The organism is Candidatus Methanoperedens sp. BLZ2 (assembly GCF_002487355.1).
In the GTDB taxonomy this organism is placed as follows: Archaea; Halobacteriota; Methanosarcinia; order Methanosarcinales; family Methanoperedenaceae; genus Methanoperedens.
In genome coordinates this window covers 1-57,671 of record NZ_NTMG01000027.1, presented here as the reverse complement: position 1 = coordinate 57,671, position 57,671 = coordinate 1, and the positions used below count along the sequence as shown (strand labels likewise).

64 protein-coding genes, 3 tRNA genes and 1 pseudogene (1 of these 68 running past the window's edge) are annotated in these 57,671 nt (G+C 39.8%); 49 read left to right on the top strand and 19 right to left on the bottom strand.

The window, feature by feature from the left end; translation table 11 throughout:
• From CL181_RS04285 to CL181_RS21040, 3 genes and pseudogenes are all read right to left on the bottom strand, one after another.
• Positions 1–156, bottom strand: partial view of a hypothetical protein gene (locus CL181_RS04285; protein WP_097298004.1) — the 5' portion only. It extends 36 nt beyond the left edge of the window; only the first 156 of its 192 coding nucleotides appear in the window; its start codon is at positions 154–156; its stop codon lies off the left edge, out of view.
• Between the two features lie 394 nt (positions 157–550).
• Entirely contained in the window at positions 551–676 is a 126-nt protein-coding gene (locus CL181_RS21045) for a hypothetical protein (RefSeq protein WP_255251413.1), read from the bottom strand.
• 11 nt (positions 677–687) lie between these two features.
• A pseudogene (locus CL181_RS21040) lies at positions 688–930 on the bottom strand (PDDEXK nuclease domain-containing protein).
• Positions 931–1,128: 198 nt separating this feature from the next.
• Here CL181_RS21040 and CL181_RS04275 point away from each other — a divergent pair.
• From CL181_RS04275 to CL181_RS04255, 5 genes are read left to right on the top strand one after another with little or no spacing between them, the layout of a single operon-like run.
• Positions 1,129–3,360: a CDC48 family AAA ATPase gene (locus CL181_RS04275; RefSeq protein ID WP_097298003.1), complete on the top strand. Its 2,232-nt coding sequence runs from the start codon at positions 1,129–1,131 to the stop codon at positions 3,358–3,360.
• 43 nt (positions 3,361–3,403) lie between these two features.
• Positions 3,404–3,667, top strand: coding sequence for a PRC-barrel domain-containing protein (locus CL181_RS04270; RefSeq protein ID WP_097298002.1), 264 nt, complete (start codon positions 3,404–3,406; stop codon positions 3,665–3,667).
• 35 nt (positions 3,668–3,702) lie between these two features.
• Complete coding sequence (locus CL181_RS04265; protein ID WP_097298001.1) at positions 3,703–5,103, top strand: D-aminoacyl-tRNA deacylase; 1,401 nt, start codon at positions 3,703–3,705, stop codon at positions 5,101–5,103.
• A complete protein-coding gene (gene ftsZ / locus CL181_RS04260) occupies positions 5,091–6,182 on the top strand; it encodes a cell division protein FtsZ (RefSeq protein WP_097298000.1) in 1,092 nt (363 codons plus the stop codon). The genes CL181_RS04265 and ftsZ overlap by 13 nt, the downstream gene beginning before the upstream one ends.
• Before the next feature lie 29 nt (positions 6,183–6,211).
• Positions 6,212–6,940, top strand: coding sequence for a 7-carboxy-7-deazaguanine synthase QueE (locus CL181_RS04255; protein ID WP_097297999.1), 729 nt, complete (start codon positions 6,212–6,214; stop codon positions 6,938–6,940).
• Here the strand turns inward: CL181_RS04255 and CL181_RS04250 are convergent.
• The gene (locus CL181_RS04250) at positions 6,937–7,446 is read right to left on the bottom strand and encodes a hypothetical protein (protein WP_141398786.1); all 510 of its coding nucleotides are present in this window, start codon (positions 7,444–7,446) and stop codon (positions 6,937–6,939) included. The genes CL181_RS04255 and CL181_RS04250 overlap by 4 nt on opposite strands.
• Positions 7,447–7,553: 107 nt before the next feature.
• On the opposite strand from CL181_RS04250, the gene CL181_RS04245 reads away from it, so the two are divergent.
• The 4 genes from CL181_RS04245 (at position 7,554) to CL181_RS04235 (ending at position 9,257) form a co-directional block, all read left to right on the top strand.
• A complete protein-coding gene (locus CL181_RS04245; RefSeq protein ID WP_097297997.1) occupies positions 7,554–7,988 on the top strand; it encodes a PPC domain-containing DNA-binding protein in 435 nt (144 codons plus the stop codon).
• 85 nt (positions 7,989–8,073) lie between these two features.
• Positions 8,074–8,523 carry a flavodoxin domain-containing protein gene (locus CL181_RS04240; protein ID WP_097297996.1) on the top strand — a complete coding sequence of 150 codons (450 nt, stop codon included), beginning with the start codon at positions 8,074–8,076 and terminating at the stop codon, positions 8,521–8,523.
• The gene (locus CL181_RS20100; protein ID WP_176505052.1) at positions 8,511–8,666 is read left to right on the top strand and encodes a hypothetical protein; all 156 of its coding nucleotides are present in this window, start codon (positions 8,511–8,513) and stop codon (positions 8,664–8,666) included. Before CL181_RS04240 ends, CL181_RS20100 begins: the two co-directional genes overlap by 13 nt.
• A gap of 213 nt (positions 8,667–8,879) precedes the next feature.
• Positions 8,880–9,257, top strand: coding sequence for a roadblock/LC7 domain-containing protein (locus tag CL181_RS04235; RefSeq protein WP_097297995.1), 378 nt, complete (start codon positions 8,880–8,882; stop codon positions 9,255–9,257).
• Positions 9,258–9,259: 2 nt separating this feature from the next.
• Here CL181_RS04235 and rbcL read toward each other — a convergent pair whose 3' ends face one another.
• Entirely contained in the window at positions 9,260–10,552 is a 1,293-nt protein-coding gene (rbcL, locus tag CL181_RS04230) for a type III ribulose-bisphosphate carboxylase (protein WP_097297994.1), read from the bottom strand.
• Between the two features lie 345 nt (positions 10,553–10,897).
• Between rbcL and CL181_RS04225 the strand changes: the two genes are divergently transcribed.
• From CL181_RS04225 to CL181_RS04195, 7 genes are all read left to right on the top strand, one after another.
• Positions 10,898–12,319, top strand: a complete 1,422-nt coding sequence (locus CL181_RS04225) for a PGF-pre-PGF domain-containing protein (protein WP_141398785.1) — start codon at positions 10,898–10,900, stop codon at positions 12,317–12,319.
• A 129-nt stretch (positions 12,320–12,448) separates the two neighbouring features.
• Positions 12,449–13,372, top strand: coding sequence for a glycosyltransferase (locus CL181_RS04220; RefSeq protein WP_176505051.1), 924 nt, complete (start codon positions 12,449–12,451; stop codon positions 13,370–13,372).
• Positions 13,373–13,442: 70 nt separating this feature from the next.
• Positions 13,443–14,270: a glycosyltransferase gene (locus tag CL181_RS04215; protein WP_097297991.1), complete on the top strand. Its 828-nt coding sequence runs from the start codon at positions 13,443–13,445 to the stop codon at positions 14,268–14,270.
• A 1-nt stretch (position 14,271) separates the two neighbouring features.
• Positions 14,272–15,435, top strand: a complete 1,164-nt coding sequence (locus tag CL181_RS04210; protein ID WP_097297990.1) for a glycosyltransferase — start codon at positions 14,272–14,274, stop codon at positions 15,433–15,435.
• A 46-nt stretch (positions 15,436–15,481) separates the two neighbouring features.
• Complete coding sequence (locus CL181_RS04205; RefSeq protein WP_097297989.1) at positions 15,482–17,311, top strand: glycosyltransferase; 1,830 nt, start codon at positions 15,482–15,484, stop codon at positions 17,309–17,311.
• Positions 17,308–19,449 carry a hypothetical protein gene (locus CL181_RS04200; RefSeq protein WP_097297988.1) on the top strand — a complete coding sequence of 714 codons (2,142 nt, stop codon included), beginning with the start codon at positions 17,308–17,310 and terminating at the stop codon, positions 19,447–19,449. Before CL181_RS04205 ends, CL181_RS04200 begins: the two co-directional genes overlap by 4 nt.
• 138 nt (positions 19,450–19,587) lie before the next feature.
• Positions 19,588–20,244, top strand: a complete 657-nt coding sequence (locus CL181_RS04195; RefSeq protein ID WP_097297987.1) for a hypothetical protein — start codon at positions 19,588–19,590, stop codon at positions 20,242–20,244.
• A gap of 3 nt (positions 20,245–20,247) precedes the next feature.
• Here CL181_RS04195 and hisI read toward each other — a convergent pair whose 3' ends face one another.
• The 4 genes from hisI to CL181_RS04175 all read right to left on the bottom strand — a co-directional run bounded on the left by hisI (position 20,248) and on the right by CL181_RS04175 (position 22,815).
• Positions 20,248–20,613, bottom strand: a complete 366-nt coding sequence (hisI, locus tag CL181_RS04190) for a phosphoribosyl-AMP cyclohydrolase (RefSeq protein WP_097297986.1) — start codon at positions 20,611–20,613, stop codon at positions 20,248–20,250.
• A 23-nt stretch (positions 20,614–20,636) separates the two neighbouring features.
• Positions 20,637–20,912, bottom strand: a complete 276-nt coding sequence (locus CL181_RS04185; protein ID WP_097297985.1) for a ubiquitin-like small modifier protein 1 — start codon at positions 20,910–20,912, stop codon at positions 20,637–20,639.
• 31 nt (positions 20,913–20,943) lie between these two features.
• On the bottom strand, positions 20,944–22,209 hold the full coding sequence (thrC, locus tag CL181_RS04180) for a threonine synthase (protein ID WP_097297984.1): 1,266 nt from the start codon (positions 22,207–22,209) through the stop codon (positions 20,944–20,946).
• 93 nt (positions 22,210–22,302) lie between these two features.
• Positions 22,303–22,815 (bottom strand): PUA domain-containing protein, encoded by a 513-nt coding sequence (locus CL181_RS04175; protein WP_255251411.1) that lies wholly within the window; start codon positions 22,813–22,815, stop codon positions 22,303–22,305.
• An 89-nt stretch (positions 22,816–22,904) separates the two neighbouring features.
• On the opposite strand from CL181_RS04175, the gene CL181_RS04170 reads away from it, so the two are divergent.
• Both CL181_RS04170 and moaC read left to right on the top strand, forming a co-directional pair.
• Positions 22,905–24,362, top strand: coding sequence for an NAD(P)H-hydrate dehydratase (locus tag CL181_RS04170; RefSeq protein WP_097297983.1), 1,458 nt, complete (start codon positions 22,905–22,907; stop codon positions 24,360–24,362).
• Positions 24,359–24,829, top strand: a complete 471-nt coding sequence (moaC, locus tag CL181_RS04165) for a cyclic pyranopterin monophosphate synthase MoaC (protein WP_097297982.1) — start codon at positions 24,359–24,361, stop codon at positions 24,827–24,829. The genes CL181_RS04170 and moaC overlap by 4 nt, the downstream gene beginning before the upstream one ends.
• Before the next feature lie 594 nt (positions 24,830–25,423).
• Here the strand turns inward: moaC and gatD are convergent.
• Positions 25,424–26,674 carry a Glu-tRNA(Gln) amidotransferase subunit GatD gene (gatD, locus tag CL181_RS04160; RefSeq protein ID WP_097297981.1) on the bottom strand — a complete coding sequence of 417 codons (1,251 nt, stop codon included), beginning with the start codon at positions 26,672–26,674 and terminating at the stop codon, positions 25,424–25,426.
• Positions 26,675–26,780: 106 nt separating this feature from the next.
• Between gatD and CL181_RS04155 the strand changes: the two genes are divergently transcribed.
• The 4 genes from CL181_RS04155 (at position 26,781) to CL181_RS04140 (ending at position 28,270) form a co-directional block, all read left to right on the top strand.
• A complete protein-coding gene (locus CL181_RS04155; RefSeq protein WP_097297980.1) occupies positions 26,781–26,963 on the top strand; it encodes a hypothetical protein in 183 nt (60 codons plus the stop codon).
• 32 nt (positions 26,964–26,995) lie between these two features.
• Entirely contained in the window at positions 26,996–28,039 is a 1,044-nt protein-coding gene (locus CL181_RS04150) for a DUF1464 family protein (RefSeq protein WP_097297979.1), read from the top strand.
• Positions 28,040–28,085: 46 nt separating this feature from the next.
• Positions 28,086–28,160, top strand: a tRNA-Arg gene (locus CL181_RS04145).
• A 38-nt stretch (positions 28,161–28,198) separates the two neighbouring features.
• Positions 28,199–28,270, top strand: a tRNA-Thr gene (locus tag CL181_RS04140).
• Positions 28,271–28,356: 86 nt separating this feature from the next.
• Here CL181_RS04140 and CL181_RS04135 read toward each other — a convergent pair.
• Positions 28,357–29,295: a DHHA1 domain-containing protein gene (locus CL181_RS04135; protein WP_097297978.1), complete on the bottom strand. Its 939-nt coding sequence runs from the start codon at positions 29,293–29,295 to the stop codon at positions 28,357–28,359.
• Between the two features lie 193 nt (positions 29,296–29,488).
• Here CL181_RS04135 and CL181_RS04130 point away from each other — a divergent pair, with 193 nt between their 5' ends.
• Positions 29,489–29,746 carry a hypothetical protein gene (locus CL181_RS04130; RefSeq protein WP_097297977.1) on the top strand — a complete coding sequence of 86 codons (258 nt, stop codon included), beginning with the start codon at positions 29,489–29,491 and terminating at the stop codon, positions 29,744–29,746.
• Positions 29,747–29,757: 11 nt separating this feature from the next.
• On the top strand, positions 29,758–30,198 hold the full coding sequence (locus tag CL181_RS04125; protein ID WP_097297976.1) for a YciI family protein: 441 nt from the start codon (positions 29,758–29,760) through the stop codon (positions 30,196–30,198).
• Positions 30,199–30,262: 64 nt separating this feature from the next.
• Here the strand turns inward: CL181_RS04125 and CL181_RS04120 are convergent, their stop codons facing one another.
• On the bottom strand, positions 30,263–30,796 hold the full coding sequence (locus tag CL181_RS04120) for a dihydrofolate reductase family protein (protein WP_097297975.1): 534 nt from the start codon (positions 30,794–30,796) through the stop codon (positions 30,263–30,265).
• A gap of 8 nt (positions 30,797–30,804) precedes the next feature.
• On the opposite strand from CL181_RS04120, the gene CL181_RS04115 reads away from it, so the two are divergent.
• Positions 30,805–31,218: a DUF3795 domain-containing protein gene (locus CL181_RS04115; protein WP_217993084.1), complete on the top strand. Its 414-nt coding sequence runs from the start codon at positions 30,805–30,807 to the stop codon at positions 31,216–31,218.
• A 161-nt stretch (positions 31,219–31,379) separates the two neighbouring features.
• Positions 31,380–31,898 carry a flavodoxin domain-containing protein gene (locus CL181_RS04110; protein ID WP_097297973.1) on the top strand — a complete coding sequence of 173 codons (519 nt, stop codon included), beginning with the start codon at positions 31,380–31,382 and terminating at the stop codon, positions 31,896–31,898.
• Between the two features lie 379 nt (positions 31,899–32,277).
• On the opposite strand, the gene CL181_RS04105 is transcribed toward CL181_RS04110, so the two are convergent.
• The 5 genes from CL181_RS04105 to CL181_RS04085 form a co-directional block, all read right to left on the bottom strand.
• Positions 32,278–32,685, bottom strand: a complete 408-nt coding sequence (locus CL181_RS04105; RefSeq protein WP_097297972.1) for a PIN domain-containing protein — start codon at positions 32,683–32,685, stop codon at positions 32,278–32,280.
• A gap of 5 nt (positions 32,686–32,690) precedes the next feature.
• Positions 32,691–32,918: an AbrB/MazE/SpoVT family DNA-binding domain-containing protein gene (locus CL181_RS04100; protein ID WP_097297971.1), complete on the bottom strand. Its 228-nt coding sequence runs from the start codon at positions 32,916–32,918 to the stop codon at positions 32,691–32,693.
• Between the two features lie 95 nt (positions 32,919–33,013).
• On the bottom strand, positions 33,014–33,565 hold the full coding sequence (locus CL181_RS04095) for a pyruvate kinase alpha/beta domain-containing protein (RefSeq protein WP_097297970.1): 552 nt from the start codon (positions 33,563–33,565) through the stop codon (positions 33,014–33,016).
• A 49-nt stretch (positions 33,566–33,614) separates the two neighbouring features.
• A complete protein-coding gene (locus tag CL181_RS04090; RefSeq protein ID WP_097297969.1) occupies positions 33,615–33,959 on the bottom strand; it encodes a TipAS antibiotic-recognition domain-containing protein in 345 nt (114 codons plus the stop codon).
• Between the two features lie 118 nt (positions 33,960–34,077).
• Positions 34,078–34,163, bottom strand: a tRNA-Ser gene (locus CL181_RS04085).
• Between the two features lie 157 nt (positions 34,164–34,320).
• Between CL181_RS04085 and CL181_RS04080 the strand changes: the two genes are divergently transcribed.
• On the top strand, positions 34,321–35,349 hold the full coding sequence (locus CL181_RS04080; protein ID WP_097297968.1) for a DUF1786 domain-containing protein: 1,029 nt from the start codon (positions 34,321–34,323) through the stop codon (positions 35,347–35,349).
• 32 nt (positions 35,350–35,381) lie between these two features.
• On the top strand, positions 35,382–36,677 hold the full coding sequence (locus tag CL181_RS04075) for an MgtC/SapB family protein (RefSeq protein WP_255251409.1): 1,296 nt from the start codon (positions 35,382–35,384) through the stop codon (positions 36,675–36,677).
• Here CL181_RS04075 and CL181_RS04070 read toward each other — a convergent pair.
• Positions 36,674–37,777 (bottom strand): hypothetical protein, encoded by a 1,104-nt coding sequence (locus CL181_RS04070; protein WP_097297967.1) that lies wholly within the window; start codon positions 37,775–37,777, stop codon positions 36,674–36,676. The two genes, CL181_RS04075 and CL181_RS04070, sit on opposite strands and share 4 nt — an antisense overlap.
• A gap of 39 nt (positions 37,778–37,816) precedes the next feature.
• Positions 37,817–38,053 (bottom strand): hypothetical protein, encoded by a 237-nt coding sequence (locus CL181_RS04065; protein ID WP_097297966.1) that lies wholly within the window; start codon positions 38,051–38,053, stop codon positions 37,817–37,819.
• Positions 38,054–38,195: 142 nt separating this feature from the next.
• Between CL181_RS04065 and CL181_RS04060 the strand changes: the two genes are divergently transcribed.
• The 21 genes from CL181_RS04060 (at position 38,196) to CL181_RS03960 (ending at position 57,305) form a co-directional block, all read left to right on the top strand.
• Positions 38,196–38,432 (top strand): AbrB/MazE/SpoVT family DNA-binding domain-containing protein, encoded by a 237-nt coding sequence (locus CL181_RS04060; RefSeq protein WP_176505050.1) that lies wholly within the window; start codon positions 38,196–38,198, stop codon positions 38,430–38,432.
• A complete protein-coding gene (locus tag CL181_RS04055) occupies positions 38,429–38,836 on the top strand; it encodes a type II toxin-antitoxin system VapC family toxin (RefSeq protein WP_097297964.1) in 408 nt (135 codons plus the stop codon). The genes CL181_RS04060 and CL181_RS04055 overlap by 4 nt, the downstream gene beginning before the upstream one ends.
• Before the next feature lie 62 nt (positions 38,837–38,898).
• On the top strand, positions 38,899–39,432 hold the full coding sequence (locus CL181_RS04050) for a hypothetical protein (protein WP_097297963.1): 534 nt from the start codon (positions 38,899–38,901) through the stop codon (positions 39,430–39,432).
• Positions 39,416–40,072: a hypothetical protein gene (locus CL181_RS04045; protein WP_097297962.1), complete on the top strand. Its 657-nt coding sequence runs from the start codon at positions 39,416–39,418 to the stop codon at positions 40,070–40,072. Before CL181_RS04050 ends, CL181_RS04045 begins: the two co-directional genes overlap by 17 nt.
• On the top strand, positions 40,053–40,520 hold the full coding sequence (locus tag CL181_RS04040) for a hypothetical protein (RefSeq protein WP_097297961.1): 468 nt from the start codon (positions 40,053–40,055) through the stop codon (positions 40,518–40,520). Before CL181_RS04045 ends, CL181_RS04040 begins: the two co-directional genes overlap by 20 nt.
• On the top strand, positions 40,517–41,728 hold the full coding sequence (locus CL181_RS04035) for a hypothetical protein (protein WP_141398784.1): 1,212 nt from the start codon (positions 40,517–40,519) through the stop codon (positions 41,726–41,728). Before CL181_RS04040 ends, CL181_RS04035 begins: the two co-directional genes overlap by 4 nt.
• Complete coding sequence (locus tag CL181_RS04030; protein ID WP_141398783.1) at positions 41,725–44,397, top strand: hypothetical protein; 2,673 nt, start codon at positions 41,725–41,727, stop codon at positions 44,395–44,397. Before CL181_RS04035 ends, CL181_RS04030 begins: the two co-directional genes overlap by 4 nt.
• Positions 44,394–44,975: a sarcinarray family MAST domain-containing protein gene (locus tag CL181_RS04025; protein WP_097297958.1), complete on the top strand. Its 582-nt coding sequence runs from the start codon at positions 44,394–44,396 to the stop codon at positions 44,973–44,975. The genes CL181_RS04030 and CL181_RS04025 overlap by 4 nt, the downstream gene beginning before the upstream one ends.
• A gap of 409 nt (positions 44,976–45,384) precedes the next feature.
• Positions 45,385–46,935: a class I SAM-dependent DNA methyltransferase gene (locus CL181_RS04020; protein WP_097297957.1), complete on the top strand. Its 1,551-nt coding sequence runs from the start codon at positions 45,385–45,387 to the stop codon at positions 46,933–46,935.
• Positions 46,936–46,972: 37 nt separating this feature from the next.
• Positions 46,973–47,269 carry a hypothetical protein gene (locus CL181_RS04015; RefSeq protein WP_097297956.1) on the top strand — a complete coding sequence of 99 codons (297 nt, stop codon included), beginning with the start codon at positions 46,973–46,975 and terminating at the stop codon, positions 47,267–47,269.
• The gene (locus CL181_RS04010) at positions 47,266–47,655 is read left to right on the top strand and encodes a DUF1016 N-terminal domain-containing protein (RefSeq protein WP_217993083.1); all 390 of its coding nucleotides are present in this window, start codon (positions 47,266–47,268) and stop codon (positions 47,653–47,655) included. The genes CL181_RS04015 and CL181_RS04010 overlap by 4 nt, the downstream gene beginning before the upstream one ends.
• The gene (locus CL181_RS04005; protein WP_097297955.1) at positions 47,652–49,103 is read left to right on the top strand and encodes an RNA-binding domain-containing protein; all 1,452 of its coding nucleotides are present in this window, start codon (positions 47,652–47,654) and stop codon (positions 49,101–49,103) included. The genes CL181_RS04010 and CL181_RS04005 overlap by 4 nt, the downstream gene beginning before the upstream one ends.
• Positions 49,104–49,226: 123 nt before the next feature.
• Entirely contained in the window at positions 49,227–50,111 is an 885-nt protein-coding gene (locus tag CL181_RS04000; RefSeq protein ID WP_097297954.1) for a hypothetical protein, read from the top strand.
• A 202-nt stretch (positions 50,112–50,313) separates the two neighbouring features.
• Positions 50,314–50,814, top strand: coding sequence for a hypothetical protein (locus CL181_RS03995; RefSeq protein ID WP_097297953.1), 501 nt, complete (start codon positions 50,314–50,316; stop codon positions 50,812–50,814).
• Entirely contained in the window at positions 50,814–52,097 is a 1,284-nt protein-coding gene (locus tag CL181_RS03990; protein WP_097297952.1) for a restriction endonuclease subunit S, read from the top strand. Before CL181_RS03995 ends, CL181_RS03990 begins: the two co-directional genes overlap by 1 nt.
• A 32-nt stretch (positions 52,098–52,129) precedes the next feature.
• A complete protein-coding gene (locus CL181_RS03985) occupies positions 52,130–52,354 on the top strand; it encodes an AbrB/MazE/SpoVT family DNA-binding domain-containing protein (protein ID WP_097297951.1) in 225 nt (74 codons plus the stop codon).
• Positions 52,351–52,770, top strand: coding sequence for a PIN domain-containing protein (locus CL181_RS03980; RefSeq protein WP_097297950.1), 420 nt, complete (start codon positions 52,351–52,353; stop codon positions 52,768–52,770). The genes CL181_RS03985 and CL181_RS03980 overlap by 4 nt, the downstream gene beginning before the upstream one ends.
• Before the next feature lie 141 nt (positions 52,771–52,911).
• Complete coding sequence (locus tag CL181_RS03975; RefSeq protein WP_097297949.1) at positions 52,912–53,103, top strand: hypothetical protein; 192 nt, start codon at positions 52,912–52,914, stop codon at positions 53,101–53,103.
• Positions 53,104–53,234: 131 nt separating this feature from the next.
• Complete coding sequence (locus CL181_RS03970) at positions 53,235–53,615, top strand: hypothetical protein (protein ID WP_097297948.1); 381 nt, start codon at positions 53,235–53,237, stop codon at positions 53,613–53,615.
• A gap of 67 nt (positions 53,616–53,682) precedes the next feature.
• Positions 53,683–54,246 (top strand): nucleotidyltransferase domain-containing protein, encoded by a 564-nt coding sequence (locus tag CL181_RS03965; protein WP_097297947.1) that lies wholly within the window; start codon positions 53,683–53,685, stop codon positions 54,244–54,246.
• Between the two features lie 2 nt (positions 54,247–54,248).
• The gene (locus CL181_RS03960) at positions 54,249–57,305 is read left to right on the top strand and encodes a type I restriction endonuclease subunit R (RefSeq protein ID WP_097298024.1); all 3,057 of its coding nucleotides are present in this window, start codon (positions 54,249–54,251) and stop codon (positions 57,303–57,305) included.
• Positions 57,306–57,671: the final 366 nt, after the last annotated feature.

Genomic DNA, 57,671 nt, shown 5'->3' with positions numbered 1-57,671 from the left:
CGGCAGCAGCGCATCCAGTTCGGCGCCGGTTTCTGCCTGGAGGCGCCTGAGTGCGTCCACCTTTGCCTGAAGCTCCTCGAGGTAGGCGACGATAAGGAGCTGTTCGGGAAGGGGCGGGATTGGAATAACTTTTTGATGTAAAAAGCTCTGTGGCACACGCTGTTGCCCTGCGTCCCTTTGAAATGGGTCTCAGCATCTTTTCTGAAATCTTTATGGCGCATCAAAATATAGAGCCACCGTCCTATAATTTTAGGTCCTGGTCGCAAAACATGGAATTCGGTTGAACCGAAGCCAATACTGTTTGCAAGCCCGTCTGCTATGGCGATCTTACCGTTTTGCATACAAAGAGTGATTCGAGCAAATATGATATCACCATTATTAAACCAAGTATAACCTTTCGATACAAATCAGTTTTCCCTCTTCTTGAAGGATTAACTTCTGCGAATTGTGGAATATTTCCGAATTCCCACTCTGAGTTATTGGCATTGGTTTCAAGTATTTGACTTGCTCACGAATTTAGATTTGACAGACACTGTCTGGCGAATTTGATTCACTCTACATCCCCCAGCAGCTTCGCAATTTGCTCAGGTGCAGGAAGCTGACCCCTCAATTCCTTTGGCAGAGTTGTAACCATGCGATACGCACCCACGCCGATGGGCTTATTCGACTCCCTCAATGCGTATTCCACTATGGTCTTGTTCTTGATTTACACAGGATAATGCCAATAGAGGGCTTTTCATCTTCCATCCTGACTTTATCATCCAGTACAGCAAGATAAAACTGCATCTTTCCGACATATTCCGGGATGAATTTACCTATCTTGAGTTAGATTGCCACATGGCATTTCAACGCCCTGTGATAAAGCAAAAGGTCAATGAAGTATTCCTCACCGCTGACCTCAAGCCTGTGACTGCCAAGAAAGGCAAACACAACCAAATAAATTAGATTCTAATCTCATATCAAAAATGGTACGAGCATATTAAGCCAGGTAGATGCTCACCGCACTATTCCTTTAGAGCACCCTTAAAACCTCTGGCATATATTTTTATCCATGTGATACAATTAGATAACCTGATAAAATCTATTAAGAAAATATCTGAGAAGGAATATATCTGAGGGGATATAAAAATGGACGAAAATGATGGAAAACAACTTACTGTTGCAAAAGCATATCCGAATGATTCGGGAAGAGGAATAGCACGGCTTGACCCGCATACCCTGATGGTCTTGCAGCTGATACCCGGTGACATAATTGAGATCGAAGGGAAAAAATCAACCGCTGCAAAGGTCTGGCGAGCTGACCGGAATGACTGGGAAGAAAATATCATTCGTATAGACGGTTTTATACGGCAGAATGCAGGGGTTGGTATCGGTGATACAATCAAACTGAGAAAAGCAAATGTCCAGCCTGCACAAAAGGTAATTCTTGCGCCGCCTGAAGGTACTTCCATACAATTCGGCGGGGATGCTGAAGAAATGGTAAAACGCCAGATCATGAAACGCCCTATCAGCAAAGGAGATATAATCCCTGTAATGAGTACGATGGCGCATCCATTTCTGGGCAGGGTCGTTACAGGGCAGGCAATACCCCTGATCGCTATTGAAGCCGAACCCGAAGGTATCATTTTAGTTACTGATAAGACAGAAATAACACTCAGGGAGAAACCTGTTGTTCTTGATGTAACAGGGACAGGGATCACTTATGAAGACATCGGGGGCCTGGGTGATGAGATCCAGCGCCTGCGCGAGATGATAGAACTTCCCATGAAACACCCTGAAGTATTTGAACGATTGGGTATCGAACCGCCCAAGGGTGTTTTGATGCATGGCCCTCCCGGCACTGGAAAAACACTCATTGCAAGAGCAGTAGCAAATGAATCCGGGGCCAATTTCTTTTCTATTGCGGGTCCTGAGATCATGAGCAAATATTACGGGGAGAGCGAGCAGCGGCTTCGGGAGATATTCGATCAGGCAAACAAAGCTGCGCCTTCCATTATATTCATTGATGAACTGGATTCCATTGCCCCGAAAAGGGAAGAAGTAACTGGTGAAGTTGAGCGGCGCGTGGTCGCACAGCTCCTTACAATGATGGACGGGCTGGAAGAAAGAGGCCAGGTGGTTGTGATCGGCGCAACAAACCGCATTGATGCTATTGACCCGGCGCTTCGCAGACCCGGAAGATTTGATCGCGAGATAGAGATCGGTGTCCCGGACAGGCTTGACAGGATCGAGATCTTTCAGATACATACAAGAGGTATGCCGCTTTCCGATGAAGTGAATATTGAATACATCTCCAACAGGACGCATGGGTTTGTAGGTGCGGATATTTCGGCTCTTGCCAAGGAAGCAGCTATGAAAGCGCTAAGAAGATATCTTCCTCAGATAAAACTTGAAGAGATCGTTCCCCGCGAAATGCTGGAAAGCATGCAGGTAACAGCCAACGATTTTGAAGAAGCATTAAAAGAAGTTGAACCCTCGGCAATGAGGGAAGTAATGATCGAGGTGCCGGATGTTGTCTGGGATGATGTTGGAGGTCTTGATGACGCCAAGCAGGAAATAAAAGAAGCAGTGGAATGGCCATTAAAATTCCCTGAGAGATTCCAAAAAATGAGCATCCGTCCGCCAAGAGGAATACTCCTTTATGGCCCTCCCGGAACTGGAAAAACGCTTATGGCAAAAGCAGTGGCCAATGAAAGTTCTGCTAATTTCATAAGTGTACGCGGCCCTCAGCTTCTATCCAAATGGGTCGGAGAATCCGAGAAAGCCATACGCGAAGTATTCAAAAAAGCACGCCAGGTTTCACCGGCAATAATTTTTCTTGACGAACTTGATGCTATCGCCCCAATCCGTGGCACTGAGTATGGCTCAAAGACATCAGAAAGGGTGATCAACCAGCTTCTCACAGAACTTGATGGAATAGAAGTCTTAAAGAATGTGGTAGTTATTGCAGCGACCAACAGGCCTGAGATAATAGACCCTGCCCTGATACGCTCAGGCAGGTTTGACAGGCTTGTCTTTATAGGGCCCCCGGAAAGGGCTGGAAGGATCGATATATTCAATATCCATCTTAAAAACCTGAAAAACGGTCATCTTTCCGATAACGTGGATATTGAAGAACTTGCAGATCTTACGGAAAATTATGTGGGATCTGATATTGAATCCCTGTGCAGGGAAGCGGCAATGCTTGCTCTCAGGGAGAATTTCGATACAGATATCGTGGAAATGAAACATTTCCGTGACGCTCTTAAGAAAGTGAGGCCTGCTCTTGCCGAAGATATGGTGGAATATTACCAGAAGCTTCAGGAACAATTTAAAGGCGGAACAAAACAGGAACAGAAGTCTTATATAGGTTACAGGTGAAAAAAGCATACTAGATGAACCCAAGGTTCATGAAGGGATTACTATGGCAAAAATACTTGCAAAAAATTTAGCTAATAAGAGAGTGATGCTTACTGACGGGTCAGAGCTGGGATATGCTACCGATGTTGTAATGGATATGCAGGGTGGAGCTTTGATATATCTTGTAGTGAAACCAACGAATAGTATAGACCTATCAAAATACAAGAAACAAAATAATTATGTATTGATACCATTCGAAGCAGTAAGGGCCGCCAAGGACTATGCAATTGTTGATAAGAAGATGATCACTGGCAGCGACTTTGATTAATTTTTTATTATATAAGAGTTGCAGAAGGCAGTGTTTTGAAAGGTGAACCAAAAATCACGATTGTCTGTTCAACCCAGGACAGGGCAAGCCAGAATATTAAGAATTGCCTTTTCTCCCTTCGAAAATGGAACAACATATCATCTGAAGAAAGTATTCCAGTTTTTGAGTATAAAGATTTCAGGATAGTGGAAATAGAAGAATCCCTGATTTTTCAAGATGGTCTTGATAAAAAGTTAGCCGGATTGGGTTATCCTGCATCGCTTATGATATTTGCTTCCAAACATAGAAGCAAAGATTTACGCGCTATTCTTACTGTACATTCTACGGGTAATGTTAATGAAGCAAAATTCGGAGGAACTCCCCGGAAACTTTCAACCGCTGCCCCTCAAGCTGTCAGGTCGCTTCTTCGCTCACTGAAAATTCTTGTTGGAAATGAAGATTATGAAGTTACTCTGGAATGTACGCACCATGGCCCAAGCGACCTTGATGTTCCATCCGTTTTTATTGAAGTGGGAAGCAGCATAGGCCAATGGCTTGATGACGTTGCAGGCCGAATAGTTGCGGAAGCCATACTTCTTTTTAAAGATAGTGATTCACCTGTAGCTGTGGGTTTCGGGGGTACGCATTATGCGCCAAGACAAACTTCGCTGATCCTTTCTACGGATGTCACTTTCGGTCACATTTTTCCCTCCTATGCCCTCGATGAACTGGATGAGACAATGATACGCCAGGCCTTTGTGAGAAGTGGAGCTGATTTTGCATATGTTGACCGCAAATCCATGAAGGGTGAGCAGCGTGAGAAGCTGAACAAGATGATTGAAGCCAGCGGTTTTGAAGTGTTAAAGGAAAGCGATATCAGGGAAATGGATGGGGTACCCTGGGAATTTTGCATGCAGTTGCGAAAAAGAGTAAAGGAGATATGCCCTGCCGGGAAACCTGTGATTACTGACGGGATAAAATGTGCCCTATCCACCTGCCAGACATGCATCTGCCCGAGGGTCAAGATCGCAAAGATCAATCCTGCACTTTTATCCGAAGCGGAAAAACTTGATAAGATCGGACTTAAAACTTTCCTATCGGACCATAATATAGCTTATATCGAATATGAAGATGGAAGATTTGCTCATATCCTTATCGGGATTGATGATTCATGCGCCAGGCTGGCTGCGGAAGAATTAAGGGATAAATGCGTGGAAATTATTAAAAAAAATTATGATGTCTCTCTGGATAAAGGAATACTGCAAATATCTGATAAAAAATTTAGTCCGGAACTGGCTAAATCACTCGGGATTGCGGATATGCAATTGTATGGGCGGCTGGCGCGGGGTGAATCCGTGATAATAGACGGAAAAACTATAAATCCAGAGATGGTGTATGAAACAAATAAAAGAGCCATTAAATTAATAAACGATGGAGAAGAAGCATGGAATCAATAATCAAAGAGGCAATATCAAGAGCAGGCGAATCTCCAATGCCAGTAATTGGGGATACGGACAAGGAACTTCTGGAAATATTAAAGGAATTAAAGACAAATATTGTTGTTATAGGATGTGGAGGATCTGGCTCGAACACGATCCAGAGAATTTCCGATGAAGGAATAATCGGGGCGGAGCTGTACGCTATCAATACAGATGCCCAGCATTTATTAAATATCCAGGTCAAAAAGAAGATCCTTATCGGGAGAAACAGGACCAGAGGGCTTGGCGCTGGAAGCCTGCCCCAGATAGGGCAGGATGCAGCCCAGGAATCAAAACCTGCGATTGAAAAAGCTGTGGGGAATGCAGATCTTGTTTTCATAACATGCGGACTTGGCGGAGGAACGGGAACGGGCTCTGCGCCTATTGTTGCAGAAATTGCGCGTGATGCAGGGGCATTGACAATAGCTGTTGTAACACTTCCATTCTCAGTCGAAGGGCAAATCCGCATGGATAATGCTGAAGCAGGACTTGAGCGCCTCCGTGATGCCGTAGATACCGTAATAGTCGTCCCGAATGACAAATTGCTTGAAGTTGTCCCTCATCTTCCTTTGCAGACAGCTTTTAAAGTATGTGATGAGGTCCTTATGCGCTCAGTAAAAGGAATAACCGAATTGATCACAAAACCCGGTCTTGTGAATCTTGATTTTGCTGATGTCAGGGTTATTATGCAAAAGAGTGGCGTTGCGATGATAGGTCTTGGTGAAGCCGAAGGCGAGAACAAAGCACTGGAATCCGTCCAGAGAGCGCTAAGGAGCCCACTCCTTGATGTTGATGTATCAGGCGCATCAGGCGCACTTGTAAATGTAGTCGGAGGGCCGGATATGACCATAGCTGAAGCTGAAAGTGTGGTCAATGAGCTTTACACACGCATTGATCCCAAAGCGAGGCTGATATGGGGCGCAATGGTTGATCCTGACCTTGAAAATGTTGTACGCACAATGGTCGTTGTTACAGGTGTTACATCACCGCAGATCCTTGGTAAGAATACCAAAGGAAATATTTCTACGGCTAAATACGGGATTGATTTTGTAAAATAGTTGAAATCAATACTATAATATTGGTATTAATGCCTGCACACATAAACGAGATATTCAATTCCATACAGGGCGAAGGTCCTTATGCAGGCATGCGCCAGGTTTTTGTCAGGTTTGAAAAATGCCAGCTGCACTGTTCTTATTGCGACACACCACAAACACGTGAAATTTCATGCTCATGCAGGATTGAGACACATGCAGGAAGTGGAGAATTCATCTTTGCGCAAACACCGCTTTATAGGCAAGAGGTTGCAGATTTTATCCGGAAATTGTGGACATCCTCAACAAAACATGTCAGCCTGACAGGCGGGGAACCATTGCTGCATGCAGATTTTATCAAGACGCTTGACCTGGAATATCCCTTATACCTTGAAACTAATTCCGGCTGTCCTGAAAAAGCGCGGGAATTAAAGGATATTATCGCAATAGCATCATGCGACATTAAATTGCCAGAACATGATTGTACCGATCATTATTCGCAACTTTTGAAAAATGAGCTTGAAACGATTTCTATTCTGAATGAGACTGCAAAGACCTTTGTAAAAGTAATAATCATGCCAGAGACTACAAAACAATCATTATCATTTGCTATCGAAGGTGTCAAATCAATCGATGATAATATACCTTTTATACTTCAGCCTGTAACTTCAGATAAAAAAGTCCCTTCATCATTATTGTTTGAACTGATGGATTTTGCCGGCGAAAAATTAAAAGATGTGCGTGCCATTGGGCAGACGCACAAGATGATGAACCTTCTTTAACTATTGGTTGCTGTGGCCAGGTTGATCACTTTCTGGGGATCGGTTGATGACCCGACTTTAATCATTGAATCTTTGGTTGTCCAGATGAGATTATATTTATCGACGGGCTTCCCATTACTTATGAACTGACTCGTAACTTTTGTTGCTTTGTGACCATTAAAGTAAATCTCAGTGAAAGGATCATAACCTGCATCCTTATACGTAGCCTTATATTCTTCCATGACAGCCTCTGGCGAATCTGTTTTGAAGACCTGGATATATATATCATCTCCAGTATCTGTCCTGTAAACTCCTTCAATAGCATTTCTTGAGAAGTTCCCAATTTCAATATTTGTTTCGTGTTTTGCCATGAATGTAAATCCTGAAGGCAAATTGACAGTAGGGATTTGATCGGATGTGACCGGGTCGGTTTTATTTACCGGATCATCAGTAGTATTATCAATACAGCCGGAAATAAAAACCACTATGGCTAAGAACAAAAATAACACAGCTATTTTTTTTAACATATTTTCTCCTGCCTTCATATATGACATGGAATAAAAAAATGTTACGGTCAAATCACCGGATAAACAGAAATCACAAGTTTTAAAATCATGATAGACATACCCCATGCATGGATTATCGCAAAGGTTCGATCGGACGTATATTTGCTGTAAGGATTGATCATGGAGAAGATGTGCTTGCAGAGCTTTCAGGGCTTGCGGTCAAAGAGGAAATTAGATCCGCTTTTTTTATCATGCTTGGCGCAATGGGAAGCGCAGACCTCGTTACAGGGCCAAAAGACAAGGTTGTTCCCCCCACAACAGTGTGGTCAAAATTCGATGACGCACGCGAAATATTAGGCGCAGGTGATATTTTCTGGGAAAACGCCGCTCCAAAGATTCATCTCCACGGGGCCGCCGGGAACAGCATGGGAATTACTATGGGTTGCATCAGGAAAGCGGCGCAGGCATTCATGGTGCTTGAGGTATTTATTGTTGAGATGGATATTGCTGCGCGAAGGGTATTTAATGAAAAAATAGGATTTTCACCGATGACATTTGAATGATCCCATCATAATTGTAAACGGTTTTGGTTGATTGTAATTGGTAAAGTACAAATACCACGAATGATAATTATAAATATGTGGGAGCATGCCAAAACTTGTAATTATCTATGGTACGGGGTCACATAATACTGAGAGGATAGCTAAGGCTATAGAAGAAGGTGCAAAAGCTGAAGGCATTGAAACAATACTGAAAAATGTCTCTTTTGCTGAAAAGAACCAGCTCATTGATGCAGATGCCATTGCCATTGGTTCACCGAATTATCGTGACGCAATGATGCCATCTGTGCAAAAATTCCTGAATGAGCTGGCTGATGTTGACCTGGCAGGGAAAATCGGGCTTGCTTTCGGGTCTTATGGATGGGGTCTTGAAGCTATACAGGCGATCAGTAAGCAATTGACATCATACGGTGTTGATATGATAAAAGATCTGGGTATAAAAAGGATGCCCGGGGATGAAGAACTTGAGATATGCAGGAGGGTTGGCTCGCTTCTTGCCTGTAAGATAAATAATAAGGAGGTAAAATGTGCAGCGTAGGTGATTCGTTCGGTGTAGAACTCGAAGGTGGAATGGAACCGCATATATATTTATGCAACCATTGCAGCAAGACATTCAAAGGCATTGGCACCAATTTGAAATGCCCGAAATGCTTTTCGACAGACATCAAATGTATTGAATAGATATAAAATTGCATGGACTGAAATCAAAAGAAAGATAACAGTCTGATAACTCGAAAATTTTTCTAATATCAGTTTACTTTTTTAATTTAATAATTTATAAAACATTTTCCACCAAAAATACCAAAATGTGCAACTGTTGCTTTTTTGCACACTTTTAAATAGTTGAAGAACATATTGTTATTTGAAGTCAATTAAATTGAGGAAGGTGCTGTAATGATAAATAAAATACGGACAATACAAATGATGGAAAGCACACTGAAAGAAATTAATAAAATTGGCGGGATAGAATCATCAGCAATAGCAAGCAGAGACGGCTTATTGATATGCTCAACATTAAGAGACCAGAAACGCGCAGAAGTACTGGTAGCAATGTCTGCTACTATGGTAGGCGCAGCAGAAGCAGCTTCGAACGAACTTGGAAACGGCATTCCTGAGACAACCATAGTGGAATCAAAAAATGGAAAAATTATTGGATATGGAGCCGGACCAAAAGCAATACTCCTTGTTATGACAAGACCTGAAACAAATCTTGGATGGGTACTTGTCGAAATGAAAAAAGCATCTGAAAAGATAAAGCAAGTCCTCGAATAATTTTATTTTGGCCTGTAATATTCCCATTTACCAAGCGCTTGCTTCAATTCCTTGTTTTTTATCGCAAATTCATTAAGGTCAGTACCATCCATTGAGGCTTCTATTGCCTGCATCACTGCCTTTGCGCCAGCTCGTGTTCCTTCCGGGTGGCCGTGAATGCCGCCGCTTACAAGCAATGTACAATCATTTCCCAGGATACTCATGACAGATGGTATCAATCCCGGATGAAGACCACCTGAAGAAACCGGAAGAGCCGGTTTTATTGAGCCCCAATCCTGCGAAAGCATGTCACCATCTTCTATTTTATAGTCACGCAGCACTCTGGCGATCTGTGTGACCTCTTTTTTGCTCCCCACAAGTTTTCCTATTGCAGTACCTGAATGAATTTCATCCACTCCTATTAAACGCATAAGTTTTGCAAGGAAATACATACTCAACCCATGTCTCGGGTTCCTGTCAAAAGCCGCATGCATCGCACGATGGGCATGTATGGCTAATCCAAGGTCGCCGCATTCATCCCGCATTGTCTGGACAGACGCTGTTCCACAAGTAACAACATCGATCATTGCGAACCTCCAGCCCGAATCATGAAGCAATTTTGCTTTTCGGATCATTTCTTTTGTCTCACCTGTGATATTCAAAAGGGCATCTTTCTCTTCGCCCGTCTCTTTTTCAGCTTTATCACGCAGTTTGGCCATTCGCATAAGCCTGTCTTCAAAGCGGTTAAAAGACGTAGAAGTCAGGTTCTCATCATCCTTTACAAGATCAAATCCTCCCATCCAGGTTTCGTATGCAACATCGGCATGTTCTGCTGCGCTAAAACCGATCTTGGGTTTTGGCACTGCACCCGTTATGGGGCGTTCTTTGATCTTCAATAAAGACCTTATTCCCTCGATACCCTGTCCTGGACCTTTGAAAGACTTAATATATTGTCGTGGAAACGATAAATCAATAAGTCTTAGATTCCGAAGAGCTTTCATCCCGAAAATATTACCTGCGATCCCGCTCAGGAGCTGAGGGGCGTTTCCAGGCTCCCAGAGGTCTATTGGGTAAGCGATCTTTACATATTTACCATTTAATTCAAATGCGCGCGCTTTTATCTTTTCAACCCGTGGAGGTAGATCATGAAGAGTGGTCCATGTGCCTGCAGAACTTTCGGAAGCTATCCTTCCTATCGCTTCTTTTTCTGTAATTCCTTTTGCAGGTTCAAAATAGTATAAACAGATCAAATCGTCTTTTGCGGGAGTATAATTAAAATCTACGAATTCGTTGTACCAATCAATTTTCGCGGTCATTCTATCACCATTCTTCAGTTATTATTTTATAAATTAAAACATTTGTTGTTCGTTGGTAGTTATCAATTCATAAGTTCGCAATTTAAATTTAACTATTTTTCATGCCAGCAGTAAACTGTGACAATTATTATTAGAGCTGAATAATGGAAACAAGAACATTGCATTCGCTCATGTTGAAATGGGGTTGAGGTACATCTAAACGGAAAAAGTATCATCTACCAATGGTTCTAGGGTGGCTCTGGTCACCACCCTACAGGCAAGGAAATCGATGATTTTAAATATCTTTAAAGATAAGGTATTGTGGGAGATAAATTTCCAATTATATCCAGTTCAGGAGTGATAAGTGTGGTAAAAGTAAAACATAGCAATCAGAAGAGACCATTTCTAGCAAGTACAATTATAACATTATTCATCGTTGTAATGCTGATAATTTCCGGGCCGGCACAAGCGGTGTCGGTCAGTATTTTAGGGCTTCAGGGCCCATATAGACAGGGCAGCAATATTCAGTTTCAAGTAAAAATTGATATTAATGATCCAGACCAGTTTGTTCCTGCGAAAGACATTACACTAAATTTGACAGGACCTGCTAATCCAGGTGCAGTTTTTTCCCTTGATGGAAAAAAGATCTCAGGTGACTCCATTATCAAAATAACAGGCTTTCAAATCCCTCAAGCAGTTGATTTTGGGTATGGCTACGGGTATGGCAAAGATAGTATCGGCTACGGCTATGGTTATGAAAGTTTCGGTTATGGCTACGGGTATGGATATGGAAGAATAACTGATTTCGGGTACGGATATGGTTATGGATATAACAGGGGAACAGGGTATGGTTACGGATATGGACCCAATTTTGGAACAGGATATGGTTACGGATATAATGCAGAAACAGGATATGGTTACGGATACGGATATGGCTACGGATACGGAAACCTCACTTATATTTATAACGTAACAATAGAAACAGCGACCCTGCCGGTTGGAGATTATAACGTAGTTGCAAGCCTCAGGGCAGAAAATAATGCAGTTACCAAAATATTTACTTCAGCCACCGGCCAATTCACGATTACACCAGCATCAACAACCTCATTCCGCGGATCCAGTGGAAGCACGGGAAGCGGTATAGTATCTTCAGAACCGTTTGACAATGTAGAATCGTCTGAAACAGCACAAATGGATCTACTGGCAGACCAGCCCGTAACATACAAGTTCTCTAATGTACCCGGAATATATGAAGTCGCAGTTGTTGGCAAAGAAAATGAAAATGGTGTCAGCTTGAGGATTGAAGCTCTAAAAGGGACATCCAGACTTGTAACAGCTGCACCTGACGGCATAGTATCCAAGAATATAAACATCTTTTCAAGCTCAAGTGGAATTAAAGATGCTCTTATCAGGCTCAAAGTGGAGAATTCCTGGATAGAAAGTAACCGTCTTTCAAGCAGCGATGTGAATATGGTCAGATGGGATGGTAGCAGGTGGGTTCAGCTTGAAACCACAGAAAAGGACAAAGACAGCACTTATACCTATTTCGAGGCAAAGACAGAATCATTCTCAAGTTTCGCGATAACAGGATCGAAAGACGCTGTGACCGGGGCAACGCCCAGGGTAACGCCCAGGGCAACGTCCAGGATAACAAGCTCCGGAGTTACTCCGGCAGTTTCTGGCGTTACTCAGGCAACTCCCGCGGCTCCGGCAAACCTTTCGCTTATTGCGATCGTTGTTGTGATCTTGATCGTTATTGGGGTCGCAGTGTACCTCAGGAGGAAATAACATCAATTTAAAGGATGGAGATGTTACTCTCCATTCCTTCTTTTGATAATCTTTTAAAAAATTTAATTTTTTCATATATGAGATTATTTCTAAAAATGTTGGAGTACCAAGAGTAGGGAGATGGCGTTTTTGGAAATCAAAACAGAAGGACTTTCGGTAATAATTCCAGCTTACAATGAAGAGGGACGGGTTCTTAAAACAATAAAACACGTCAGGGATCTTTTCAACAAAATTGGAATAGACCATGAAATAATTGTGGTGGATGATGGATCTACAGATGGTACTTTTAATGAGGCGACCTCAGAACGATTTGATAATGTTAAAATTGTAGGTTCTAAACAAAACAGAGGTAAGGGCTATGCTATAAAATATGGAATAACCTTTATAACAAAGGATCTGGTCACATTTCTTGATGCTGATATGGAACTTGATCCGGGGCAGATAAGCATCTTATTTGAGTACATGTTGAAAAACGATGCGGATATAGTAGTTGGAAGTAAGAGACATCCCTTTTCCGCGATAGAATATTATCCATTAATCAGGAGATTCTTGAGCCAGATGTACAATATCGTCTTAAGATTACTGCTGCAACTGAAAATCAGGGATACACAGGCAGGCTTCAAGTTGATGAGAAGAGAAACCGTGCAAAAAATCTTTCCAATGATGCGCGTTAAAAGATATGCTTTTGATGTGGAATTTTTAGCTTATGCCACCCGGTTTGGCTATAAAATCGTGGAAGCACCTATAATTTTGAAATTCACAAGAAAAGGATTTGGGAGGATAAATTTCAAGACCGTACTCAACATTTTTCTTGATACTGTTGCAGTAGCATCACGTTTCGGCGTATTACAATATTATACAAAAATGTTTCGCGACTCAACTATTATGCTAACAGCATTTGTGGCAGGGATGTATCTCTTCAAACAATTAATTAATCCCTATATATTTCCAGGAATAGAATCAAGAGGTTTAATAGCCTTATTTATTATTGGCTTTATAATAATTATTGTGACTTTACCATATGAATCCCTTGCAAAGAAATTTGAGAAATAATAACATGAAGATCCTTATTTTCAACTTTTGGAAATTAAAACTAACCATTCTTTTAGGAGGAGTATATTAAATGATGAATTATGAGTCACCTAAAATATCAGTAGTAATGCCAGTCTATAATGCAGAAGCGTATCTCAAAGATGCATTTAAAAGTATTTTAAACCAAACATTTACTGATTTTGAATTTATTATTGTTTATGACCCTTCTACCGATAATAGTTACAAAATAATAGAGGATTTTTCGAAGATAGATAAAAGAATTATAATCCTAAGAAATGAAAGTATATTAGGATTAGCCGAATCCAGAACAAAAGGGACGAAATATGCTAAGGGAAAATATATCGCTGTAGCCGATGCTGACGATATTTCAATATCTACAAGATTCGAGAAACAATACAAATATATGGAGAAACACAATGATTGTGGAGTCGTAGGCGGATTTATAGAGTTGTTTGACACTGAGAGTGGTAAGATTATTGGAGTGAGAAAATACTATGAAGATGATTCAAACTTGCGAAATAGAATTTTTCTATATTGCCCTATTGCACAGCCTGTTAGTATGATTAGAAAAGAGGTTTTTAATAATATTGGATATTATGACCCAAAATACCCTCTGGCTGAGGATCTGGATTTATGGTTCAGGATTGGTATGAGATACAAATTTGCCAACATACAGGAGATTTTGCTTAAATATAGGGTACATAAAAATTCTACGACGATTTCAAAAATCCAGAAAATGGAGACTATGACTCTGGAAATAAGGAACAAATACTCAAGTGGCTATGGTTATTCGATGACATTATCTGATAAAATATATAACTTCGGTATAAGTACGACTAAATATATTATACCATATAAAATTAAAATTTGGATGTTTAATTTCATGAGGAACGACTGAAATGAAAATAGCAATCCTGATTGATGAACTGATTTCCGGAGGATTCCAAAAGGTTGCTATTATGGAAACAAAATATTTCAGAAAGATGGGATATAATGCGACTCTTGTTGTCTTAAGGCGCAATAAAAAGCCAGGTTATCATGATTTACTTAATGAAAACAAAATCAGAACAATATATTTGAGCGATCGACTTCCCTGGTACTACAAGTTTAATTTCAAGTTTCCTTTATTTTCTTTTTTTTCATTTTTCCATGTTTTTTATTATTTTATAATTTACAAATTTATTAAAAACCAGGAATTTGATGTATTTATTACTCATGGGACTTACACAGCATTTTCTTCAATATCTATCTGGAGAAAAAAGCATATTCCTTATATTTGCTTTATTCATGATTCTATTATTTACATTTTAAATCAAAAGTATGGAACTAAAGTATTAGGAAAATTTCTACCATTTTTGACACCAATAGCAAATAAATTAGATGGAGAAATTATTAACAATTCAAAAACGATTTTAGCATTCCCCAACATGATTTCTGAAATGAAAAAAAATTTTCCACGATATGAAAAATATCATCCGGTCTATAACGGTTGTGAAGTTATTGATTTGAGTCAAGTTAAATATAATAAAGAAAATTATGCGATTGCTGTTACGAAATGGGATGAAGGTAAGAATTTTCAATTTCTTATTGATATGTGGACACAACTTAATAATAAAATAAAAATAAAGATTATTGGCGCTTTTTATCCGGTTGAACTGAGGGAAGAGTATCAAACATTAATATTCAAAAATAGACTTGAAAAATGGATTGAGCTGATCGGGCCAGTCAATGAGGAAGACCTGGGAAAATATTATCAAAATGCTTTATTTTTGGTTCATCCATGTCGAGAAGCCTTCGGTATGACTATATTAGAAGCAGCAGCAAGTGGTTGTCCATCGATTTTTACTATTAATTCTGGTGTAGCGGATTTGTTCCCACAAAGCATAAAAACTAAATTACCGCAAGAGAATAATATCAATGACTACATGTTTAGTATAAATTATATTTTGAATCTGAAGACAACTGAATATAATGATCTAATGAATGTGTACTATAATGTGGCTTTACAAAACTCGTGGGAAAATCATTGTAAAGATATCATTAAGTTATTCGAGACAATATAAAAAATAATTGATTGCTGCACTAAGATACGAAGTAGAGACAGATTTTATGAAAAAATCAAATTATTATGAAAAATATTGGAGCAATCCTCAATCAGATAATGATATGCATGTAGCAGATATTCCAAAATGGCCAATAAAAGAACTTAAAATATTTTATTTAAATATTAGAAGGTTCATTGGTGAAGATGTTTTAGATATTGGAGCAGGTGAAGGAATCTTTATCAATTTTTTAAAAGACAATCATAAATCAATTAAATCAATTGAAGCTTTAGAAATTTCAGAAAATGCAATAAAAAGAGGAAAAGAAAAGCATCCATGGCTTAAATATACCCAGGGTTCAGCTGATACTAAACTACCCTATAAGGAGGAACAATTTGATACAATTATTATGACAGATGTGATCGAACATCTCCTGGACGTCGATATGACACTTTCTGAATGTTATCGAATTTTAAAACCTGGTGGAAAATTGATTTTAATTACGCCAGATTTTAATTTATTAAAAAAAATGATAATATCAATATTTTTTTGGGAGAAATTCTTTTATCCTAATAATCCCCATGTTCGTTTTTTCACTCGAAAATCGATGAAAAATATTATGAAAAAACATAATTTCAAAGAAGTTTTTTATAAGTGGGGTTTAACCTGGTACGGCCTGATGCCTCAGAATATGTATACAGTTTACGAAAAATCTAAATTTACTATAGGATCGTGTTTAGCTAATCCTAATGGATGGAGAAATCCTGGCACTTTCGGTGGTGGTGAAAAAATAACTAAAGATACATTTGAAGGTCTAAAAGAGTATAATTTTGAAATTGTTCAAACAAAAAATGGAATCTTCACAAAAAAAGATAATATAAATATTTCAGAATTACAATTACCAATAGAAAAAACTTTTCATCCGTTATTGGATGTCATTGACTTTATCTATTGGTTTTTCCTTGCATCAGTTAAGCTCATCGAGAAAATAAAAATTATAGATTTAGTCTACTCCCCAACAACCAATGCTGCTGATTTTTTGCCATGTTTTGTTGTAGCTAAATTATTTAATAAAAAGCTTATAGCAAAATGTCAGATTACCATTTATGAAGGTAATGGAAATAGCTATTTCAATATATATTCAAACTACAGACATGAAAATAATAGTTTAACAGATAGTTGTATCAGGTCTATTTCTGCATATATAACATTAGTATTATTGAGGCGTTGTGATGTTATAATTTGTCTTACAGACGGAGTAAAAAAATCACTTTCAAATAAAGATATTCCTTATGAAAAATTTGAAGTTAATTATCATGGAATTGATATTGCCAGAATGGGCATGTACACATACAATGAAAAAGTTTATGACTTATGTTTCATGTCAAGAATTGAAGAATATAAAGGTATATTTGATTTTATTGCACTCTGTAAAGAATATCAAAAAATAAATCCTTTGTTCAGAGCAATCGTTATTGGGGATGGTTCATGTCTCAGTTCTGTTAAAAACAAAATTAAGGAATTGGAACTTAATGACAATATTGAAGTGCTTGGTTTTATGGTTGAAAAAAGATTTATTTATTTAGGTAAATCCAGTTTATTAATTTTCCCTACGATCGCAAAAGAGGGATTAGGACTTGTAATAGCTGAAGCCATAGCATGCGGTACTCCAGTAGTTACCTATAAGAACAGAATCTTTGAAGAGGTATTTGGAAGTTTGAATAGTGTTATATTGTGTGAAAATTATGATAAACTGAAGAAATCAACATTTGATATTTTAAGTGACAAAGATAAACTAAATTTGTTATTTAAAAAAGCCCAGTTAGAAGCTTCGAATTTTGATCTTAAAGAAACGATATTGAGAGAAAGTTCCATTATTAGATCAATGATATCATGACAGTTGAAAAGAAAAATAATAGAGCCAATTTCTCTATGACAAATAAAAATTCTATAAAACGATCAAAATACAATAAATGTTATTATATATTTACAGCATTGTTGCTTTTTATTTTGCCATTCCTATTAATTCCAAAAGGTTACATTCTTTATAACAATGATTGGGAATATTTAGGATTAAATCCGGCAAAACAATTATCTTTTATTGAAAGTTCCTGGAGTATTTATAGCCAGGGTTTCAATTTATTCCAGGGCAGGTATATAGCATATTATGTACTAAATTTAATTTACAGTTTTTTTAATAGTTTTGAAATTTATCAGAGATTTATCATAGGTGTTTTGTTTGTATTACAGTTTATATTTTTTAGTTATTTTTTATCAATCTTCAAATTCAGAAATTTTTTTTTAAAAAATATTATATTACCGCTTTTTTTTGTTTTCAATTTATACACTCTTATAAATTTGCAGTTTGGATATATCCAGATAGTAATAATTTATACATTAATTCCATTATTTTTCTCATTGCTCTATAAGATATACAATAGTTACTATTTGCATAAAAAGATTGACACCTTAAAAATAGTTTTGTTAGCCCTGATCACTCCGCTGTTTTCAGTTAGTATTCCAGATATATCCCCTCATCTAATACTTGGCATTGCTATATTAATTTTAAATGGTATTTTTTTTATCAGAAAAGATATTAGATTAAAATTTTTTATAATTACCATTAATGTTCTATTGGCAATTTTTTTTATCATCCCCAATCTCTACTGGATAGTTAATTATTTTTATTTCTGGAGTAGTCCTATAAATCAAGAGCTTATATCAACGGTTTCAAATCTTGAATATTTCAAGAGAAACTTTGAATATTCAACTTTATTATATCAGTTTAGAGGATTAGGGTGGCTTTTAAAAGACTCACAAGGAAGATATTTTACACAACTGATCAGTCTATATAATGAGAATATATTTTTTATTATTACTGGTTTTTTTGTATATACTGTTCAACCTACTTTGCTTTTATTATATTCAAAAAAACACAGAAAAACAATCCTGTTTTTAATAATAATTTACTTGACAATGCTGGGATTCGTAATGGGTTTCAGGGAACCGTTTGGTTTTATCAATCACTTTCTATATGACATAGGTTTTTATCAATTTTTCAGGAATGCTTATGTAAAAACAATGATTTTTTGGGGAGTTGTATTTATTCCTATTTTATATTATTGGTTTATATTATTATATAAAAAAAATGTGAAACTATTTAGAATTATACTTTTTATTAATATAATTTATATTATGACCCCTTTATTTACCGATGCATATTTTAATTACACTGTAATACAACCAAATCCAAATCAAGCCGATATCCGTCACAATTCAACTATTAAAATACCATATTATTATGATGAATTTAATGCCAAATTTAATTCTTATGACGATATAAATTCTATACTTTATGTACCTATAAGTAATGTGTACTATTTTTATGATTGGGGATATGGTGGTGCTTCTATAGTTAAATATTATTTACCAACGACTAATAATGTATATGGTCAATACGATCCTACAGATCAAATTGTTTCATTATGGAATGGTAATTTTGATGCAATTAAAGATACAGATATAAACTATATTTTATTTGATAAACATACAAATGACGCTTTTTTTGACCCCAATAATGTAAGATTAACAAATGATTTTGTATCATTTTTAAAAAATAGTAATTTAACTTATAGTATAGATGATACAAAAGATTACACCATATTTCATTTGAAAAACAATAATAAAATTCAAATGTTTAACGCAGAAAAAGTTCCACTTAGTGTAGATTATGTGCAATTAAAGCCGACAAAATATAACTTATTTGTTTCTAAAGACACTAAATCAATTATTCTATACAATAAATTTGATAATAACTGGATACTAAAAGATACCCATAATAAATATTATGCAATAAAAGAAAATAGAGGATATAATTCCTGGAATATTAATGTCAGTGAAAACCAAAATTTTTCCATTTCTTATGTGTATCAAGAACGATTTGATTTGTATAAACCGGTAGTTTTATATTATTATCTATCAATTTTTTTGATGTTTATTATATTGATATATAAAAATTATCAAAAGATGGATTAGGTGGCATTTATGACTTATAAATGTTTAGTTAATATTGTAAACTACCACTCCCTATCGGAAGGGGCTTTATGACTAGGTTCAATTTCAATTCCCTTACGGGCTTCGAGTTCATTCCACATCATGTATGGTTGAGTTACAATGAATGACTGGCCCCCTTCAAACTACCCGTTTTTAATTGCACTTTTGATTCTTACAGTTACTGCTGTAGCACTTGCTATTGGTGATGATGAACTCGCTGAAAATCTTGCCATATATGTTTATTATTCCCTTATCTTAGGCATAGCAATTCGTTTTTTTGAGCTTGCGCTGCCTGAAGGTAACATGGAAAGGCTCAACCCTGCTAAGGAACGCATTTCAGTTGGTTCGGATTTCATAGGACATCATGGATCAAAATTTATTAGAAATATGGACATCATTCTAAAAAATCTGTACTCTACACTACAATTATATTTACGCAGGGCTATATTCGAAATAAAGGTAAGTATTTCAGGTTTTGAAAAACAACATCCTCCGATAGGCACACAGATTCGAACGAAAATAAGTGTCATCAAGCTGCAATATTTAAAGCGCATCTATATAGTCAAACCTGGAAAAAACATTTCCCTGATATCAGATATTTCCTGGAATACCGCGATTCTTCTTTCTGTATTCCTTATAATATCTTTAGCCTATGGCATTACAATTAACATGCAGTTTGTTAATAGATATCTCGGTAATCTTATTTTGATAATTATCGGCTGGTTGATACTATATATATTATTGAGAGTTCGCTTTTATACAGGACGGCTTAAGTGAGGATTATTTCTTATAAACATCCTCTGGCTCGAATAACTTCTCCCCGATAATCTCACCATCGATCGTCCTGTAGAAACATGACCTGTATCCGGTATGGCAGGCGCCTCCTATCTGCTCGATCTTGAGCACAATAGCGTCAGCGTCGCAGTCTATCAAAATATCATGAACGATCTGCTCATGTCCTGAGCTTTCTCCTTTCTTCCAGAGTTTGCGCCTTGACCTGCTCCAGTAATAACCTCTTTTTGTCTCGATGGTCTTTTGGAGAGCTTCCCTGTCCATGAATGCGACCATGAGAACTTCCCCGGTTTTGTGATCCTGGGCTATAGCCGTGATCAGTCCATCTTCAAATTTCAAATCCTTAATATCCATGAGCCTCAAAAGAAATGAAAATTTTATCCACCGCTAACAGCAGGGAGAATTGATATCTCATCCGCATCCTTAACAGGACTGTCAAGACCGCTTAAGTGTCTTATATCCTCGCCGTTCACGTATAAATTCACGAATCTTCGTACTTCGCCCTTATCAAGAATACGTTTCTCAAAATCAGGGCCGAACTGCTGGATGAGCTTATCAAGAACTGCTTTTACAGTCGTATCCCCTAATTCAAGTATCGTTTCGCGTGCATGTGTCACATTGCTTAATGCTGAAGAGAATCTTATTTTAACCATTTAAATCACCTTTATCTTTACCTTTACATCTTTATATCGCTACAGCCGCCTTCTGTTCATGAATATCAAGTTTTGGCGCAAAAAGACGTTCAAACTCGCTGATCATGGGTTTTATCACAGGCGGGCGCTGCAATGACTTGAGCAGGGTATCCTGTGCCTTAAGACCATTTCCGGTCACATAGACAACGACCCTTTCATCTTTCTGGATATGCCCGCTTTCAACAAGCTTCTTTAAACCTGCAACTGTTGTGCCGCCTGCCGGTTCTGTGAATATGCCCTCTGTTCTTGCAAGAAGATGTATCGCTTCAATTATCTCAGTATCAGTAGGTGATGCCGCAAAACCGCCCGAATCAAGGATGGTCTTCTTTGCATAATAGCCGTCTGCAGGATTGCCTATTGCAAGGCTGTGAGCAACGGTCTCGAAATTCCGGACAGGAACGACTTCGCTGTTGCTCTGGACAGCAGTGGATATAGGGGAACAGTTCAGCGGTTGTGACCCTGATATCTTGAAATCTGCTTTGTCAACGAGGCCAACGCGTTCAAGTTCCTTGTATCCTCTGGAAATAGCACAAAGTAGCGCTCCGCTGGCCAGGGGTGCAACAACATGGTCAGGAACCTGCCAGTTCAACTGTTCGGCAGTTTCATAAGCCAGCGTCTTTGAACCTTCAGTATAATATGGGCGGATATTGATATTCACGAAAGCCCAGTCAGGATGGGAATCTGCAACCTCGCTTGCAAGTCTGTTGGCATCGTCGTATGTACCTTCCACAGCAATGACATTTGGCCCGTAGATGAGCATCTGCACGATCTTGCCAAGCTCGATCGTGGCTGGTATGAAAATATATGCAGGAAGTCCTGCCTTTGCCGCATGGGCGCCTACTGCTGCTGCAAGGTTTCCTGTACTTGCGCATCCCACGGCTTTGATATCGAATTCAAGAGCCTTTGAAATTGCAACAGATGTTACCCTGTCCTTAAATGAATTTGTGGGATTTACCGACTCATCAAGGATATAGAGTTCATCAAGCCCCAGCGCTGCTCCCAGACGCCGGGCCCGATGCAATTTATTAAAACCAGCACCAAGGTCGACACGCTTCTCCGATTCAAGGGGCAGCATATCCGCATATCTCCATATGGATTTTGGACCCGCAGCAATCTTCTCTTTGCTTATATGATCTGAAATATAATCCCAATCGTAATTGACTTCAAGAGGCCCGAAGCACTCATAACATGTATTCTGGATACCTGCAGGGTACTCAGTTCCACATTCCCTGCATTTTAATCCGATGACGTGACTCATTAACTTCACCTCTGCATATTACTACATTACCATATATAATATTTACTATACCGATTGATAACCCATAGTAATAATCAGGGACAAAAAAAACGTTCAATCAATATCAGGTTTGTCTTTTGTATCAATTCCACTTCTTACATCTACTGAAATACCTTTCTTAAAAGCCTGCATTTCAATAGCGGACAATATAGTTTTTCCTGTTGCAAGCAGGCGATCATTTTCATCCACTATAAGAACCTCCTGCCCTGCCCGGATTTCAGGATCAACTGCCACAACATGACGCGAAAAAGCGGTCTTGCCTTTTGCAACAAATGGCGCAGCATCGCTGTTTACAACAACTCTTTGTCCAGGATACTTGATAAATCCATGTAGCTTCCCTGCTCCTTTCATGCTCAGGGTCAGCATACCGTCCTTTGCCCTGACCGTTGCTATACGCTCGTTATCAAGAAGTATCTGGCGGACCCTTTTTGTGGTTGAGAACTGGAATTTGACCTCATCCGAAAAAAGGATTTCGCCAGCACCGCGGCCGAACTGGTAATCAGCAATTGTGCGGACGCGTTTTATGTGAGATTGTTTAATATCCATTTGTTGAGGTGTTTGATCCATTTAATACCCTTAAATAGAGTATATCTTATTTCATTATATCCCTTAAACATTTAATAAATTATAAGTGTTCATGTGCTGATTATCAATATATGCAAACAATCACTTCAGCCCGCATGGCAGCCATAGACACAAATTGTGAATACCTGGGGATAAAACGTCTCCAGCTCATGGAAAATGCCGGTGCTGCAGTTGCCAGTGCTGTTAAAGAAAGAATAAGTTCAGGAAAGGTTGTGATCATTGCAGGCAGGGGTAATAACGGCGGAGATGCTTTCGTTGCTGCGCGACATCTCGGTGGTTATGATGTCACCGTGATCCTGATTGGAAAAAAAGAAGATCTCAAAACACCAGAAGCGCTGCATAACTGGAATGTCCTTGAAAAAACATCAATTCCGCTCGTGGAATTCACGAATTCAACATTCTTCGATCCTTCCATATTAAAGAATGCAAAGGTTATCATTGACGGGATCTTTGGAACAGGCGTGCGGGGGAGAATACATGAACCTGAATCCACTATTATTGATCTGATAAACGGCTCCGGCGCTTTCGTGCTTTCCGTGGATGTGCCATCAGGGTTTGATCCTGATGGTGGGGAATTTGACAAAGCAGTGCATGCAGGACTGACACTTACGTTTCATAAAATGAAAACAGGTTTCCTTTCACAAAATGCCCAACAATATACAGGTGAAATCCGTGTTGTTGATATCGGAATACCAATTGAAGCAGAATTTTATGTCGGGCCCGGTGATATCCAGCCCTTCTTGAAAAGACCTGCAATAAGCCATAAGGGCGATGCAGGAAGAATCCTTGTTATCGGGGGCGGGCCATATTCAGGAGCACCCGCACTTTCTGCACTTTCTGCACTTCGGGCTGGCGCTGATATCGTTACAGTTGCTGCGCCAAAGAATGTTTCGGACATCATCGCCTCGTATTCTCCAAATCTCATTGTAAAAAAGCTTACTGGAGAGATACTTGTTGAAGATGATATACCGATTATTTCGAGGCTTATTGAAAAACACGATGTGGTTGTCATGGGTATGGGTCTTGGGAATGCAGATGAGACCCTTTTGGCCATTGAAAAAATAGTTCCACTATGCACGAAAGCAGTTATTGACGCCGATGCTCTATCCCCGCAATTGGTCCCCTTCCTGGATAAAAATATGATCCTGACGCCCCATGCTGGCGAGATGAAAAGGTTGTCTGGTAATGATGTCCCGGATGAGCAGAAAGAAAGAATTGAATTCATAAAAAGTTTTGCACAAAAAAATGAAGTCACAGTACTATTAAAAGGTGCAATTGATCTAATTTCCGATTGGTTAGAAGTCAGAGCCAACAGGACTGGCAATGCAGGCATGACCGTTGGCGGAACAGGAGATGTCCTTGCAGGCCTGACAGGAGCCCTTTTTGCACGGTGCAAATCTCCTCTTGAAGCTGCTGCATGCGGAGCATTTATTAATGGCGCAGCCGGAGACATGGCATTTAAGGAATTTGGATATGGTCTTCTGGCTACTGATATCATTGATTACATCCCGGCTGTGATGAAAGCATGAAATTCTCACATATCGAGGATGGCAGGGCTAAAATGGTTGATATCAGCGAAAAGCATGATATTTTTAGATACGCAACAGCCACAGGCGAGATACAATTAAGGCCGGAAACAATTGCAGCTATCAAGAATATGGAAATTCAGAAGGGGGCGGTTCTTGAAACTGCACGCATCGCTTCTGTTATCGCAATAAAAAACACTTCTTCTGTGATCCCCATGTGTCATCAAATACCGATAACGGGGATTGATGTTCAATTTGATCTTGGAATGGGAAAGGTGAAAGTGACAGTTGAGGTAAAATCCATTGGAAAAACCGGGGTAGAAATGGAAGCACTTCATGGAGTAAGCGTAGCGCTCCTGACAATATGGGACATGGTAAAATCAGTGGAAAAAGATGAGACCGGAAACTATCCATCTACAAGGATCAAAAATATCCTGGTACTTGAGAAGATCAAGCAAGAAATAGAATAGTGCAGGTCAGGCGCCTAATAAAAACGATGGGTCGAAGGAGACTGAGGGTACTAAAGGCATTAGGCGCCTGATTCTACAGCAATATTAATGATGTTTTAAAAGTATTTAATATTATCTGTTATATTCTTCAATATGAATAATTATGCTCATCATCATAATTGTATTAAAGTAATAGTAATTCACAAAAAAATTTCATGAAAAATCTGTTCTTAGGAAAAATGGTGTAGTTACCAGGCGCCTAATAAAAACGATGGGTCGAAGGAGACTGAGGGTACTAAAGGCATTAGGCGCCTGATCCTACAGCAATATTAATGATGAATTTGAAAGTATTTAATATTATCTGTTATATTCTTCAATATGAATAATTATGCTCATTATCATAATTGTATTAAAGTGCTAATAAAACAATCCGGAAAACCTGTTCTTAGGAAAAATGGTGTAGTTTTCAGGCGCCTAATAAAAACGATGGGTCGAAGGAGACTGAGGGTACTAAAGGCATTAGGCGCCTGATTCTACAGCAACTATCATAATGTTCTGCTACTATTTAATATTTACCTATATATTCTTAAAAAAAAATAATTATTATTATGCTCATTATGAACGAGTACTTCGAGTGAGCTCGCCTGCGATATTGGTGTGCATCATGGCAGTTATTTTTTCGATGTCCTTCGTTTGCCCCAATACCCACATTAATTTTACAAGAGCTACCTCAGAAAGCATATCTTCACTTTCGATAGCACCTGCTTTCAGGATATCCCTGCCTGTATCATAAACACGATCGCATACCCTGCCGTTTATGCATTGTGAAGTCATGACCACAGGGATTCCGGCATCCGTTACTGTTTTTATAAGCGGGATCCATTCCGTGGAAACATGTCCAAGACCAGTTCCTTCTATTACAATACCCTTATATCCGGAACCTGAATGGAATAAAAGAGATTCATCACTTGCGCCCGTAGTATATTTTATCAGGGCGCATTTTGATTCCAGTTTATCATTTATAGCAAGTTTTTTTTCTCCTCTTTTTATAAATGGAGAGAGCATTTTAATTTCCCCTGAAGGATATTCCACACGTCCTATTGGGCGCGCGTTAATCGATTGGAAAGCATCGCGCCGTGAGGTATGCATCTTGCGGACTTTTGTTCCCCTGTGAATATAACAGAAATCATCACTCGTAGAGCCATGCATCACTACGCATACCTCGGCGATATTACTTGTTGCGACTTTAGCTGCACATATTGCATTCATGGCATTATCGCTGCTTGGCCTGTCAGCACTTCGCTGCGAGCCGACAAGCACGATTGGAACAGGTGTTTCTATCATAAAAGAAAGCGCTGCAGCTGTATACATCATGGTATCTGTGCCATGAGTGATGATGACACCGTCTGCTCCGTTCTTTATTTCCTCATATACGGCGCGTGCAAGCTCCACCCAGTAAGATGGTCGCATGTTCTCGCTCAGGATGCTGTAAATCATCCGGCAGTTGTAATTAGCTATTTCTTCAAGTTCAGGGATCGCAGAAAGAACGTCGTCTGCTGAGAATTGTGACGTTACGGCTCCGGTGCGGTAATCTATCTTGCTTGCAATGGTGCCGCCAGTTGAAAGAATTGAGATGCTGGGAAGTTTTTCTTTTTTATTCTTATCCACTTGACCGGTTCCAGTATGGGATATTTTTTCTTCTTTCTTATCAAGCAATTTCAAAGACGCTGACTCTTTTTTTATCCCGATATTGTATCCGTTTTTTAATTTTAAAACTATCCTGTCTGTCTGAGAAGGCATCAGAGTCCCCTCATATTTCACGCCATTAGTCTCTAGGCTTACTTTATCGTAGATTTCTGCTTGCATGATAATCCCGTTCTTATTTCATAATAGCCATAGATAATAAAAAACTTGTGCCAGATCAACCAATACTCTTATTCATCAGGGCAGGAATATATGAAAGGGAGGTTTTATGTCAGCTCATAGTAAAAGAAAGACATATTTTGAAAAATGTCCGGTATGCGGTGGTGAGGATCACCCGCTGGTTGATGAGACTATCTATTTTGATGAACTTGCGCCCAATGTCCCTGTTCTTGCCGAGGTCACTCCGGGTCACTGGGTAAAAGTAATTGAACGCAGGCCGGCAAAAACATAAACATTAATTAGATAGTATGATAACTTGGGGATATGGTAAGAGTAATCGGCATAGACCCGGGAACAAAAAGTTTTGATTTTTGCGGTCTTGATGATGAAAAAATAATTCTGGATATTTCAATATCCACGAAGGACATAATCAAAGAGCCTGAGCTGATTTCAAATATCGTAAAAGAAACAAAGGCAAATCTTGTTGTGGGACCTTCGGGCTTTGGCATTCCGATCACTAATATCAAAGATATAGGTCAGAGGGAATTATTTCTTATGTCGCTTATTAAGAAAGATGACAGGAAAAGTCTCCTTGGACTTCGTACATCCATAATGCGGATGCAACACAACAAACTCCCTGTCATTTTTATTCCGGGGGTAATACATCTTCCTACTATCCCATCCTACAGGAAGTTGAATAAGATCGATATGGGTACAGCGGATAAACTATGCTGTACTGCTCTTGGAATACGTGACCAGGCATTAAAGTATAATATCGGGTACAGTGAAACCTCATTCATAATACTCGAAATGGGATTCGGATATACTGCCGCTGTTGCAGTAAATAATGGAAAAATCGTGGATGGTATCGGTGGAAGTACAGGTAATATCGGTTATCTCTCACTCGGTGGAATGGATTCGGAGCTTGCTTATCTGTTGGGCGGTTTCAATAAGGAACTTGTTTTTAAGGGAGGAGTTGAAAAATTTGCAAGAACGCCGGAAGAACTGATGGATAATGATGATGCTTTGAATGCATATCTTGAAGGCGCAATTAAAGATATCCTGCAACTTACGGTATCTGTTGATCCGCGAGAGATACTTGTTTCCGGCAGGATATCAAGAGTTGAGGGTCTTTTTGAAGAATTAAAACGCAGGCTTGATATTGCGCCAGTCAGGAGGATCGAGGGTTTTGGGACAAAAACCGTCAAGGAAGCTGCCCAGGGCGCTGCGATCATTGCAAACGGGCTTGCAGGCGGGAGCTATTCGCAGCTTATTGAAACGCTTCAGATAAAGGAAGCTAAAGGAACATCACTGGATTATATATTATTGCCTGAAATAGAAACATTGAAAAATGAATACGGGATTTGATGCACAAAGCTTTTTAAATAAACAAAACATCTTGGAGTTCCTCGCTGGGCTCGTGGCTTAGCTTGGATATAGCGCCGGGCTTCTAACCCGGATGTCGAGGGTTCGAATCCCTCCGGGCCCGCTGAAAAATATATCCGGCAGAAATCAAAAATCAAAAGCGCCTCGGTGGCTTAGAGGTATAGCGCGTCCTTGGTAAGGACGAGGTCGAGGGTTCAATTCCCTCCCGGGGCTCCTTATAATTTTAGTATGAATCCGATATACGGTTTCACATTTCAGCGCCTGTATTTTATCTATCCAGCCCCATTTGCATCGCTTCATTAGCCTATCGCTTCATCCAGATTATATAAGAATGCTTCCAGTTCTTTTTCCGGAATGCGTGCTCCTGCTGCAAATGGATGACCTCCTCCTGTCCCTCCGTGATATGGCGCCACACGGCGCAGTATTGTATTTAAATCCATATCACCGTTGCGCCTGCGGATACTGATATCATACACATGTTTTTGCGACCTGTATTCGCAGGATACACCCACATTCGCATTCCCGATAGAGGCGGCATATATTGCAGCTTTTGACATATACCCGTTAATATCCTGGACATAAGCAAGGTTTTTCAATTTCACTACTTTATGCCTGACATCGTCTTTTATCCCCTCTTCCTTTCTTGATGCGATGACAGCCGATTCAAGAAGACCTGCAATTTCAGGAGGAGGAGTATCCCCGGAAAGTGCATCCAATATCCTCCTCTTATAATCATAATCCCTGCCGACGTGTGTTATTCCCTGGATTAGTGTTCCAGCATAGAAATACAGCGTTCTCGTATCCCAGTCGCGCTCCCATTTTTTTATGAGAGATGTCTCGCTGAAATCACCTATGGCTCCGTAAATTGCCACCCGCCTCATATCCCGGCTGAGTTTTCTCTCAAGAATCCGGTATGCCTGTTCCGAAGATGAACAGTTGTCGTGATGAAACCAGCTTTTATTATAGTTCTTTTCAGGCACAGGGTGGTGATCCATGTATATCACATTTGATTCGGTATCAAGCTCATTTAATTTAATTTTCAATTGAGGGGAGGTTTTCTCATCGATAGCAATATCGCATATCACAATGTTGTCATAATTCCCGGCAAGATTGTTCAGTTCCCCGAGCAGGCTCACAGGGCTTGTAAAAAATACCTTGGAATCTGGAAACGCACTTTTAGCAACAGCTCCAGCGCAGATACCATCGCAATCGCCATGGGTAAAAATAATCGAACTCATATTCACCTGAAAGCTATAACTGGTAAGGCAATAATGGCAAGCAAGGCGTAAAAATCTGCCGCAACATAGTCCGCATATTTGATGTCAATGGAATAGCTCCCACTGTTTCGGGCGAAGTGCTGCAAGAACAAGAAATAAATTAAAATAGAATGAGAACCATTTTATAATAGGAAGTAAAAATTTGGAGGTTAGTATGAGAACAAAAGACATTCCTGAAGTTTTTCATTCGCTTATACCTGATCTGGTTGTGCGCGATGTGGCCCCTGAAATGAACGTGTTCTCACCCCAATCGCCAGGAGGCGGCACAAGTTCCAGCATGTTCCTGTATGTTGATGATGTGGATTCTGTCTTTACAAAGGCTGTTTCCGCAGGCGCCAAAGTAACCATGCCCCTTGCAGGCCAGGAAACCTTAATTTTTCTTTCCAGGAGATTCAGTAGTTTCATAAATTAAAAGGAGATACAATGCGATTCATGATGTTTATGATCCCGAAAGTCTACCAACCTGATACGCCATCCGCAGAGAGAGCCGTGAAAGGATTCACCCCTTCTGCTGAGTCTGTCGCCAGGATGATGAAGTTCAACGAAGAACTGGCAAAAGCTGGCGTGCTGATCTCACTCGACGGGCTTCATCCGATCTCGAAAGGTGCACGTGTCGCTTTTTCCGGCGGTAAACAAAAAGTGACAGATGGACCCCTCATCGAAGCAAAAGAAGTAATCGGCGGCTACTGGATGATAGATGTAAAGTCAAAAGAAGAAGCCATCGTTTGGGCAACGCGAATCCCTGCAGAAGATGGCGATGTGATCGAGATTCGCCAGGTGTTCAAGATGTCAGACTTCCCATCTGATGTCCAGAAAGCTGCAGACAATCCGAGGGTGAAAGCACAGGTGGAGAAGCGCAAGTAACTTCGAAAAACAGGGGATATTTATGGAAAAAGGTCATGTTGCCAGAGCATCAATCGTTTCAGGTCTATTTTGATCGTTCATAAGAAAGCTGAACCAGCCCTGATGGATAGGCAACATTTCGACGAAGCTGCAGCCTGATTTCTGGCATGCCACTGTGAAAAAGCAGAATTCCCTTACCCAGTAGAATTGGAAGAACGGAAATTATGTACCTGTCAATCAAGTTCTTTCTTAAGAATTCCCCTGCGATCTGAGCCCCGCCGACAAGCCAGATGTTTAAGCCATCTTTTTGCCGAATTTCGGAAATAAGCTTACAAATATCGCCGCTCCAGTACTCAACATAATCATCTTTGGGCCTGGCAGTTCTTGATATGACGTAACATTTCTTGTCCTTGTAAGGAAAATCCCCAAATGTCAGCACCTGATCATATGTCCTGCGTCCCATGATTACCGTATCAACTGACTTCAAGAAGTCTTTGTAACCGTAATCCTCATTCCGGGATTCAACCATCGACAACCAATCAATGTCACCATTTTCACGTGCAATATAACCATCAAGACTCGTAGCAATGTAGAGAACTATTTTTCTGTTCGAAACCATGAAATTCCATGATGTCTCTAATACTTAATATAGGGAAGGAGTCAATCCGGGCGATTTTCATTTTCCGGCAGATTTTTCAAGCATGTCCCGTATTCGTTGCCACAGCAAATAACGACAACGGATTGAGGCAAAAAACCGCCAGAGAATGGTCTAAACTTTATGCTGGCCAATTAAGGGAGTATTCCGGAAAGAACAATCTTTCACCAGAAGATATGAATTGCAGCGGTTGTCAGTCGGAAAGCGGCCTTTTCATAGGATGCATGAACTGCCCGATAAGGAAATGCGGTCAAGAGAAGAAGATCATCTCGTGTGCGGGTTGTAATGAATATGAAACGTGCAGTATGCTGAATGGCTTTTTATCCATTCATCAACATGCAAAAGAGAACCTGGACAGGATACGTGAAAGGGAGCTCCTTAGATAATAAGGGCACATCGACTGGTGCAGTACACCGAAAGATTGATTTCAATTTACCCAATACCCAATGGCTCTCATTAAGCGAAAGCTTTTATCCACAGAACATCTAACATTAATGTGTGAGTGGGATCAATAAATCACTCATTTAAAAGATAAGGAGAGAAAAATATGCCAAAAGTAGTTGTTGTATATCTCAGTACATCAGGTAATACAAAAGCGATGGCAGATGCCATCGTCGATGGTGCAAATTCAAGAAATGCCAACGCCAAAGCCGTGAATTTCCATGAAGCAAAAATAGAGGACATAATTGCTGCGGATGCCATTGCGATCGGCTCTTCAACATTCCATTATAAAATGCTGCCTCCTATGGAAAAATTCATTGAAGATCTTAAAAAGGCAAACGTAGCAGGCAAAGTAGGGGCAGCTTTTGGATCTTATGGATGGAGCGGTGAGGCGCCTATAATGATCGCAGAAAAAATGCGTGAGCTTGGAATGAATGTAATAGATCCGGTATTACGTATTCAATATCAACCTACTGAAAAAGATCTTGATGAATGTAAGAGACTTGGAAAAGATATTGTATCTAAAGTGAAAAAGATCGCTGAAAAACCCACCAGGGCAGGAAGCGGTTCAAAGCTCGAAGATGTAAGCGTGCGGGAAGTAAAAATGGGTGAGAGTGGTCACTGAAGGAAACTAAAGAAAAAGCAGTTCAGTAAGCTGCGAAAAAATAAAAAAGAAATTAAGCTTTAAACCATCATTTCTTCTTAGGTGCTGGTTTATCCTTGGATTTCTTTTTCTCCTTATTGGACATGAGTTTGTTCGCCTCCTGACATTAAGGTCATGGTTATTATGTTTATGAGCATATGAACTTTTCTGTGACAGTTGGAGAAGTGTATCAGATATACCTGGAGTTTTATGGGATAAGACTGGGGTAAGAGGGAGTGAAGGAAAAATGGCAAGTCATGCAGGATAGGGGAAAAAGGAATGTATCCAAAAAGAAGAACATCAGACTGATCTTTTTTTCATGATCGTGAATGAATATTTTAGGTCGGTTCGACTTGAAAACTTATCTTGCCATTTTTAAAGCCGTTTTCAGGTTAATTTTTTTCAAATATTTGAAGTCATCAAAATGAGTGTCGTCTGTTAAAATATGCTTAACATTTTCTAAAACACCGGTTGCAGCTATCAATGTGTCTCCAGTCGAAAGACCGCAGTCCCTGTGGAATTCTCCGCCGCGTATTGCTATTGTACGATCAATATCTATGATATCCAGTTTCGAAGAAAGTAATCCATTTATTTTTTCCTTGTAAATGTCCCCAAGGAAATTGATTATTTCAGTCAAAGTAATAACTGAGACAACCCCGGTGATTTTTTCATCCTCTATTGCCTGTGAAAGCTCATGATAAGGACCAGCTTTGTTCTCTTCAGTGAGAATATCGTATATGATCATTGTATCCAAAAGAATTTTTTTCATTCAAGTTATCTCCAATTTTCCCGCCCCTCTCTTATTTTCTTTCTTACTTCTTCCCTTGTATATATCGGCTTTACCGAACCGCAAAGGTCGGTAAGTTTCGTTTCCGGCTTAATTATAACCTGCTGGTCCTGTTCTATAAAAACAAGTTTATCTCCTTCCTTAAGCCCATATTTTTTTCTGAGTCTAGCTGGTATTACTACCTGCCCCTTCCTGCTTATTCTTGAAGTTTGCATTTTTTACACCGTTTTACTATGTTGTACTATATATGCATATATCTATCTATATCCTGATCGGGGCCAGCCTTCGGAAGAATTGTTTTGATCTTGTCCTAAAAATCAATTGGCTTTACAATATATTCTCTCAGTTTAATGTCAAAAAATTTATTTGAAGAACTCGCTTTAATAACGGCAGCGGTATCCGCTCCCCTTCCTGTTCCAGCTACTGCAATAACATCTGAGAACGGGATCAGCCCGGCATCCGCACTCATAGCCACGATCTCAACAACCACCTTTGTTCCCTGGCCGAAAATTCTCAGGGTATCAGCCACAGTCTGCTCATAAGATTGAGAGCCTCTCTCCTTAAGTGCTGTCCCAAGACCTCTCAAAACCATGGTTCCTGTATGAACCTTTCCATCCATACTCTCGATTTTCTTTTTTATTTCAGGATCAAACGTTTGAAGATCTGGCTCTCTGATACCAGTGTTATGGGTAACCACTACCAGTTTTATTCCTGTGCCTTTCAACATCAGGGCAGCGGCAAGTCCTGTATTCCCAAAAGTTGATGCAACAACGATATGACTTATCCCGCGCTTTAATGCCTCTTCTTTAGCAATTTGTAGAGTTCGTTCAGTGTTCTCTTTACCTGCTTTCTCAAAATACATTTTGTTCACCTTTTCTTATGATATCAGACATCCATGTAGGGTTTGATCTTCATATCAGATCTTTTTCCATATCACAGAAATACGCAATCGCATCATGCATGAATAGATTAAGGCCTGGCCGATGCTTATTGTAATGCTCTGCGATTAGCGCCTGTACTTCTTTGTCCCGAATTCCCTTATCCATACTGCAAGCCAGCTTTTGTGTAAGCAGTCGGGCCCCTTCTTTTGTTTTTTCCATTTCTCCCTTTGTCATTTTTTGTACCCGCTTCATGCTCTGCTTGTATGCATCTGTGTTTCCCCAGCGCTGTTTTACTTCTTCGTGATATTGCTTGATGTCGTCATCTTTGAACGGATCATAAAGTTCTTGTTTTTTGCTTTTTTGTTGATTTAACATATGAATTGTAGATATCTGGTTTATTGATATTAATTTTATGCGCACTGAATGAGTTTGATATGCTTCCCATCAATATGTAATCAGGAGGGTTATTTGAAAAATCGCTATTGATACAGGACGACGAGAGGGGGACTTGAACCCCCGAGCTCCTTGCGGAACACAGGGTTAGCAACCCTGCGCCATACCGGGCTTGGCTATCTCGTCACTCCGACCTGATAAATTGCATAAGCAATATACATCATTTAGAAGTAGCTCTTGGGTGTTTCTGTATAACCTGTTTGCTATTTAACACTTTTTACATGAAATTTTATCCCAGAATGAGTTAACAATATAAATATAATCAAATCGTAGGGAATGTTCGATGAAGCTTCTTGCCATTGATGTCGGAATGGGAACACAGGATATTCTTCTCTATGACAGCCAGGAAAATATCGAAAATTGCTTTAAGATGGTGCTGCCATCGCAGACCCGGATCATCGCCCGGAGGATCATTGAAGAGACAAATTCAAAAAAAGATATTGTCCTTACGGGTGAAACAATGGGTGGTGGACCATGTTCAGCCGCAGTAAAAAGGCATTTAAAGGCAAATCTGGCCGTTTTTGCTACAGAAAGAGCAGCTCTCACCCTGAATGACGATCTTGAAAAGACAAAGGAAATGGGTGTTGTCATTGTAAAAGAGAATGAAGTAACCGAACTGAACGCCTCAGTTATCAAAATGTGTGATATAGATAAAGTCGCCCTTAAGGAAGCCTTTGCTCTTTTTGGTGTTCATGTTCCGGAAAATTTTGCCATAGCTGTCCAGGATCATGGATTTTCTCCAGCCAAAAGCAATCGCGTTTTCCGGTTTGAATATTTCAGAGAAATCATTGAAAAAGGCGCAACACTTGATTCTTTTGCATATAAGAAAAAAATCCCGGAGCGCTTTACAAGGATGATCGCTGTTGAGAGAACTTTGCCGGGTGCAATGCTAATGGATACAGGATTGGCTGCAATACGGGGAGCTCTTCTTGATGAGCGCGCCCGCGAGCCGCATCTTGTTGTAAATATCGGCAATGGCCACACACTTTCCGGGATCATTGATAATGGGAAACTCATCGCATTAATGGAGCATCACACACAGCAGATGACCTCAAGGAAGCTTGATGATTACCTGAGGCGATTATGTAATGGAACACTCGGGTTTGATGAAGTTTTTAATGATGGCGGGCACGGATGTTATGTGAAAGAAGCGATTGGCTTTGAAAATATCGGCCAGATATTGGTCACAGGTCCGCGGCGCAAGATCATGCGCGGCTCAAAACTGAAGTTCAGTTTTGCTTCGCCATACGGGGATATGATGCTTACTGGCTGTTTCGGACTGGTTGATGCTGACATTCATGAAAGAAATTAAGTATTTATAAAAGTATTAATATTAGATTACAAATGTTTGACCCGGTACCACAATTTTTCAATAATATGGATGTCAATTTTGATTTCTTTAAGAAATTAGCCCTGGCTATGCTTATTGGAATACTTATTGGCATTGAAAGGGAACACAGGCGGCCTGAGAAAATAGAATTGATCGCCGGGGTTCGTTCATTTACCATAGCCTGTATCGCAGGTATGATATCCTCATTCATTGCATTGAAAGTCAATCCCGGTATTCTTCTTATATCCCTTGCATTTTTTGCAATAATATCAGCATTATTTATATATATTAAAAATGTAGTGTTAAATGCGCCAGGTATAACAGGTCCAATTGCACTATATTGCACATTTCTTCTTGGTGTATTAATATCTTATGAACTATTCCTCCCTGCTATCGCCGGGGCTGTTATTATCACACTTCTCCTTGCAGAAAAACAACCTTTACATTCTTTTGCAACAAAACTCACGGACGATGAAATATTAAGCGCGGTCCGATTTCTCGCTGTTGTTTTCATACTCTTTCCATTAACTCCTGATGCAGTTTATCTGGGAGTCATAAATCCGAGAACGATCCTTTTAATTGTGATATTTGTTGCCACCATAAGCTTTGTCAGCTTTGTAATAATGAAAAACATGGGGTCGAAAAAAGGGATCCCCATTTCCGGAATGCTGGGCGGGCTTGTTAACAGCGAAGCCACAACAGCAGCACTTGCAGCTATGGCAAAAAATAGACACGAATTGATTGAATCCAGTTTTACAGGGATTATTTTGTGTAATTCTTCAATGCTCATTCGAAACCTCATAATCGCCCTGATCGTGGATCCGACTGGAAAGGTAGCCTTTCTGATGGCAATTCCCCAGATGTTTATTATTATTTACTCTGCAGGTGCAGTTCTGGGTTCAAAAGACAATGAATATGTTAGCGAATCGATCAAACTTCAATCACCATTCGCGCTTTCACCCGCAATAAGATTTGCTCTTGGCTTTACAGGATTATCTATCGTTTCAAAATATGTTAACCTCTGGGCTGGTGCAGCAGGTGTTTATGCTACTGCGCTGGGCGGCTTTATAAGCAGCGCCGTAGTAACGGCATCAGCAGCCGCGCTTGCAGTGAACGGCGATGTTTCATATAGCACAGGTGCGATAACTGCAATTCTTGCAAGCCTTGTAAGTACGGGGAATAAAATGTTGCTCGTTAAATGGTCGGGTCCCTCGATACTAAGCGATCTGGTCAATAAGACATTCACACGTCTCATTATTGCAGGAGGGATTGTTCTTGTAATATGGGGAGTGCTCATTACCTATTTTTAGCACCATGAAATTTTCGGAACAAGAATAGCACCCGGACCTGTGAATTTTTTTGGTATTTCGCGCCCAAGAATATCCATGGCAATTTCATAATTGCATCGCATTATCCTGTTCTTCTGAATAAATGGTTTCATTTTTTCAAATAGCCCGGTAAGGCTTATTTCCTGCATGGAAAAACCTGAAAGAGCCGGATCCATATTGTTTTTTAAACAATTAAAAATTGCAGTATAATCCACAGGCTCGCAAAGTATCACAATTTCAGATAGCTCTATTTGTGATCCCAATATTTTCATACATTCTGTAATATTTGAAAATTTAATTTCATCTTCCCGTATCTTATGATCAAGGAATTTTTCATGCGATTCTACATATATTTTCGCATGTTCCAATAAGCTTTTTACGAAATAATCTCTTGTTTTGTATTTAAGAAGTCTTTTAAGCCTGATCAGTAGCTCATCATAAAATTTTTCAGTTTCTTCATATGAGATCCCCACTCGCGTGGCATTAAATGAACTATGCCAGAGGCGTTTTGGCTTTTCACGAAGATTCATGATCTCATTGACTGCCCTTGCTATCTGCAACGTGAATTCCTCGACAAGGTTGAAAACTTCTTCATAAACCGGAATAAGTTCATCTCTTGATCTCATATTTAGCCCATAAAAAAGTACATTCAAAGGAAGGCGCTCTTTACTTTCTATGAGCCTGATATTCTTATAGATGATCTCATTTAAGTAAATCCTGTAAAGTGTTCTTGCAGGTTCGCTTATATCATTTGAGATGTTCTCATAATATTCCAGCCAGAATTCATGCGGTGATATAAGCCTTTTATTGTATTTATTTTCAAGCTCATAGAAATCTGTTGAAATATTAAGAAAAACCGCCTGCGGATCAATATTATTGAACAGGGAAAGGATCTCATCGTGAACTTTGTTCCCATTTATCAGCGCGAACCTCGCGCTTTCAGGAAAAAATCTCTCAAGTTTGAATGGATATCCAAGATGTTCTTTGAGGGCGGCGTCATCAAGACCGCTAAGCCATTCCCTCACTGCCGCATCATGTACATCCAGAACATTGATGACAGGTATAAGGAACAATTTTGGCATCAATACCTAAAATATGAGATTTATCTATACGTTTCTTATCTATACATTTGTTCCTTTACTCTCCAGGGCTTTTTTGAGTATGTTCTTAATTTCATTCCGGATATCAGACTCGTTCGAATTATCAATATACAAAAGCCCTTCCTTTATTTTTGAGGCATCGGGAGAACCATTTCGCAATTCAGATAACGCATTTATCAGGATATTTATATCCTGCACAGGTTGAGTTTTCCCTGTTATGAATACGAACGAATTTCCCTCTCGTTCTAACCGTACCATAGTCCTACCTCTTTATATAAATCATTGAAATCAGTACTTGCATCAAAGGTTAAATAATTATGTTATGATGAAAGGTGGTTTTTATCAGGAGGGTCTTCATGACACAATAAAGTTTTTATCGTATAACGTTATACGTTTAACTATGACTGAAGTTAAAGTCCATGAAAAATATCTTGTAGTTATTCCAAAAGATGTTCGTAAGGCACTGGGGATCAATATAGGGGAAACTGTGGAATTCGTTATCGAGAAAGGGAGGGCAGTACTTTATCCTCACCGTGGAAGTACCCAGTCTGTAAAGAGAGTTCACGGGATAATCAGGCATGAAGGCACAATAGATGAGGGTATTGAAGAAGGATATGCGGCTATGGGGGCGGAATGAAATACGTAGATACAAACATATTCATAGCCAACCTTATAGGGGATAACAGGCTGGGAGACGCAGCCCAGATGTACCTTGAAGCTGTAGCTTCAGGAAAGGAGACCGCAGCGACATCTGTTCATACAATGGTCGAGATATATGCATTCCTGAAAGGCAAAAAGCTTTCAGGACAAAAAATAGCAGGAATATTGAAAGAGATAAACCAGCATGGAGTGATGCTGCTACCCTTTAATCCGGAAATTTTCACAGAAGCACTTCCGATGCCGGATAAAGGCTGGAAACTGGGGGATGCAATTCATTATGCGACTATGGTCAAGAATGATTTAAATGAGATTGTTTCTGATGACGCTCACTTCGATGATTTAAAGGGTATTAACAGAATAGACCTTTTGAAAGATAGATAAATTCTTATTGTATCAGGCTATTTTGGCGGCAAAATCGTTTGAAAAATGAATAAACCTGCTTTATGACCCCTGATAATTTCCTTGATAATGACTCAGCTGCCGAAGGCCTGCCAATGCGACTTGTGGTTACTGTTATTCTTTTATCGGTTATTATCGGCCTGTCTGCAAAGGCTGTATATCTTTTCATAGACAATGCAAATGAAAAAAAGCTCAAAGGGCAGCTTGATCTGATCGATAAGCGCGCTTCTTTGATATATATCCAGGGAGGAGCGCAGGATATCGATGATCCTGCAGACTTCTCAGGAACTGTGGAAAACATACATGTAGAAATACCGGATAATGCCGCATTTGTTGTTTTTGGGGGAATGCCTACCACTGATGGTAATGTTAGTCCTCCGGAATCAGGAAATCTGCACACTGATAATGTATTCTATTATGTCCTGAATGACGGCCGGGTGCAAACAAGATCATCGATCGCCCGTTTTTCCTCAAACACTACGGGATTGGACAGGCCGTTCGTGCTTTATCCCGGAGAGTATGACCTGACGATGGAACTTGTAAAAAACAAAAACGGTACCTATGTCAAGATCGAATAAAACCGGAAGATTTGCATTTTTCATACGAAATGATAGAGCATGGGCTGATTTTTTTATTACGCGGATCGGATTGATCCTTTTTGCAGCAATACTGCTTCTTGCAGCTTTTAAAATATACCCGATGTTCCAGGAGCGGGAGAGCAGGTTGGATCTTGATACCATAGCCTCTGATATAACCTCAAAAATAGAAGCTATTGACAGTATTACTATACCGGGATATAAATACAACTATGTTTTCGAAGAGAATAACAGGGATATGAGAATAGAAATATCCACGGAATATATTACTGTACACTCGAATCTTAGCTCTCCCATATGGGGAGACAGGGAACTGATACATGCCGAACCTGTGATAACGCATGTCTATCCCCCGAACAGTATTTGGAGCAATACATCCGGTTTTCGAAAATATGTAAGCGATGCGATAGGTGGCGGAAGAAATGGGGACGTATCAAGTCCTCTTGATATTGAGGTTGATAAACAAAAAGTGGACACGATATTTGAATCAACACGAAAAGAGCTTGCTGTGAGCCCTTTTATCCCTGACCTTAATAAGCCTTTGTTCATCGAAAAGGTAATAATCCATTATAAGAATCAAACGGAAATTCAAAAAAGAGATTATGTCTTCGTTTACCAGTGATGAAAAAGGAATGATAGAGCCATATACTGAGCTTCCAGCTATGGCTCTGGCTGTTGTTGGATTTATTGTTTTTATCGCCGTCATTACCCAGGCTTATACGACATACCAGGAAAAATCCTTCATCGCAGGGCATTACGAGGATGCAGCAAATCTTGCTAAGAAGCTTGGCAGGGATAGTGCATTGACTGGCGGCTACCCTGGTGTGATTGATTCGGAAAAAATGGAAAAACTCGACCCTGCTGAAATATTCCAGCAATACGGCTCTTATTACAATTTCATGTTCAAGATCGATTCAAATTCAGAAAACAGGGCATATAACATCATTATCAAAAACCCGGACTTAAGCGAATCAAAGATCGGTGTCTCTGCTTCAATACCAGTAACGGTCAGGTTCAATGATGTAGAAGAGCAGCCAGGTATACTTACTGTTAAAATATGGAGAAAATGATGATGAAAGTGAAGCAGAACAGGAAGGGGAAGAGGAAGAACGGTTTTTATAAAGATACAGGGGGTTTCTCTACAACTTTTGATATATTCCTGTTCCTTATCATGATCTCTATTTCAGCAATGATACTTCTTCCGTCAATAACAGGCAACACCCAGATCAAATCGGCGCTTGAATCAAAGAGCCAGGAGAATTCGGGGGATACACTGCTCACGCTTCTGAATGGAAAGGTGTATGAATTTGAATACATAGTAGCAGGCGACCAGCTGGATGCAGTTGCCGGCCCATTGAATAATTCCCCGGTTTTTACAACGGGTAAAAAAATAATCGCGGGAAAAGAATTAAGACATAAGACTTTTTCTGATATTGCGGCTGAAAATGCGGCAGTGCAGTGGGTTATTTATTACAATGGGACAAGAACACAATTGAATTTCATGATGACAAATTATTCAAACAGTTCAAAAAGTATCATGAAAAATTATCTTGATGAGCAGATCGGGGACAGGTATGGTTATAATTTCACAGTATTGTGGCGGCCTTTTACCGGCGTACCCATCGGGGGAGACCTGGATATCGGGGAACCTGTACCTGATAATGCATACGTGGAATCAGCATATATCACGATGCCTTATCATATCGTAATTTCACGAAAACAAGTGGAGGATATTATCGAGAATAATTTCAATAACAGCAGGTTCGGAAACTTTTCATTTACACTGGAAGAATTGAAAAACAATGAATCGGCCCGGAATGTGATAGAGATGGAGATCTCTAATAAAATAAATAATATAATTAATGATACAGTCGATGATTCCGTTGACCTGATAGTAGATCAAAAGCTGGGCCCAGTTCTTGATGAGTCCAGGAACAAGATGATCGAAGATGTCAATGGCCTCCTGCTGGATTCTGAAACATCCTTTAACCAGGAAATAAATGACGGGATAAATAATACACTGAATAACGTGAGCGCCGACTTATCAGGAACAATGGCAGATAAACTCAAAGATTATCTTAAAGTAGCTGCAAAAGAAGAAATACAGGCTGCAACCGGTGAAGAGATCAGATCATTCTCTACTGAACTTGCGGATATGTATGTGAATAATGCCATCACGATAGTTGAGGCAAAAGACAGGATCATTATTGAAGTTTTTTCACGAATAAACATTAATCGCGCGCAGGCGACATTGTCTTTATGGGAGAAAAGGAAATGAAAATGAATAAAACCCGTTTCCTCCGCGATGACTCAGCCCGCGTTCCCTTCGTTGTTATCGGCATATTCCTCGTAATCCTGTCCACCATCATCTCACTCAATCTCACACGCATGGATATAAAAATGGCAAAGACCATGTCATCAAATATTGAAATATCAGCACCGGACCAGGCGCTGGCATATGCAAAGGCAGACCTGAAACGTGCTTTAAACTATGCGGCTATGGAAGCACTCAAGAAACTTGGAGAAACACCTGTTATCAACCCTGATAATACAAGCCAGTACTACAACGGAACAAACGGTGACACTTATAAATTCAACATGAACTGGGCGCGAGCCATGACAAATCAAACATTTGATGAGTATATGGTATCAAACTACATGTACGATACTTTCACATACGGCAAATATTCAGTGAACGTGGAACCTCCTGATTCATGGGAAAAAATAACCATTACTCCGATAAGAACAAAACTCAACAGGACTATACGTCCGCCGCTATTTGAACCTGGAAAGAATGGAAATGGTTATGAGACATACTGGAAAGTATCCATACCTGTGAAAATTCATCTTAATGATCTTGATATGAAATCAGAACTTTTGAGCGAGAACACAATCGTGGAAACACTTATCACATCCAGATATCCGCTTTTGCATGATCTTACTGAAGAATACGAACAAAGAGTTAACGGTACAAATGCAGTGATGACCGAGACAACTGCGTTTGCCATGGCATACACATGGGGCCGGGGATATATGCAATATGGAAAACACACGCCTCTTAACATTGTTAATAATACGCACCTTTCCCTGATCCTTAACGGGGCACTGCTTCTTGACCAGGGTTTTGTTTTTAACTCAATTGACCCGATGAGCCTTGTTGAATATGCAAACCAGACCGCATACACGATTTCGGGAAAGAAAAAGAAATACGAGGATGTGATGCTTGATAATAATTCTATCAAAGTTGACCCGAAGGAGGATGCGTATAATTCAACTGATGATCCTGATAAGGCAAAGGAAGAATCACAGAAAGGAAAATACGATTTTAATACCACGGTTATTACTGATTACCTCAACAATGATTCAAAGCCTGAGGGCTCGATCGTGAACAAGAAGATAAGCGCTGTCATTATCCCGGTTTACAGTACTTTATTTGCAACAGGTGTTGCAAGGCAAACAACGGATTATCCTGGATCTCATGACGGATATGAGGAAAGTGACAGTATTGAGGAATGGGGCGAACCTGACAGCATGACGCAGACAGGAACGATAGCAAAAGACTCGTATATTCCCGGAAACCTGTATGGTGAAACCTGGGAACTCACATGGACGCGAAACCATGTCTGGAGGCACACGTACTGGATCACGGTATCTTGCGGGGCAGGTTGTACGAAGCAGGTGCCGCAGTATAATTATATGACCACTACTGATTCGCGCATGGATAGGGTCGCGATCACGTTGAAGGCTGTTGAGAACTCGAATACCAATATTAATCTTGATTTTGCAGGGAAATCTCTTGCTTCTAAGAACGATTTGCTCGGGACTTATGTTTCAAAGAATGTGACATACGGATTGAATCTCTTGAATGGGGTTGATTACATAGACCCGAATCTTGAACCTGCATACCTGCAATACAGGAACATTTTCGATTCTAATAAAATATCGAACCTGAAGAACATGGGCTTAAATGGTGATACTGATGGAAAATCGTTTACAGTGGATGAACCTTCATGGGTCTCTGGGGAGTCGCATTATGCGGTTGATGATATTACTGAACGGATGAGGAATGATATTCATCTTGACCCTGATATCAATTATGAGAATTATCCTGTTCCTTCTGACCTGATCAATGCTGCGCGGGATGACCTGATTGGGAAGATTTCTGTGAGAGAGGCGGGGTATGTGAATAGGCCGGATTATTATTCAGGGAAATATAATAGCGCAGGTGCAAAGGTGATTTCTGTTATCCGGGAGTGGTATGTTGACCAGGTGAAGTACCAGATACGGGAGAAGTTTTCTGAAGGGAGTAAAAGGATTGATGATGAGATTAAGATTAACTTTTCCGAACCTGATAAAGTGAAGCAGGCAAACCGTGATGCTACAAAGTTCCTGTCTCGCGGGTTCAAGCTGCCTCTTGCTGTGAGTATGAGGGCATATCATGTGGATGAGAATGGGAATATTTATGAGCCAGGGAAGCTTCAGGCGTGGAATGAGAGCGTGACTTTGTTGATCAACCAGGAGCCGAATTTCTTGGATGCGGAGATGCCATACGGTGAGGAGCAGCTTTATACGTTGAAATTGAGGAATATTAATTTGCTGGGAGGAAATGGAGTTCATATTCTGCCATCTCTTGAGCCGTGGATCGCGACTTTCAATGCATGGTCTATTGATGTTGAGGGTGAGTTCGTGAAGTTTGAGGTGCAGGATGTGGATAATGAGGTGCATCCTGATCCGATATTCGGACATGAGGCGCAGGTGTATGTGAGACAAGATGTTCTGGATGTGTATGATCCTGTAACAGGTTTATCTATTGGAAGCAATCTACCAATTAAATTCAATTTTACGACAGGAACTTTCATAGTTGTACCTCCGGGTAAAGTTGATGGAGTAGGGGACAAAGATTGGGTAATTATCGAAGAGTCCACAGGATTTAAGGTGAAAAAATGAAATTTAAAATATTAATTCTAATTTTAATATTATTATTTTTAAATTTTGAAATTGTGGCAGGTGCAGAAAATAAATATGGTAGTGTTAGAGCGTGGTTTAATGGAGAAAATGCAACCGTAAATGGTGTTCAATTAAAGATCGGAGAACCCATAGAATTGAAATTGGATGTATTATCAAAAGTTAATGGACATGTGTCGTTAAAATTAAAAGAGCCAGGAGTAACTACTGCTTATGACGTTTTAAGTGGACCTAGTAAAATAGATGAAAAGATATCCAATTTAAACATAGAGTCTAATTGGTCTAAAACATATACATGGTCACTAGCTCCGAATGGAGCATGGAAAAATGGAAATGCACCCATAAATATAATTGTTCAGTTTCATGATCTCAAAACTAAGAATGATGAGATAATCCAATTCACCATCGTCAACCCCTACATCCTCGATGAGCAGTACACCGTCACCGTGCCTGAAAAGACCCCCTCCCCTGCGGGAACTTCGGCGAAGGCAACACCATTCCTTCCGGTTATATTCACGGTCAGCGCACTTTTGCTTGCATGGCGCTTGAAAAAATCGTAAGATGGAGCTTACAATTAACACATTCAGTCAACATTGCTTTACCGCGCTGGGGTTGTGAACCCCAGACCCCCCGATGGAAGCGCCGCCACTGGCGGGTTTAACAAGATATCACCGGTTGCATAATATCACAAATATCCCAACTTGCACTGTATGATAATCCATTATCGTCAGGCCAGTTATCTTTTCAGTAAATTAAACTTTGACGCCATTTATAATTCAACTTCAGTATTCTTGTCATATCTACCGTATTTTTTAGGAAACAGTCATAGACAGCCGATTCTGGTAAAAATTAGATTTCAGAAATTTAATTTATACAAAGATTTTATTATTATCTAAACTATATAGGGTTGTGGTTTTATGGTGATAGAGGACAAAGGCGTGAATTTGATAAAATAAGAGGGCACCAAAAATGGCAAAAGGTAAAACCAATGGCAATGGCGCAAATCTGGGTTTTGAAGAAAAGCTCTGGCAAACAGCCGATAAACTGAGAAATAACATGGATGCTGCCGAATATAAGCATGTGGTTCTTGGTTTAATATTCCTCAAATATATCTCTGATGCCTTTGAAGAGAAAAACCAGTTTTTGACCAGAGAATCTGTCCTTGGCGCAGACCCTGAAGATCCTGACGAATACAGGGCAGAAAACGTTTTCTGGGTTCCAAAAGAAGCGCGGTGGGAGCATCTAAAGAAAAACGCAAAGCAGCCAATCATCGGCAAAATTATTGACGAAGCTATGGATGCTGTCGAAAGAGATAATCCTTCACTGAAAGGTGTTCTTTCTTCCATGAATTATGCGCGGCCTGCTCTTGATAAGCAAAGGCTGGGAGAGCTGATAGACCTCATAGGCACGATTGGTCTTGGGGATTATGAAAGCAGATCCAAGGACATCCTGGGGCGGGTCTATGAATATTTTTTAGGACAATTTGCAGACGCAGAAGGCAAGAAAGGCGGGCAATTCTATACACCGAGATCAATAGTCAAAACCCTGGTCGAGATGCTTGAGCCGTACAAAGGACGTATCTATGACCCATGCTGCGGTTCAGGCGGCATGTTCGTGCAGAGTGAGAAATTCGTGAAGGCGCACGAAGGAAGAATTGGAGATATCGCGGTTTATGGACAGGAATCAAACCGGACCACCTGGCGCCTGTGCAAGATGAACCTTGCGATCAGGGGTATTGATGCAAATGTGCAGTGGAACAACGAAGGGAGTTTCCTGAATGACGCTCATAAGGACCTGAAAGCGGATTTTGTGATCGCCAATCCGCCTTTTAACGACAGCGATTGGAAAGGTGAACTTCTTAAGGGAGATATCAGATGGAAATTCGGAGTCCCACCCACAGGGAATGCAAACTTTGCATGGGTGCAGCATTTCATTCATCATTTATCGCCAACAGGTATTGCAGGGTTTGTGCTTGCTAATGGCTCGATGTCTTCAAATACTTCGGGAGAAGGCGAGATACGAAAGAATATCATCGAGGCTGATCTTGTTGACTGCATGGTGGCGCTGCCATCGCAATTGTTCTACAATACCATGATCCCTGCCTGCCTCTGGTTTGTTTCGCGGGATAAGAAAAACCATAAATTCAGGGACAGGCGCGGAGAAGTTCTTTTTATTGATGTGCGAAAGATGGGAGTTATGGTGGATAGGAGGCACAGGGAACTAACTGATGATGAAGTCCAGAAAATAGCCTCTACATATCACGCATGGCGCGGGGAGGGCGGGAAGTATGAGGACGTGGTGGGGTTCTGCATGGCGGTTAAGCTGGATGAGATCAGGAAGCATGGGCATATCCTGACGCCGGGGCGGTATGTGGGCGCGGAGGAGGTTGAGAAGGATGGGGAGCCTTTTGAGGAGAAGATGGCGAGGCTGACGGGGGAACTGGCGGGGCAGTTCAAGAGGTCGAGAGAACTTGAAGGGGAGATAGGGAAGAATCTTGCAGGGCTGGGATTTAAGGTTTAGATTAAGAATATGAAGCTTTAAATGGAGGTTGTTGAAAATGAAAAAAAAAGAAAAATATCTTGAAGATGCAGATATCATTCTTAACCTTAATGATGTCACTGTAAATAGTCTTGATTCTTTTCATAGTTCCGGCTGTTCTGGAAGGGTCTCTTTTGAAATTAATTGCCAGACCAAACATGGCTATTGCGAAGACCCGCGGTTTTTAGGCAAAATCAAAATGGATGATAATATTTCTACTTCTGGAATAGTGGGTATGTTGTCCCCACAATTTGAGATGTTGCCCTGGCGCATCGGCGCCGACAGGGGTGGGTACCGGGAGGTGGCAGGGGGATGAAAAAGATTATGAACTCATCTGTACCTGATTTTAGTTATTTAGAGGTATTAAATAAACTGAAACATCGAATAAAAACAGCACAGGTAAAAGCTGCCCTTTCAGTAAATGCAGAAATGATTATTTTGTATTGGGAGATCGGGAAAACGATATCTGATAAGCAGAATAATGAAGGGTGGGGTTCCAAGATTGTTGACCGCTTATCACATGACTTGAAAATAAGTTTCCCGGAATTGAAAGGATTTTCTCCGAGGAACCTGAAATATATGAAAAAGTTTGCTGAAACTTACTCCGACTTTGAATTTATGCAGCAACTTGCTGCACAAATTCCATGGTTCCGGCGCATCGGCGCTGACAGGGGCGGGTACTGGGAGGTGGTGGATAAATGAAGGAGCGAACAAATCAGTTCATGGATCAGAAGGAATTGTTCGACCGGTTGGAAGAACTTGAATGGGAAGATTTCGAGGTGAAAGAGGCGAAGACTTCCATTCCTAAAAGCAGTTTTGAAACGGTCAGCGCATTTTCGAATACAAATGGTGGCTGGCTTGTTTTTGGAGTAAGTCAGGTTGACAAGACCTTCAAGATCATTGGTGTTGAGGGTGCTGAAAAGATCGAGCAGGATTTTACAACTACCCTTAGAGGGGAAAAGTTTAATCAAAAGATAAAGGTCAGGTGTGTAAAGTACAATATTGATGGAAAAATCGTTCTTGCTTTCTATATTCCTGCATCTGAACAGAAACCTGTTTATTTTAATTCAAGAAAAAATACGTTTATCAGAACCGGTAGCGGAGATCAGCAGGCAACGGATGTGGAAATTGATGCAATGTATCGGGATTCTGCTTTTGGTCTGAAGGATAAGGAACTGACAGATTTTACAATTGATGACCTGGATGGGAAAACGATCTCAGATTATAGAACCTATATGGAGAATGTTAATCGGGAGCACAGGTATAATAAACTGTCGACAATAGAACTGCTTGAAAAGCTGCAGGTTGTGGTAGATAGTAAAATCACAATCGGTGGCATGCTTGTCTTTGGCAGGGAGGACAATATCAATCGTATGCTTACAGATTTCAGGGTTGATTATCTGGAGATTATGGGAACGTCCTATTCTGATGCGCCGACACGGTACAGTTACAGGCTTTTTGAGGAAGAGAATCTATTCAGGTTCTATTTCAGCATATTTGAGCGCCTGATGAAAAAGATCGATCTGCCTTTTACATTGAGGGCAGACGGTTTGGCAACTGATAATCTGCCCCAGCTTGTCGCTATACGGGAGGCGCTGGTGAATCTTTTGATGCATTCTGATTATTTCAGCCCTATGAAACCCAGGATCAGGGTTTTCCTTGACAGGATCGAATTCTTAAACCCTGGAAGTCTGCCCAAGGACATAGAATCCATCATGAAGGAAGATTTCACTATGCCAAGAAATCCTATTGTTACAAGAATTTTCAGGGTCATAAAACTTGCTGAGAATGCAGGTTCTGGTTTTGATAAGATGATCAATGGCTGGAAAACGTATTATGATGAACCAGTGGTTTCAGGTGGCATTGATTTTTATAAGATTACATTCCCATTAGTTAAGGCTGGAGAATCTTCGGAGAAAACTTCGGAGAAAACTTCGGAGAAAACTTCGGAGAAAACTTCGGAGAAAACTTCGGAGAAAATAATTCTGCTTATAAAGGAAAATCCAGCTATCAGTGCAAATGAGATTGCAGAAAAGATGGGCTTATCATCACGGGCTATTGAGATGCAAATTGCGAAATTGAAAAAAGACAATATTATTAAACGAATCGGACCTGATAAAGGTGGAATTTGGGAAGTGGTGAAAAAATGACGGAGCAGACAAAGCATTTAATAAAAAATTGGATAATATCGAAAAGGAGGAGTACCAGAAAGCAAGAAAGAAGTTTGGCGTAATAACATCTCTGGATAAGCCCGCTTCAGGAGGAATACAAAAATGAAATTAAGTAAAGAAGACACGGATCTATTTTACAGGTTAATCTGGTCGCTTTTGTTTTATACAAACCAGAAATTCCATGTTATTAAAAATCTGAAAGAACCCATGTTAAAGAATGAGAAACCTGAAGATATTTTTAATCTTCATGAGAAGCTCTTCACTAATCCTGAACTTATCGATTCTTTTGCTGCTGAAAATCCATTTAGCTTCACTCATGAAGAGCTTGAGATAATAAAAAGCTGGAAGAAGTTTGTAAAAGGTAAGTTCCTGATAGTTACTCATTTAAAGAACCATACTATCTTTTTAACTACAGAGAAAGAACAGAAAGCTTACGGTGTTGTTGGGCTGCGCGATGAAATCAAGGATGTAATGCCTCCATTTCTACCTCAATATGTTAATACAATCCTTCTTCAATTTAGGGGAAAAATAACATACTGCGGGCAAATCAGCTCTTACGGGATACTTATTGGCCCTAATATGAGGCGGAGTATTCAAGATGAGTACCAAAAAACAAAAAGCATGTTCGGCATAATAACATCTCTGGATGAGCCTGTTGTGGAAAAAAAGGAATCTGATGAAGAGCTTCTCAGGTATTATTTGAGAAGCGCTGACCGCAGGATGGAATATGGAGGAGAAATACATAATATCCTGGAAAAGAATCCGGCTCTTAAAAGTGTGTATTCTCTTGAGATCGGCAGGGCATATGCAAAATATGCCGGAAAAAAATTAAGCGAAATCGATTCATTAACAGCATGGTTTGCGGTTTTTGAAGAGATCATTATTGCTTCAGGGCAGAGCGAGAAAGAAGCAAGAGAGCGGGCATATGCTGTTGTCCAGCAGGATAAAAGAGCAGGTGTGCATGTTTTCAGGCATGGCAGGAAGTGAGAGATGTTCGAGTTTGAGAATATAGGATTGATTCATCGCATCGGCGCTGACAGGGGCGGGTACTGGGAGGTGGTGGGGGGATGAAAAAACAGATAGGCGAGAAAAGAATGTATAAGAATTTTTTTGGAAGGGTTGGATATGGATTTTGTAACCCAAATCAAAGGAGACAAACTCAAAATATTTTTTGAAATAGGAAGTGAAAATGATTCAAGATGTAATTAATGAAATATTTTTTCAATCAATTGGCAGATTTTGGCCGTGGCTAAGGAAAAGGATTTATCGAAAAGATAAATTTGTAAAAGATATTGAATTTGATGTGAGAAGTAGTAATCCTCTCACGTTTATCTTAAATTCTCAAATACCACATGCAACACTATATCTTAAGATAATTAATAAATCCCAGTATCTTGAAATTACTTTTGATAGGGCTCTTCTTGAAATTTGGATTAGGTCGGATAGAGGCGAACAACCAGTTATTTATCAGGGTAAGATGATATCGCGTAAAAGAATTGAAAAAAAGGGAACAGCGGAGTTATATTGGACGACAGAGTTAAATGATTATCAAACTAAATTCTTAAAAACTATCAAAGATAGTAGAGACTTATCAGCAACAGTCACAATAAATTATGATATTAATTCTGACCTATACGAAATAAATGATCAGATTACGTTAGGAAATAGACAATGTAAAATAGAAGGATAATGAAGCAAGAGTTAAAGGAAACTGAGACCGAAGACATTTCGGATGATTGGCAAGTTGTAAAAGTTAAAGACGTCGCCAGAATTAATGAATTATCAATATACAAGAACTATCAATATGATCTGATAGAATACATAGATATTTCATCGATAGAAAATAGACAAATTTTGAACACACAAAAGTTATCTATTTCTGAAGCACCAAGTCGAGCCAAAAGAATTGTAAGAGATAATGATATTTTAATTTCTACCGTCAGACCAAATTTAAAACATTTCACATTTATAAAGAAAGCAAAGGAAAATACAGTCGCATCTACAGGTTTTGCAGTAATAACATCTTATAAAGCGAATCCGCAATATTTATACTACTATCTGACAACCGACCAGTTTACAAATTTTCTTACACAAATCGCTGACACTCATACTTCTACCTATCCAGCATTCAATCCTGATGTTATAGAGAATGCAGATATACTTTTACCTTCTGAAGATGAACAAAATAAAATTGCTAATACCTTGGGCGCTCTCGATGAAAAAATCGCCCTCAACCGCTCGATGAACTCCACCCTCGAAGCCATCGGGCAGGCGCTTTTCAGGCTCTGGTTCGCTGATTTTGAGTTCCCGGATGAGGAGGGCAAGCCCTACAGGTCGAGTGGCGGGGAGATGGTGGAGACGGAGCTTGGGGAGGTGCCGAAGGGGTGGAGAGTTGGGACGCTTGGAGACATCTGCGAGATTACAATGGGACAATCACCGCCTGGCGAAACTTATAATGAAATAGGGGATGGATTACCATTTTATCAAGGAATCAGCGATTTTGGCTTCCGATTTCCAAGTAGGAGGGTTTACTGCACAGTGCCAACCCGCTTTGCTGAAGAAGGGGATGTTCTGTTAAGTGTTCGTGCGCCTGTTGGAACTTTTAATATAGCAGATGAACGATGTGCAATTGGGCGAGGAGTTGCAGCGCTTCGCTTAAAAGGAAAGCATTCTGGATACCTCTATTATTTGCTTCATACTACTCAGACTGGATGGAATAAATTTGAAGCAGAAGGAACGGTTTTTGGCTCGGTAACCAAGTCAGACGTACATGATTTTAAGGTTATTTTACCACCTGAAACTCTACGTAACTGGTTTGGTTCATTAGTCCAAACATTGGATAAACAGATAACAATCAACGAAAAACAATCCCGCACGCTCGCTGCAATCCGAGATGCCCTTCTCCCGAAGCTGATGTCGGGCGAGATTCGGGTGAATACGATAAAACATATATCTATGTCCAACGTAGTCTAACATAGTACAACTGAATCGACCATGGTGAAACAATGCAAAAAATAAGGATGAGCAGAAAAGGGCAGGTAGTCATACCTGCTCAGATCAGGAAAAAATACAAATTGAAAGAAGGGCATATGCTATTTTTAGAGGAAGAAGAGGGTAGTATTAAATTAATGCCGCGGACAAAACTCAGATCACTTTGCGGAACCTGGCCGGATCTTGATATTAAAGCTGTAACAAAAGAAATAATAGAAGATCGCAAGAGAGATCGATGAATACAGTCCTGGTAGATACTATGTATATTGAGGCGATGCTCTGCAAAAATGAGCCTCCATATACGGATTTTGCGGATGCCATAGATGATGGAAAAATTATTGGTATTGCTTCAACGGTCTCACTTACAGAATTGATCAAGAATCTTGGTATGAAAGATTCAAATCGGATGAAAACTACGGTCAGGCAGCTTAAATCATCCGAGATCGTTCTAGTTAATGTAACTCAGGAAATTGCAGCGCGTGCAGGAGAGTTGCGCCTGAGATATGACATACCGACAATTGATTCGCTGATAGCGGCGACGGGCATAGTTGAAAATGTCAGGCATATTTTAACAGATGATGATCATTTTAATCCACTTGTAAATTTATTAAAACCAATCGACATGAAGCAGGCTTTGAAACTGGCGAAACGATAATAATATGATGCAACTCAGGAGATTAGTTGTTAAATCCGCGATGCCCTCCTCCCGAAGCTGGTGTCGTGTGAGATTCGGGTAAACGTGGGATGATTATTTCACAAAGGGAAGTTTATTTATAAATACGGTTTATTAATAAATATGTCCAGAAGCGTTCAAACCAGTCCATTGGTACGAAAAAAGAGTCATCATATAAGGAGTGCCATCAGACACAAGCGCATCGCGGATGTTGTGGGTTTGCGAATACTTGCAGATGAAGACTGGAAAGAAACAATGGCGGAATTATGGAAAATAAGCAAGGATACGCTCACTCGGCTTGAAAAAGCATATTAGCAGGATTGAAAAATTGAAAATTAAGTAATGATAGAGGGATTAACGCGCCATACAAATTTAATTCTATTTTCCAGGAATATATTGATATTGTAAACAGGACTGAAGCAGGATTAATTTCAAAAAAAGAGACTTTGGAACCTGTACTTGATAAATTACTCTCAGAATTTCCAGACAAAGAATTCTCTGAATTGTATGATACTTATTTGGAATGGGACGATACCACACGATTATGCCTTGATCTTTTATCTGGAAAAAAGCAATATGAACTCATTAAGGAACTCGAAGAATTATTATGGGAAACATTTTCAAAAGGAGTTCGAATGCGGTATAACAAGAATATACCGGATTCCGAAATCATAGAATATGAATCCGAAATTCGAAAGACTCAAATGCATATTGAAAATATTCGAAATTTTCTTCTCTCAGAAAAATATACAGCATCAGGTAAAGATGAAACACTCGTTAGACAGTTAATGAAAAAGGCATATGAAATGTCTGTAGAGGCAAATTGATTGCTTTATTTTCTTGGAATAGTTTTTTATACTGAACTTGCGTTTAATATATTGAACGGTGGTTCATTTGATTGAACTATTCAGAACATATGTAAAATGGAAAATCCTGGCTCATTTCCTTGCAAATCCAAATACCTCTTTCCATATTAAACAGCTTGCAAGGATACTTAATGTCAGCCCTGCAAGCGTGAGCGGTGCTGTAAAGTCCTTCGAGGAATACGGGCTGCTGTCTAAGGAAGAAAAAGGCCTGGCTCATATTTACAGGCTGGATTCCGATAATAGCATGGTTGAGCCGCTGAAAAAGGCATACGGTATTGCTTTTGTGCTATCCTCAAAACCAAAAGAGAAATTCCTTGAAATTGACTCGAATATAATTTCCCTTGCTCTTTTTGGAAGCTATGCAAAAGGTAATTTTGACGAAAAAAGTGACATCGATTTTCTGATTGTGACATCTGCAAGGAAAGAAATATTCATACAAGCGGCAAAACGACTTGAGGAAGAACTGGAAAAAGAGGTAAGTTTATCTGTTTTAAAATTATCAGAATGGAGAGCTATGGCAAAAAAGGGTGATGCATTTTATAAAAGGGTTGTTGAAAATCACATCCTGCTCAATGGAAGCGGTATAAAATGAAAATGACTGAATCAGAAGTCGAAACCGCAGCTCTTGAGATAATTTCAGAAATGGGATACAAAATCCTTTATGGACCTGATATTGCGCCTGATGGGATCTCCCCTGAAAGAAAAAGCTATTCAGATGTTGTTCTTGTCAAACGGCTAAGAGATGCCGTTAATCGAATCAATCCCGATATACCCGGAGAAACAAGGGAAGAAGCCGTGAAAAAGGTATTACGAACAGAAAGCCCGCAGCTCATCACTAACAACCAGAACTTTCATAAGAAGCTGGTTGAGGGACTGGATGTTGAATACAGGCGAAAAGATGGAAGCATTGCGAATGATAAGGTCTGGATCTTTGATTTCAAAAACCCGCACAATAATGAATTTCTTGCTGTAAATCAATTCACTGTTATTGAAAACAACAATAACAGAAGACCTGATATAATCCTTTTCATAAATGGCTTGCCTCTCGTTGTCATTGAACTGAAAAATCCCGCTGATGAAAATGCAACGCTATGGACTGCTTTTAACCAGCTTGAAACTTACAAGAACCAGATCCCGACGCTTTTCCCTTACAATGAGATTATGGTTATAAGCGATGGAATAGAAGCAAGATCAGGAACTATAACCTCTAACAAAGAGAGGTTCATGCCCTGGAAAACGATCGAGGGAAAAGAAATTGCACCTTCGGCTATGCCGCAGTTAGAAGTTCTTTTTCAGGGGATGTTAGATAAAAAAATACTGCTTGATCTGATAAGGCACTTCATAGTTTTTGAGCAGGAAAGACAGGATATCCATAAAAAACTCGCTGCATATCATCAGTACCATGCTGTGAACAAAGCGCTTGAAACAACATTCAGGGCATCAAGCCCACAGGGAGATAAGCGCTGCGGCGTTGTCTGGCATACACAGGGTTCTGGAAAAAGCCTGACAATGGCTTTTTACACGGGAAAACTTGTTCTGACATTAGACAATCCCACGATCGTTGTATTGACGGACAGAAACGACCTTGATGACCAGTTATTTGGTACTTTCAGCCGGTGTCATGAACTTCTAAGACAAAAACCGGAACAAGCAACTTCAAGAGATCAATTAAAGGATCTTCTCAGGGTTGCATCAGGGGGTATAGTCTTTACAACGATACAGAAATTCTTCCCTGAAGAAAAAGGTAACAGATACCCCCTGCTCTCTGAAAGAAGAAATATCATCGTCATAGCGGATGAGGCGCACAGGAGCCAGTATGACTTTATTGATGGGTTTGCCAAACACATGAGGGACGCCCTGCCAAATGCCTCATTTATCGGATTCACAGGGACGCCCATCGAAAAATCAGACAGGAGCACACCTGCCGTATTTGGAAATTATATCGATATCTACGATATAGAGCAGGCGGTTGAAGATGGCGCAACCGTAAGGATTTATTATGAAAGCAGGCTTGCAAAACTGGAATTAAAGCAGGATGAGCGCCCCAAGATCGATCCTGAATTTGAAGAAGTCACAGAGGGCGAAGAAGTAGAGAAAAAAGAAAAGCTGAAAAGCAAATGGGCAAGACTTGAAGCAATAGTGGGCAGTGAAAAACGCATAAAAATTATCGCAAAGGACATTGTAGACCATTTTGAGAAACGGCTTGAAGTCCTCGATGGCAAAGGCATGATAGTCTGCATGAGCAGGCGCATATGCATTGACCTTCATAATGAGATTGTCAAATTGAGACCCAAATGGTATGATCGGGATGATGACAAAGGAATTATTAAGGTTATCATGACAGGTTCTGCAAGTGATGATCTAAGCTGGCAGGAACATATCCGGACTAAACCCCGGCGAAGAGCTCTGGGAGACCGCATGAAAGACCCTGACGACCCTCTTAAGATTGCGATAGTGAGGGATATGTGGCTAACAGGATTTGATGCGCCAAGCCTTCATACAATGTATATCGATAAACCAATGCGCAGTCATGGATTGATGCAGGCAATCGCCAGGGTGAACCGTGTTTTCAAGGATAAACCTGGAGGACTTGTTGTTGATTACCTTGGAATAGCTGATGAATTGAAGAAAGCACTATCGGAATATACTGAAAGCGGTGGAAGGGGTAAAACCACACTGGATAAAGAAGAAGCTGTTGCACTGATGCTAGAAAAATATGAATTGACGGCAGCTTTATTCCATAGATTTGATTATACAAAATTCTTCACAGCATCGTCAAGGGAAAAAATGTCACTTATCCCTGCTGCTATGGATTTCATAATAAAGCAGGAGAATGGTAAAGAAAGATATTTAGAATATGTAACCAGATTATCACAGGCGTTCGCTCTTGCTGTCCCGCATGAAGAAGCTTTAAGGATTCGTGATGAAGTTGGATTTTTCCAGGCGATAAGGTCAGGGCTTATTAAAACCACAGTAATTGCAGGTAAAACACAGGAAGAACTGGACTCTGCTATAAGGCAGATAATCTCCAAAGCTATTGTCTCAGATAAGGTCATTGACATTTTTGATTCTGTCGGATTGAAAAAACCGGATATCTCAATATTATCCGATGAATTTTTAGAAGATGTTAAAAGGATGCCTCATAAGAATCTTGCTTTTGAACTGCTCAGAAAACTCCTGAATGATGAAATAAAAACTCGATCAAAAAAGAATCTGATCCAGAGCAAATCTTTCGCCAATATGCTTGAAAAAGCTATCAAAAGATACCAGAATAAAAGCATAGAGACCGCGCAGATCATTGAGGAATTAATAGAACTGGCAAAAGAGATGCGTGAAGCAAGACTCAGGGGAGAAAAATTAAATTTAAATGATGAAGAACTTGCTTTTTATGATGCCCTGGAAGTAAATGATAGTGCAGTAAAGGTTCTGGGTGATGAAAAATTAACAATCATCGCAAGAGAACTTGTTGATACTGTACGAAATAATGTGACAATCGACTGGACATTGAAAGAAAGTGTCCAGGCAAAACTTAGAGTTATGGTAAAAAGGATATTAAAGAAATATGGTTATCCTCCGGATAAACAAAAGAAAGCAACAGAGACCGTGTTGGAACAGGCAAAATTAATATGCAAAGATCTGGCTGAAATGTGAATGTTTAACACGAAGCAACTAAATGACAACGCATGCAATGGAAGAAAAATGGTTAAACAAAATGTGGGAATAAATTCCAAAATGATATAACATAAAAAATGTCCAAAAATGCCGGGGTTGGCCTTTTCCCAGTCCTCTCGTTTATGAGGACATGCCTCTTCTTTTTGTTGTCCATGTAATGCCTGACGGCGCGGGTTTGATGTGGGGTGATTGCCTGGGGGCATATCGGCGCTAGGAAATTTCGTTGTCATTTGATTTTGTTCCATCAACCTCAACTTGACAGAACCGTTCCAGAGAAAGATAAATATAATAGTCTAATCTATTTATTGCCATTATGATAGCTTCAAATAACTTGAAATTATTTTA

Coding starts and splice junctions, on each gene's coding strand:
- CL181_RS04155 (WP_097297980.1), top strand. CDS start 26,781: ATGTCAGCTCATAGTAAAAGAAAGACATATTTTGAAAAATGTCCGGTA.
- CL181_RS03985 (WP_097297951.1), top strand. CDS start 52,130: ATGCAAAAAATAAGGATGAGCAGAAAAGGGCAGGTAGTCATACCTGCT.
- CL181_RS04125 (WP_097297976.1), top strand. CDS start 29,758: ATGCGATTCATGATGTTTATGATCCCGAAAGTCTACCAACCTGATACG.
- rbcL (WP_097297994.1), bottom strand. CDS start 10,552: ATGACCGCGAAAATTGATTGGTACAACGAATTCGTAGATTTTAATTAT.
- CL181_RS04255 (WP_097297999.1), top strand. CDS start 6,212: ATGCCTGCACACATAAACGAGATATTCAATTCCATACAGGGCGAAGGT.
- thrC (WP_097297984.1), bottom strand. CDS start 22,209: ATGAGTCACGTCATCGGATTAAAATGCAGGGAATGTGGAACTGAGTAC.
- CL181_RS04090 (WP_097297969.1), bottom strand. CDS start 33,959: ATGTTAAATCAACAAAAAAGCAAAAAACAAGAACTTTATGATCCGTTC.
- CL181_RS04120 (WP_097297975.1), bottom strand. CDS start 30,796: ATGGTTTCGAACAGAAAAATAGTTCTCTACATTGCTACGAGTCTTGAT.
- gatD (WP_097297981.1), bottom strand. CDS start 26,674: ATGCAAGCAGAAATCTACGATAAAGTAAGCCTAGAGACTAATGGCGTG.
- CL181_RS04065 (WP_097297966.1), bottom strand. CDS start 38,053: ATGGTACGGTTAGAACGAGAGGGAAATTCGTTCGTATTCATAACAGGG.
- CL181_RS04250 (WP_141398786.1), bottom strand. CDS start 7,446: ATGTTAAAAAAAATAGCTGTGTTATTTTTGTTCTTAGCCATAGTGGTT.
- CL181_RS04235 (WP_097297995.1), top strand. CDS start 8,880: ATGATAAATAAAATACGGACAATACAAATGATGGAAAGCACACTGAAA.
- CL181_RS04175 (WP_255251411.1), bottom strand. CDS start 22,815: ATGGATCAAACACCTCAACAAATGGATATTAAACAATCTCACATAAAA.
- CL181_RS04010 (WP_217993083.1), top strand. CDS start 47,266: ATGAAAAAGATTATGAACTCATCTGTACCTGATTTTAGTTATTTAGAG.
- CL181_RS04275 (WP_097298003.1), top strand. CDS start 1,129: ATGGACGAAAATGATGGAAAACAACTTACTGTTGCAAAAGCATATCCG.
- CL181_RS03975 (WP_097297949.1), top strand. CDS start 52,912: ATGTCCAGAAGCGTTCAAACCAGTCCATTGGTACGAAAAAAGAGTCAT.
- CL181_RS04150 (WP_097297979.1), top strand. CDS start 26,996: ATGGTAAGAGTAATCGGCATAGACCCGGGAACAAAAAGTTTTGATTTT.
- hisI (WP_097297986.1), bottom strand. CDS start 20,613: ATGGATATTAAGGATTTGAAATTTGAAGATGGACTGATCACGGCTATA.
- ftsZ (WP_097298000.1), top strand. CDS start 5,091: ATGGAATCAATAATCAAAGAGGCAATATCAAGAGCAGGCGAATCTCCA.
- CL181_RS04005 (WP_097297955.1), top strand. CDS start 47,652: ATGAAGGAGCGAACAAATCAGTTCATGGATCAGAAGGAATTGTTCGAC.
- CL181_RS04115 (WP_217993084.1), top strand. CDS start 30,805: ATGATGTCTCTAATACTTAATATAGGGAAGGAGTCAATCCGGGCGATT.
- CL181_RS04025 (WP_097297958.1), top strand. CDS start 44,394: ATGAAATTTAAAATATTAATTCTAATTTTAATATTATTATTTTTAAAT.
- CL181_RS04185 (WP_097297985.1), bottom strand. CDS start 20,912: ATGGTTAAAATAAGATTCTCTTCAGCATTAAGCAATGTGACACATGCA.
- CL181_RS03995 (WP_097297953.1), top strand. CDS start 50,314: ATGATTCAAGATGTAATTAATGAAATATTTTTTCAATCAATTGGCAGA.
- CL181_RS20100 (WP_176505052.1), top strand. CDS start 8,511: ATGTGCAGCGTAGGTGATTCGTTCGGTGTAGAACTCGAAGGTGGAATG.
- CL181_RS04075 (WP_255251409.1), top strand. CDS start 35,382: ATGTTTGACCCGGTACCACAATTTTTCAATAATATGGATGTCAATTTT.
- CL181_RS04045 (WP_097297962.1), top strand. CDS start 39,416: ATGTCAAGATCGAATAAAACCGGAAGATTTGCATTTTTCATACGAAAT.
- CL181_RS04210 (WP_097297990.1), top strand. CDS start 14,272: ATGAAAATAGCAATCCTGATTGATGAACTGATTTCCGGAGGATTCCAA.
- CL181_RS04015 (WP_097297956.1), top strand. CDS start 46,973: ATGAAAAAAAAAGAAAAATATCTTGAAGATGCAGATATCATTCTTAAC.
- CL181_RS04050 (WP_097297963.1), top strand. CDS start 38,899: ATGACCCCTGATAATTTCCTTGATAATGACTCAGCTGCCGAAGGCCTG.
- CL181_RS04130 (WP_097297977.1), top strand. CDS start 29,489: ATGAGAACAAAAGACATTCCTGAAGTTTTTCATTCGCTTATACCTGAT.
- CL181_RS04270 (WP_097298002.1), top strand. CDS start 3,404: ATGGCAAAAATACTTGCAAAAAATTTAGCTAATAAGAGAGTGATGCTT.
- CL181_RS04040 (WP_097297961.1), top strand. CDS start 40,053: ATGTCTTCGTTTACCAGTGATGAAAAAGGAATGATAGAGCCATATACT.
- CL181_RS04095 (WP_097297970.1), bottom strand. CDS start 33,565: ATGTATTTTGAGAAAGCAGGTAAAGAGAACACTGAACGAACTCTACAA.
- CL181_RS04000 (WP_097297954.1), top strand. CDS start 49,227: ATGAAATTAAGTAAAGAAGACACGGATCTATTTTACAGGTTAATCTGG.
- CL181_RS04070 (WP_097297967.1), bottom strand. CDS start 37,777: ATGCCAAAATTGTTCCTTATACCTGTCATCAATGTTCTGGATGTACAT.
- CL181_RS04110 (WP_097297973.1), top strand. CDS start 31,380: ATGCCAAAAGTAGTTGTTGTATATCTCAGTACATCAGGTAATACAAAA.
- CL181_RS04170 (WP_097297983.1), top strand. CDS start 22,905: ATGCAAACAATCACTTCAGCCCGCATGGCAGCCATAGACACAAATTGT.
- CL181_RS04215 (WP_097297991.1), top strand. CDS start 13,443: ATGATGAATTATGAGTCACCTAAAATATCAGTAGTAATGCCAGTCTAT.
- CL181_RS04060 (WP_176505050.1), top strand. CDS start 38,196: ATGACTGAAGTTAAAGTCCATGAAAAATATCTTGTAGTTATTCCAAAA.
- CL181_RS04055 (WP_097297964.1), top strand. CDS start 38,429: ATGAAATACGTAGATACAAACATATTCATAGCCAACCTTATAGGGGAT.
- CL181_RS04105 (WP_097297972.1), bottom strand. CDS start 32,685: ATGAAAAAAATTCTTTTGGATACAATGATCATATACGATATTCTCACT.
- CL181_RS04135 (WP_097297978.1), bottom strand. CDS start 29,295: ATGAGTTCGATTATTTTTACCCATGGCGATTGCGATGGTATCTGCGCT.
- moaC (WP_097297982.1), top strand. CDS start 24,359: ATGAAATTCTCACATATCGAGGATGGCAGGGCTAAAATGGTTGATATC.
- CL181_RS04100 (WP_097297971.1), bottom strand. CDS start 32,918: ATGCAAACTTCAAGAATAAGCAGGAAGGGGCAGGTAGTAATACCAGCT.
- CL181_RS04080 (WP_097297968.1), top strand. CDS start 34,321: ATGAAGCTTCTTGCCATTGATGTCGGAATGGGAACACAGGATATTCTT.
- CL181_RS04035 (WP_141398784.1), top strand. CDS start 40,517: ATGATGATGAAAGTGAAGCAGAACAGGAAGGGGAAGAGGAAGAACGGT.
- CL181_RS03990 (WP_097297952.1), top strand. CDS start 50,814: ATGAAGCAAGAGTTAAAGGAAACTGAGACCGAAGACATTTCGGATGAT.
- CL181_RS03960 (WP_097298024.1), top strand. CDS start 54,249: ATGACTGAATCAGAAGTCGAAACCGCAGCTCTTGAGATAATTTCAGAA.
- CL181_RS04200 (WP_097297988.1), top strand. CDS start 17,308: ATGACAGTTGAAAAGAAAAATAATAGAGCCAATTTCTCTATGACAAAT.
- CL181_RS04240 (WP_097297996.1), top strand. CDS start 8,074: ATGCCAAAACTTGTAATTATCTATGGTACGGGGTCACATAATACTGAG.
- CL181_RS04245 (WP_097297997.1), top strand. CDS start 7,554: ATGGATTATCGCAAAGGTTCGATCGGACGTATATTTGCTGTAAGGATT.
- CL181_RS04030 (WP_141398783.1), top strand. CDS start 41,725: ATGAAAATGAATAAAACCCGTTTCCTCCGCGATGACTCAGCCCGCGTT.
- CL181_RS04020 (WP_097297957.1), top strand. CDS start 45,385: ATGGCAAAAGGTAAAACCAATGGCAATGGCGCAAATCTGGGTTTTGAA.
- CL181_RS04195 (WP_097297987.1), top strand. CDS start 19,588: ATGAATGACTGGCCCCCTTCAAACTACCCGTTTTTAATTGCACTTTTG.
- CL181_RS04205 (WP_097297989.1), top strand. CDS start 15,482: ATGAAAAAATCAAATTATTATGAAAAATATTGGAGCAATCCTCAATCA.
- CL181_RS03980 (WP_097297950.1), top strand. CDS start 52,351: ATGAATACAGTCCTGGTAGATACTATGTATATTGAGGCGATGCTCTGC.